The sequence below is a fragment of the Flavobacterium sp. 38-13 genome (assembly GCF_001899155.1).
GTDB lineage: Bacteria > Bacteroidota > Bacteroidia > Flavobacteriales > Flavobacteriaceae > Flavobacterium > Flavobacterium lindanitolerans.
This window is the reverse complement of sequence record NZ_MKVG01000014.1, coordinates 115,344-173,014: the sequence shown is the minus strand read 5'-3', so window position 1 is coordinate 173,014 and position 57,671 is coordinate 115,344. Positions and strand designations below refer to the sequence as shown.

The window sequence follows — 57,671 nt, the reverse complement described above, 5'->3', positions numbered from 1 at the left end:
ATGATTGTCTTATTTAAATCAGTGCCAGAGCATGAGTTCTTCCAGAATGTCCATGTTTTTGCAGCACCGTCGATTTTAAAAGAAATGCTTTTGTATGCCGAAAAATGGAATCAGTTGCCGAATGAAGATGAGGAACAAACACTTTTTCTGAAAGCGATGCTGAACAGCCTGCCCCATTTTTGTAATGAGAATGAGTTTTTGCAGATTCCGGTTCCTGCCGATAACCGCTTGTTGCCTGTTTGCAATTATATCAATACCCATTTTAAATATAATTTTGACATTGACACATTAGCATCCATTGCGAACATGTCCGTGCGTAGCCTGCAACGTATCTTTAAGCAGGAAACTGGCATCACCATGCAAAAATACATGCAGTTAATCCGCATTTTGAAAAGCATAGAATTGATTGATACCAAACAATATACGTTAAGCCAGATTGCTCTTATGGTGGGTTATAAAAGTTTACCCGCTTTTACTTCTTCGTATTACGCCATAATGAAAACAAAACCCAGACTAAAAAAGTAATATTTAAACTTAGCGTCTCGGAACCTATTTTATTCCAGCCACAGATTTAAAAGTTTATCAATGATTTCTAATATATAAATCCTGCGGCTCTGCGCCTTTGCGAGCAATTATTTCACGAAGGCGCAGAGCCGCAAAGCAAGAAAAGGAATTCGTTTTTGCTATAAAGTTTCAGACAGTCAATTACTCTTTTATAATGATAACTTCTCCATCTCTCAAAGCTTTGAACAGCCATTTATTTTCGATACATTTTTCAACTTCCTTTGAAATGGCTGCTGATTCAAAATGGTCCGATTTGTAGTGTGGCAAAATACCATAATTAAAATAACCCAGGCCTTCGTAAATAGGTTCCTTAATTTGCTTATAAGGAAATTGGGTCGGGTCATCTACTTCTTCAATATATTTCAATGAGTCGCATAAGACACATATTCCTGCACTGTAACCTCCATATAAAAAATCGGTACGCTGGCGTAGTTTACCGAAAATCGTGTCAAATCCGCTTAAACGCATGGCCTGTCGCAAAATAAAAGTATTGCCACCTGACACCCAAACTCCGTCAAGTCCGGCGAGCTTTTTATCTAAAGCCTCTTTCCTGTTAAAATAGTCTTTTAAATCTAAATGTTCGCTTTTAAATCCTAAGCTTTGCAGGAAAGCCATATCATTTTCCAAATCTGCCTTTTTCCTTGCTTCATCGGCACCATGCCAATCTGTAGCATTGGTAATATGTCCTATTTTTGCTCCTAATGGCAATAACTCACAAAGTTTATCCGATTCATTTCCAAACTGAAATGAGGACAAATATAAATTCATAATCGTTTTTTATAGTAATTCTATTTCATCTGTAAATTTATAAAAAAACAAGGCCGTATTTTCATGAATAGAAAATACGGCCTTATCACCATTAACAATTAAATTTATACCGGTTCTGCTTTGAAACCTGTTTTTTTGATAATGTCAAGCACCTCTTCTTTGGTAATTCCTTCTGTTTTTACAGTTAGGATTTTGTCTTTATTGTTAGTGTCGACATTCCATTCGTTAACCCCTTCGGCTTTGTCCAGGTGAGGTTTTACAGAAGCAACGCAGCCCCCGCAATTAATATTGGTTTTGAATTGAAATTCTTTATTTTCCATTTTTTTGATTATTATTAATTAGAATTAATTATTGCAACATCCTGTAGCGCAATCAGAATCATTATTGCTACTTTCTGACGAAACGCTGTAACCTGCTTTTTCAATAGCTTTTACTACTTCATTTTTTGTGTTATCAGATGCAATGGAAACGGCTATTTTACCTGCTTCCACGTTTTGAATCTGAACGCCATCAATTTCTTTTACCGCATTGTTTACCCTTGCCTGGCAGTGTGCGCTTTGCATATCGGGTATATTAATTATCATCTGTTTCATTTTAATTAATTTTTATAGTACAAAGTTGGCTATTCTTTTACAGGCAACTATTGCGTAATTTTCTTTTTGATTTGTGAGATTTACTGATTTACTTTTTCCATTTCAATCGCAAACTGTTTGTTACCACGCTCACGCTACTCAATGCCATGGCCGCACCTGCAATCATCGGATTCAACAAGAAGCCATTAATTGGATAAAGTATTCCGGCCGCAATCGGGATTCCGATAAGGTTGTAGATAAACGCCCAGAACAGGTTTTGTTTGATAGTAGCCACTGTCTGTTTTGAAAGTCTTATAGCCTGTGGTATTTTGGTAAGGTCTGATGAGATAATAGTCATTTTGGCCACATCCATGGCAATATCGCTTCCCTTGCCCATCGCTATACTCACATCTGCCGTTGCAAGAGCCGTACTGTCATTAATACCATCGCCTACCATTGCTACAACTTTACCCTGCTGTTGCAGCTCTTTTATGAAATCTGCCTTATGCTGCGGCATTACTTCGGCTTTATAATGCCCAATTCCTGTCTGCCCGGCAATGGCTTTTGCCGTAGCTTCGTTGTCGCCCGTAAGCATATACAGTTCGATTCCCATTTCCTGTATTTCTTTTATGGCTTCTACCGATGTTTCTTTGATTTTATCTGAAATTGCGATAACAGACAGCGCTTGCTTGCTATCTGAGAACCAGATAACGGTTTTAGACTGGCTGCCCCATTCATCTGCCTGCTTTTGCAATGGTGATGCAATAACGATATTGTTTTCTGCCAGAAGTTTTTTATTGCCTACAAAATAGGTTTCATTATTATAATTGGCTTTTGCGCCTTTACCTGTAATACTGTCGAATAAAGACAAGGCTACTGTTGAAACGTCTTCCAAATGTTTTACTACTGCTTCCGCCAACGGGTGTTCGGATTGTTTTTCTATGCTTAGTAAAATTGTTTGGGCCGTGTCATCATTATTTAGCCACTGGATTCCTGTGACCTGAGGTCTGCCCTCGGTAATAGTTCCTGTTTTATCCAATACGATAGCAGTCACTTTTTTTGCCAATTCCAGACTTTCGGCATCTTTAATCAGAATACCATTTTCTGCTCCTTTGCCTACTCCAACCATAATTGCTGTTGGAGTGGCGAGTCCGAGCGCACAAGGACAAGCAATAACCAAAACCGTGACTGCCGCCAATAATCCCTGAACCCAGCCATTATCCCCGCCAAGAATCAGCCATAAGACAAAAGTTAGTATGGCAATCCCAATAACGACAGGAACAAAGATTCCGGCAATTTTGTCTACCAGTTTCTGTACCGGAGCTTTACTTCCTTGCGCATCCTGTACCATTTTGATGATTTGGGCAAGCATTGTTTCTTTGCCAACTTTTACGGCTTCAAAGCGGAAACTTCCTTTTTGATTGATAGTACCGGCAAATACTTTTTCGTTTTCTTTTTTCAGTACCGGAACAGGTTCGCCGCTCAACATACTTTCATCTACATAGGAACTGCCTGAAACGACCATACCGTCTACGGCTATTTTTTCACCCGGTTTTACGAGGATAACATCTCCTGCATTTACCTCTTCAATGGCAATTTGTTTTTCAGTTCCGTCCGGCTGTATAATGATTACTGTCTTTGGCTGCAATCCCATCAGTTTTTTTATGGCTGTGGAAGTGTTGCCTTTGGCTTTTTCTTCCAAGAGTTTTCCCAACAGGATAAACGCAATAATAACGGCTGCGGCCTCGAAATAGACATGGGCATGCAATCCTCTCTGGTGCCAGAAATCTTCAAACAACATATTGAAAACACTAAAAAGATAGGCGATACCGGTACTTAATGCTACCAATGTGTCCATATTGGCAGAACGGTGTTTGGCCTGTTTCCACGCATTGATAAAAAAGTCTTTACCAAGCCATAGTACTACCGGAGTTGAGAAAAGCCACATAATCTGGTTGGCATAGGGAATGTCCATAAAAAACATTCCAATAAATACTACCGGAAGCGATAATATGATAGCCCAGGTGGTTTTATTTTTCAGCTTTTGGAATTTTTGGGCGTGCAGTGCTTCTAAAGTTTCCTGCTGTTTGGTTTCGTTTTCTATCAACAGGTCATAGCCAATTGATTGTACTGCTTTTTGCAATTTTGACGCATCTGTCATATTAGGCAGGTATTCTACCGTTAGATTGCCTGTTGCGAAGTTTACGGAAGCATTCACTACGCCTTCCTGAAATGTTACAATACTTTCTGCGCTGCTGGCACAGGAAGCACAAGTCATTCCCAATACGGGAAATGTATGTTTTACGGTTGTAACGCCATAGCCCAATTCCTTGATTGCCTTTACCGCCTCACCGACTACCTGGTTATTGCCAACCGTAATAGCCGCCCTGCGATTGTTTAGTTCTACCTTATGGGTTTCTATACCTTTTACCTGGGCTAATCCTTTTTCAACTATTAATGCACAATGTTCGCTTTCAACATCTTCTAAAGGAAGATAGATGATTTCTTTATTGCTATTTGTTGCCATATTTCGTTTGCTTTAATTTACATACAAAATTGGGTATAATTTCAATGGGGGTTATTGTGGAATTTTGGAATTGATTTGTAAGATTTAGGGAAGAAGTTTTTTATAGTTATTCTTGCTTTCTCTTTAAGATCTTTGAGGCTCTGCGCCTTTGCGTGAAAATATTGCCTGCAAAGACACAGGGTCGCAAAGCATATATTTTTAGACTTTATCCAAAGGTTTTCTTTTCTCTTCCCGGATTTGCTTGAAATGGCTTGGCGTAAGTCCGGTTACTTTTTTGAATTGGTTGCTTAGATAGGCAACACTTGAATAATTCATCCGAAACGCAATTTCGCTTAAAGACAATTCATCATATACCAAGAGTTCTTTTACTTTTTCTATCTTCTGGGCGATAAAATATTTTTCAATTGTGGTGCCTTCAACTTCAGAAAACAGATTGGACAGGTAATTGTAATCGTGGTTCAGCTTACTGCTTAGCACATCGGAAAGGTTTGTTTTAGCCTCGTTTTCCTGATGGTGGACAAGTTCAATGATTGTGTTTTTAATTTTTTCAATAATTCTGCTCTTTTTATCGTCAATCACTTCAAAACCCAACGGTGAAAAAGCCTCTTGCAGTTTCATTCTTTGTTCAGCCGAAAGTTCCTTCCCCAATACTACTTCACCCAGCTTAATACTTTTTACGTCTAAGCCCAATTTATCCAATTCATTTTGCACTACCATAATACAGCGGTTGCAAACCATATTTTTAATAAAAAGTGTGTCCATAGTATTTATTTACATTACAAATCTCAATAACAAATTTACAATTTAAGTTAGATTACACCATTTTATGTTATAATATTCCTGAATGTCTTTTTTAAAAACCGCTAGTATTTGTCATTTCTTATAGTAACTTTCATAATGTTCTGTCTATTTACGATTTGTAAAATTTAGGGTAACCAAAACGAAACTCACAAATTGAGATTAATCGCTCTTATTTTGTTCACAAAGCCAGTCCCCGCCTCGAATCGTTTGATTTTCTCTTAGTAAATGTAAGTAAAAAATAATTAAAATCTTACTTTTCCTTGTTACTATTTTGTAATATAAAACACTGCATTTCAAATAGTTAATAACCATTTTTTAATAAATCCTTATCTTAAAAATCCGTTCTTAAAAAATTATTAAAATTAAATTTGGATTGATAAAGCGATAAACCCTGCAGGTATATTTTATCCTTTAAAAACACTATTTCCTTCCAATCTTAAATTTTACAATTATGTTTAAAAAACGATTTTTTGCTGCTTTAGTATTTGCAAGTATATCGGGACTTTCCTTTGGAAAATCTTCTTCCCCGGTTAGCACATCTAAAACAAATGTATCTACAGCTTTTAACGCTGCATTATTAGCCAACCCTATTGAGGGAACCGGCCTTTTTGAAAACCCTTATCGTACTTTGGCGCTGAACCTTTTCGACTGTGCCGGAGGTTCGGAAACATTCTCAAACATTGGAACTGCTGCCAGCGCTTATGCTACAAGAACCTGGACTGGTGACAATGGTGTAGCCTGGTCTGCAACAGATGCGAGAACTGACCAGGAGCTTACGGGAAAAGCTATTGCTTTACGAACGAGCACCTTGAAAAACACCAGCACTATTGCTAATGGTGTTGGAACCCTTAGCTTTAAATATAAAAGAGTATTCTCCGGAAATTCTACTCTGAAACTATTCGTAAATGGTGTTCAGTATGGTGGTGACATTGCTGTTACTTCTGAAACGGCTGCTACTTTTTCTTATGCTGTAAATGTATCAGGAAATGCAGTTATCGAAATCAGAAACAGCGGTAACAGAACCATTGTTGATGATTTGACATGGAACTGCTATTCTGCCGTTGCTGCTCCTGAAATCCAATTAGCTGATGCTTCTGGCGCAAACCGCGAGTGTGGTAATTTTTCAATTGATTTTGGTTCGCGTGCTGTAAACCAATATCATGATGCTGTTTTTACGGTTAAGAACCCGGGAACTGCTGCTTTGAATGTTTCTGCTTTGACATTGAGCAATACAACAGATTTCACAATCATTTCTCCTTCTATTCCTTTTACGGTTGCTCCGTCAGGTTCAGGATTGGTTTTGGTTCGTTTCCAGGGCACAACAGCCGGAATCAAAAATTCTACATTGACTATTGCGAGTGATGATGCTGACGAGGCTTCTTGTATTGTTAACTTAACGGGAACTGCTCTTCAGGAATGTGCTGCTCCGGTTATTGCCGGTGCTGACGTTGCTGTGTCAAACATTGCTCATTCTTCTGCCGATGTTGTTGTAACAAGCGCTGCTGCCGATGCTTATCTTGCTGTTATCTCAACATCAGGTACTTTGTCTGCTGCTCCTGTAAACACAACAAACTACAATGTTGGAGACAGTTTAGGTGGCGGAACAGTGGCTTACAAAGGAACTAATACAAGTTTCACTGTTTCCGGACTTACAGAAAATACGCCATACCATATTTTTGTATTCCCTTATAATAATGCTAACTGTACTGGCGGCCCATTATACTACACAGAAACTTCAATTGATGAAGCATTTACAACTCCGGTTGCGCCATGTATTGGTGGAAATGAGACTTTCTCTAACTTAGGTACTGCTTCCAGTACGTATACAACAAGAACATGGACAGGTGACAACGGTGTAACGTGGTCTGCTACTGATTCAAGAAATGACCAGGATTTGACCGGTGATGCTATCGCATTGAGAACCGGAATCCTTAAAAACACGGCTCCGGTTGCCGGAGGTATCGGAACATTGACTTTCAATTACAAAAAAGTATTCAGCGGCGATTCAACACTAAAAGTATTCGTAAACGGAGTACAATATGGTGGCGATATTACTGTTTCATCAGACACTACTGCTGCATTTTCTCAGGCTATTGATGTTGCCGGACCAGTATCTATAGAAATCAGAAACAGCGGTAACAGGACTGTTATCGATGATTTGTCATGGAATTGCTATACTGCACCAAACGGGCCTGAATTACAACTTTCTGACAGTGACCTAATCTTAAAGGAGTGTGGTAATTTCACCATTGATTTTGGAGCTGTGCTTCCAAATACAAACAAAAACATCATTTTTACTGTTGAGAATTTAGGTAATCAGGATTTAGAAGTAAGTGCTCTTACATTAAGCGATGCTGTTAATTATACTATAGTTTCACCGGCAGCACCTTTCACAGTAGTTCCTTTAAGTGCTATTGAAGTTGAAGTACAATTCAACGGTGCAACTCTTGGAAACAAGCCTGCAACGCTTACTGTGGTAAACAATGATGCCAATGAAGGTTCTTGCCAGATTGAGCTTAAAGCCAGCGTTCAGGAAAACTGTGTTGCTCCTACAGGAACAGCGGTAATTACAAGTTCTAATATAACAGATACTTCTGCTTCAGTTGCTGTTTCTGGCGTTACAGCTTCAGGATATCTTGCTGTTATTACCACTGGTAGTGGTGTGGTAAATGCTCCGGTTAACGGAACTGTTTATCAGGCAAATGATATTTTAGGCGATGGTAAAGTAGTTTATGCCGGTACGAATACAACTTTTAACGTTACAGGTCTTACTGCCAACACGAACTATTCTATCGTAATTTATCCTTACAATGCCGAGTGTATTGGAAGTCCTTTCTATGCTTCACTTCCTGCTTATGATGAAATCCTAACTACTGGTGCTCCATGTGTTGGAGGTACAGAAACTTTCTCTAACTTAGGAAGCAGCTCAAGTACTTATGCCAACAGAACCTGGACAGGAAACAACAGCATTACATGGTCTGCTACTGACGCAAGAACGGATCAGGATTTGAATGGTGATGCTATAGCCCTAAGAACAGGTACTTTGACTAACACGGCTCCTATCACTACAGGTATTGGCACTTTGACTTTTAACTACCAAAGAGTTTTTACAGGTGATTCTGTTTTGAAAGTATTCGTAAACGGAGTACAATACGGAGGTGATATTGCTGTTACATCAACTGCTACTACTGTTTATTCTCAAGCTATAAACGTATCCGGAAACGCTACTATCGAAATCAGAAACAGCGTGAACAGAACAATAATTGACGATGTGGCCTGGACTTGCTATAGTGCTTCTCCAAGAGCGGCTGCAACTAACAACAAAAAAAGCACTACTGCTTTGGATAGCGAAATAAAATTATATCCAAATCCAAACAACGGTCAGTTCCAATTGGATTTTGCCGGTGAAAATGCTGACATTACTGTATTTGATTCATTAGGAAAAAACATCCTTTCTAAAAAAGTAGCTTCTCAGGAGGTAATTGATTTAGGAAACGCACAAAAAGGAATTTACATCATCCAAATCAAATCCGGGAACTCTACAGTTTCTAAAAAAGTTGCTATCAAATAAGATGTCTTATAAGGCTTGTTGAGCCAGCAACCGCATAAAAAAGAGAAACCATCAATTGTTATTGATGGTTTCTTTATTTATTAAATTTTCATTCTTTGTATCCTGACGGCATTGAGAATAGCCAGAAGCGCGACTCCTACATCAGCAAATACCGCTTCCCATAAAGTAGCCAAACCCCCGGCACCCAAAATAAGCACGAATACTTTGACACCAAATGCAAGACTGATATTCTGCATAACAATCCTTCGGGTTACTTTTCCTATTTTTATGGAGGCAGGAATTTTGCCCGGTTGGTCGTTTTGGATTACTACATCGGCTGTTTCTATTGTGGCATCACTTCCCAAACCTCCCATCGCCATTCCTGCATCGGCAAGGGCAACTACAGGAGCATCGTTCACGCCATCGCCAACAAACACGATGGTCTTGCCCTGATTTTTTAGTTCCTGAACTTTTTCTACCTTATTTTCCGGAAGTAAATTCCCAAAAGCAGTATCGATGCCCAATTCTTTTGCGACCTTGTCTACAATACTCTGCTTATCGCCACTAAGCATTACTGTTTGTACATTTAATGCGTGCAGGCTTGAAATCGCCTCTTTGGCATCTTCTTTCAGTTCGTCGGCAATTACAAAATAACCTGCATAAACCTCATCAATTGCTACCACTACAATAGTCTCAACTCTGGCCTCAATAGCCTTGTCATATGTAACATTGTATTTTTTAAGCAACTTAAGATTTCCAGCCAGTACTTTTTTGCCCTCTACAATACCTTCTAATCCATGTCCGGCAATTTCTTCTACTTCAGAAACGGCTGCATTTTTATAGCTTCCGCCAGAATACCTGACAATTGCGTTAGCAATGGGGTGTGTTGATTTGCTTTCTAATGCGGCTGTCAAAAGCAATAATTCTTTTTGGTCTATAACTGATACGACTTCCTGTACTTCAAAGATACCCTTGGTTAGTGTGCCGGTTTTATCCATCACCACAACGTCTGTTTTTGTCATCACGTCCAGATAATTGCTACCTTTAAAAAGAATACCATTACGCGAAGCCAGCCCTATTCCTCCAAAATAGCCTAATGGAATTGATATAACTAAAGCACAAGGACAGGAAATTACCAGAAAAACCAGCCCGCGATAGAGCCAATCACTAAATACATAATTTTCTACAAATAGATAGGGCAAGGAAACTATGGCAATGGCAAGAAACACTACAATTGGCGTATAAATTTTTGCAAATCGGGAGATAAAAAGTTGTGTTTTTGACTTTCGCGCCGTAGCTTCCTGCACCATCTCAAGAATTCTGGACAGTTTACTGTCTCTGAACAATGCGGTAACTTTAACGTCTATTAAGGTTTGGAGATTAATCATTCCCGCTAAGACTGCTTCTCCTTTTATTTTAGTATCGGGTTTGCTTTCACCCGTAAGTGCTGCTGTGTTGAATGAAGCCGTTTCCGAAATCAGTTCGCCGTCCAATGCCACTTTTTCGCCCGGTTTCATCTGGATAATTTCGCCTATGGTTACTTCCGAAGGATTCACGACAACGGGCTCTCCGTTTCGGATTACGGTTACGGTATCAGGACGTATGTCAAGCAATGCTTTGATACTGCGCTGTGCTCTTTGGACTGCTGCATCCTGAAACAACTCTCCTACGGCGTAAAACAACATGACAGCTACACCTTCTGAGTATTCTCCTATAAAAAATGCTCCGATGGTGGCAATAGACATCAGGAAAAATTCAGAAAAGACATTTCCATTCCTGATTTCTTTCAGGGCCTGGTAATTGACTTTTAATCCTACCAAAAGATAGGCGACAATATACCATATCAAATCTACGGGATATTTAAAAAATCCCATTTCTGATTGCTCGAACCCGATTCCGAGAATTAAAAGCAGAAAGCTGCCTATAACGGGCAAGTACGCTTTCCATTGGTTGTCGTGGCTGTGCGAATGTCCTATTTCGCTATGGTCGTGTGCCATACGTCTTTGTTTTTAATTAATGTTGGTGTCCGCCACCGCCTTCAGTTTTGAGCAGATGGCTTTGGATATAATAAGCTCCTTTTAAGACAATCTTTGCGTTGGCATCGATTTTTTGGAGCACAGAAACCTGAACATATCCCAATTGAGAAGTTCCTGTTTTTACTTCTATTCGTTGAAAATGATACATTTTGCCGGCTTCCTCATGTTTGTGTCCGTCTTCATGTGAATGGCCTTCTTCTGAATCATGTGCTTCTTCCTCATGTCCTTCTTCAAGGATAAAGATAAATTCCCTTCCTTCGGCCTTGACAATAGCATCAAGCGGCAATGCCTGAACATCTCTTGCGCCAACATCAATCAGGGCATTGACATACATTCCGGGAATCAGTGTCTGGCTTTTATTAATAATATCTGCATGAACTGCTACTGATTTGGTTTCATTCTCAAAAGCTTTTCCAACGTTAAAGACTTTTCCTTTTATTTCGGTATTGTCCTGATTAGTGAGTACAAACCGGATGTTTTGCCCCGGTTTTACTTTCTGCAAATCTTTTTCATATACCAAAAGGTCGACATGCAATTGTGAATTGTCGACAATGCTCAATAGCGGCTTGCCAACTTCGGCATTGCTGCCAATCTTGATATTTATTTCGGTAATATAACCCGATATAGGCGCCACAACCGGCATAATGGAACCCGAATTGGTACTTCCGCTCAGATTAAGCAGGTTTAACTGTTGTTTGAGGGAGCTTAACCTTGCCTTTTCTGTTTCAAAATCGGCCTTTGTTTTCTGGAAGACTTTTTTGGAATTGACATTTTCTTCGCTCAATGTTTTCTGTCTTTCATATTCCAGAGTCAGAAATTCCAGATTGCTTTTTGAAGTCTGATAGGCTTCCTGCAATTTAGCAAATTCCGGGCTTTCTATTGTTGCCAGTACCTGACCTTTTTTCACCGCCTGCCCTTCTATCACGTTTATGGACTTAACGATTCCTGTAAGATGTACCGAAACATCTGCCTGATTTTGCGGCGGCAGTTTGGTATAGCCATTGGCATTTACAACCTCGCTCAGATTCTTCATTGCAAAAGTTCCAAGCTCAACTCCTGCGGCTTTATATTGCGCTTCGTTCAACTCTACTTCTTTAGCTGTAGCTACTTCTTTTGGCTCTTTTTCCGTTTTCTCTCCATCATGATTATGACCGTCATTTTCGGTATGTCGAAGTGAAAAATAAAGAATCAAAGCAATAGCAATTGCCGCAAGGCTTCCGTATACTATGTTTTTTCTGTTCATGTTATTATTATTGATTCGCCAAAAACTGCAAGTTGATTACAGTCTGGTTAAAGTTATTTACTGCATTGATATAATTCGTTCTGATTTCCAAAGCGGTTTCCAATCCCTGTACGTATTCCACATAAGAGATATCGCCATTCAGGTAGGCCTTTTCTGCATTTTTGCTAATCAGGTCTGCATTTGGAAGTGCCGTGCCTTTATAGAAATCCATCAGCGACTGGAAGGTATTCAACTGTTGCAACTGCTGTTCATGCTGGTTGATGAGCTGCATTTCCATATAGGCCGCATTTTTTTGTTGTGCTTCAATATTTGTTTTTGAGGCCTGGATTTTTGAAACACTGCTTCCTGCAAAAATCGGAAGCGAGATTCCAACTGTAAATCCCTGAAATCGTGGCGTCCCGTCATAAGAAACTGTTTCTCCGTTTACTTCCTGATTTCCTTTGAAGGATTGGATAAAATAGCCCGCAGAAATATCAGGCATCATTGTGGCTTTTTCAACTTTTCTTCCCGCTTCTGCAACGGCCACTTGCTGTTTTGCCAGCTTGTAATTTGAATTTTGCCTGACAAGTGCACTATCCAAAACCGTTAATGATGGTAATGCTACAAATGATGTATCGCTTGCGGTGAATTCTTCCTTACTGTTGAGAAAAGTCCTGATTTTAGATTTTTCAACCTGAATCATCGCCTCATTCTGCTTGATTTTTTGTTCTAACTCCTGCTGTTTAGCCAGAGCCGTAGTTTTTTCAAGCGAATTGGTTTCTCCTGTATCAAAGCGAAGCGAGGCCGAGCGGACAAATTTTTGCATTAGCTTATTCTGTCTGGATAGCATTTTGTTGAGTTCGGAATAATATAGCATTGCATTCCAAGACTGCCGGATATTAAACACTACTTCCTGTTTTGTAACGCCTGCTTTTAGCTGACTTAAATTACTGTTTTCAAGCAATAGTTTTCTTCTGGCTCCATATTGAAAAGGGCTAAAACTTTGGGAAACACTGAAATTTTTATCCTGGGCATTGGTATTTAACTGGCCAAATGTTCCTGTAATTTCTGTTTTGGGAAGGTCAAATGCCGTGCCTCTCAATTGCGACTGCATCTTACTTTCCAGCTCTGAAGACTGTATCAGCGTATTGTTTTTCAAGCCCAATTCGATAGCCTGTTTCAAGCCTAAATTTTTAGGAACTTCCTGAGCATTGGCAGTACCTGAAAAAAGCGACAGTACAAGAATTGAAACTATTGCAGTATTTTTGCTTCTGGTAAACCCTTTTTCAAAATAATAATACAGGATTGGTAGCACGATTAGCGTCAGAATAGTCGCTGTCAATAATCCGCCAATTACAACGGTTGCCAAAGGTTTCTGAACTTCTGCTCCTGCACTACTGCTGATTGCCATAGGCAAAAAGCCCAATGATGCTACTGAAGCTGTAAGAACAACCGGTCTCAATCTCACTTTTGTCCCTTCTTTGATGCGTTCATAAATATCGTTCATTCCTTCTTTTTTTAATTGATTGAAATAGGCAATCAGTACAATTCCGTTTAATACGGCAACCCCAAATAATGCGATGAATCCGACTCCGGCGGAAATACTGAAAGGCATGCCCCGAATCCAAAGAGCAAATACTCCTCCAATGGCAGACAGCGGAATTGCTGTAAAGATTAACAGCGACTGTTTGACAGATTTAAAGGTAAAGTACAACAAGATGAAAATCAGTCCCAGTGCAATCGGAACGGCAACCATCAAACGCTTGTTGGCGTCAATCAGGTTTTCGAACTGACCGCCATAGGTTGTATAATATCCGTCCGGAAGTTTTAATTGCTTGTCTAATTTTGCCTGAATCTCTTCAACTACCCGTTTCACATCCTTGCCTCTTACGTTAAAGCCTACCACGATTCTTCGTCTTCCGTCTTCACGGCTAATCTGCATTGGCCCGTCTTCATATTGAATATCGGCCACCTGTTCTAACGGAATCTGATTTCCGGATGGCAACGTAATAAACAAAGATTTCAAATTGGAAATATCCTGTCTGCTATCTGCTTCCAGTCTAACGACAAGGTCAAATCTTTTTTCTTTTTCGTAAATTAATCCGGCAGCCTCGCCTGCAAAACCAATACGGATAACTCTGTTCAGGTCGCCTATGTTTAATCCGTAAAGCGCCAGCTTGTCTTTGTTGTAGCGTACGGTAATCTGAGGCAATCCTGCCACACGCTCCAGTTTGGCATCCGAAACGCCTTCTACGCCCTGAATGAGCTGTAAGACTTCGTCTCCTTTGCTGACCAACATATCAATATCGTCACCGAAAATCTTGATGGCTACATCGCTTCGAACACCGGTCATCAATTCGTTGAAACGCATTTGAATTGGCTGTGAAAATTCGGTAGTCGCGCCCGGAATTTCCTGTAATGCTTCTTCCATCTTTTCCATAAGTTCTTCTTTGGTTTTGGCCGAAGTCCATTCTTTCTTATCCTTTAGCAGGATAATCATATCGCCGGCTTCAATAGGCATTGGGTCAGTTGGTATTTCTGCACTTCCTATTTTTGTCACTATCATTTTGACTTCCGGAAATTTGTCCTTCAATATTTTTTCGGCCTTTGTAGTCGCTTCAATTTCTTGTGACAGCGAACTACCGGAAGCAATGATAAGGTGGGTTGCGATATCCCCTTCATCCAACGTAGGGATAAACTCTCCTCCTAAAGAGCTGAACAGGAACAATGCAAATGCAAACAAGCCGACAGCCGAAATAATAACGGCTCTTTTGGCCTGCAATGCTTTTTGAAGCATCGGGCTGTAAAACCTATAGATGGCATCGATAATCCTGTCGCTTATGTTTTTTGTATGTCCTGTCTGCTTTTTTAATACCAATGCGCTCATCATAGGCACATAGGTCAATGACAGGATAAAAGCCCCTAAAATGGCGAAAGAAACGGTCTGGGCCATAGGGCCGAACATTTTTCCTTCAATGCCCACCAAAGCCAGAATAGGAAGGTAGACAATAAGGATAATAATTTCTCCAAACGCGGCACTGCTTCTTATTTTTACAGAAGCCTGATAGACTTCTTCATCCATTTGTGCAGCGGTGAGGTTCTGCCGTTTCCGCACCTGTAATCTGTGGATTATGGCTTCTACTATAATGACGGCCCCGTCGACTATTATTCCAAAATCGATTGCCCCTAGGCTCATCAGGTTACCACTCACACCAAAAAGGCGCATCATGGTAATGGCAAAAAGCAATGCCAACGGAATTACGGAAGCAACAACCAATCCGGCACGCCAGTTTCCAAGCAATAATACCAGTATAAAAATTACGATAAGTGCTCCTTCAATCAGGTTGGTCTGTACGGTATTGATAGCTTTGTCGACTAATTTTGTACGGTCCATAAATGGTTCGATAGAAACTCCTTCCGGAAGTGATTTTTTAATCTGTTCCATCTTTTCCTTTACTCTTTTTACAACCTCGCCACTATTCTCGCCTTTAAGCATCATGACCATACCGCTAACTTCTTCGCCTTTACCGTCTTTGGTTACGGCCCCATAACGAATACTGCTACCAATCTGTACTTTGGCAATGTCACGAATGAGAATAGGAATTCCATTCTGATTTTTGACCACAATCTTACTGATGTCTTCAATATTGTTAACCATACCAATTCCTCTGATAAAATAGGCATATGGTTTTTTATCAATATAAGCTCCACCCGTATTTTCATTATTGGATTCCAAAGCCGTAAATATTTCCGGAATGGTCACTCCCATACTTTTCAGCTTGTCCGGCTGTACGGCAATTTCATATTGCTTGAGATAACCTCCCAGGGTATTGACTTCTGCAACTCCAGGCGTTCCCAGAAGTTGCTGCTTGATAATCCAATCCTGAATCGTACGCAGGTCGGTTGCATTGTATTTGTCTTCATAGCCCTTTTCAGGAAATACTACATATTGATATATTTCTCCCAATCCTGTACTGACCGGCGCCATTTCCGGCGTACCTACGTTTTTGGGAATCATGCTTTCCGCTTCTTTTATGCGCTCGGAAATTTGCGCACGTGCCCAGTAGATATCTGCATTTTCTTCAAAAACGACAGTAACCACACTGAGACCGAACCGGCTAATGGAACGTAATTCTACAATTTTGGGAATAGGCTTTACGGCCTGTTCAATCGGATAGGTTATAAACTGTTCCACATCCTGTGTGGACAGGGTTGGTGAACTGGTAATAATCTGAACCTGATTATTAGTAATATCTGGTAAGGCATCAATCGGAAGCTTGTAAAGCGAATAACTTCCTACGATTATGAGTGCCAGTGTAAACAGCCCGATAATAAATTTATTATGGATGCTGAAATGTATAATCTTATCTAACATAGATTATGAATTAGTATAAATGTTGATTTTGTCCGCAGCACGGATTTATTTGCGGATAGCCCGCGAGAAATCAGCCGACTCACATCGGCACAACATTATACTAATTGAGGTGGTTGCCATATCGACCCGAAGAAACTGGATACGGCAGGCTTATAAAAACTTGGTGTTTTTGTGTAGGAATATTCAAAATGTGGCACTATGTCAAAAACAATAGCCGAATGTATTATTATGGGAGTAGTACAACAGGCACAGATACAAAACGGAGTGCAAAAATCGTCATGGTGCTGCTCGTTCTGAAGCTGAGAAGTTTGTGTAGAAAAAACCGTTTGTGTTTGTGCATGTACATCATTACAAGGCATAATCATCAATACCAGCAGATAGACTGATAAAAAGGAAGTAAAAATGCGCCTTGCTAATTTCATGTTGTAAATGTAGAAAAAAAAATTATTGACAATCAAATCAATAGTTAAAATTACTTTCTTTAACCCAAAATGATGCCAACTTACTTAGATTATCTTAAGATTTGCTTAAGACTCCAATGCTTCTAAAAGACCGATACGGTTTCCTTCGCTATCTTCAAACTCCGCCACAAAACCCCATTCGCCATTTGATGTTTTAGGAAACAGAATTGTACCCCCGCTATTAATTACCCGTTTAAGGGTTTCATCTATTTTTTTACTCTTCAGATAAATAAGTGTTCCGTCTTTTGTGGGTTTATAGATTTCTCCTTTGGCCAATGCTCCCGATATGCCCGGAGCATTTTCATCCAGAGGGAAAAGTGCCATTTCATTATCATGTATGCTGGCTTTTTCAAATTTAAAACCAAAAACGGAAGTATAGAACTGTTCTGCTCTTTCCAGATTAGTTACAGGAATTTCAAAATAAACACCAGGATTAAAAAGTTTTGACATAGTAAATATTTCTGCTATTCTTTGCATACGAATTTACTAAAAAAAGCATCCGGCATTATATGGTAACTTCTTTATCCTTTGTTTCCCAACAGCCAACTAATCAGTCCTTCGCTATCTGCAATACTCCATGAATGCGGATGTCTTTTATTATCCGGTTTTCTGTATCCTTTGTTTTCCGTCAATATAAGTTCTGCCTGACGATTGCCTAGCCTTCTTAATTCATTGACCATAGCTGAGCCATCCAAAACATTCATTGCAGAAAAATCAGCATTTCTATTTTCTATCCACCAGTTTACATCCGGCTCCGAATACAACCGAATCGGGATATTAATCAGGCTTTTAATGGCTTTTTGCTCCGTGTCTGAATAGGAATAAGGCGAAATGGCATGATAGTTTTTCAATGCAGCAACAGGCGTACCTCCCATCACCTGCTCAATTCTTCCAACCATATAAACATTCTCCTGATTAGGCTGAGAACCTGCCGAAAGCCTAAGATCACGCTGAGCGGAATTGTAAAACCTTTCAAAATCAAGTGGCGGGTCAATTGCAAAAATTGCTGCCGGCTTGTTTTTAAAATTTCCAGACAACGCTATTTCTGCATATTTTACCGCGGCACTTCCTCCTATTGAAAAACCTCCGATGTAAAACTGACGGGCAGCAAGATCAAACTTTTTGGATGCATCTTCAATAATTGCTGTTAATGATTTCTGACTGCTATCATCAACTCCAAATGACATTACGCCATCTGTTAATGTGGGAATAATAGTGAGTATCCCTTTTTCAGCACAACGCAGAGGCAGGTCGGTTTGCTCCATTACTCTTTCTGCCGTTTCGCCAAAGCCGGGAATCAGAACCAGATAACCTACTACAGGACTTTTATCCGGTAAAATTGCCGTATAGCATTCATGCGAAGGGTCATTTTTATCCAGAAATACCTTTTCTGTTTTTTGACCGTATGATTTTAAAAAGCAGCAAAATGCTGCTATAAGAAGTTTATTTTTCATGTTCCAATATATGACTTTCAAGGATATTTTGACAGTATTTCGTTAGTGTTCTTTTAAGAAATCCAGTACCACCTGATTAAACACTTTAGGGTTATCTGCTACGACTTCATGAGTCTGACCTTTTAATATGGATACTTTAGCTCCCGGAATACTGGCTCCAATCAACCGGGTATGGCTTTCCAATATCAGGTCATGTTCTCCTGCAACAACGAGGGTCTTTGCCTTAATTGCACCTAAGCTTTCCGGCTGAATATTGGGTTCCTGAAGTAACATTTCCAATAGTCGGATTGTCACTATATCTGTGTCTTTTTGGTCTTTTAGTTGTTTTAAATCCTTTGCAATCGTTTTCAGCATTTTTTTATCGATTGCGCTGTCTGAAGGATTCAGATTCGCTCCCATTGTGACCAGTTTCTTTACATAGTCCGGATATTTACTCGCCAATAATAATCCTGTATTGCCTCCATCACTCCAACCTACCACATTCACCTGTTTTAAGCCAAGCGAATCCAGAAGCGTTTTCATGTCATCGGCAAAAAGGTCATATGAAAAATGCTCTGTTTGCATATCAATGCTTTTTCCCTGTCCGCGCGTATCGACAGCAATAACCTTATAATTCTTCGCAAATTCTTCAATCTGCCCTGCAAAACTGCTTATGGAACCGCCATTGCCATGAAGCAAAAGCAAGGGCTCTCCTTCTCCATAGGTTTCGTAATAAATTTTTACACCCTTACTGTTTATATATTTTCCTGTGGCTGAATTATTCCCGTAAAAAAACCTTTTGTCAATCGTTCCTCCTTCGGCATGTATTCGCAGCGACTGTCCCCGTCCTTCCTGATTCACCAAAGAAACGGACAATCCTTCCTTTTTTGCTGATTCTCCATTTTTAAATCCTTTGAGCGGATTCCCGGCCGATAATTTTTCAAAATCTCCTCCTTCAACGGGCACATCTACCCAATTTTCTCCTTCTTTTATTTCAAACTTCATATTATCATAATAGAAATCGCCATTACCATAGGTTGCCAAAGTAAACCACAACTTATACGCTTCCGAATCAATAGTTCCTGTAATGGTATAGGTTTTCCATGTTTGGGAATCCTTAGGGGCAAAAAATGTCTTACGGGTATTTTCCAAAAATTCCCAATCTTGTTTTTTGGTCTGCAAAACCATAACCGTACCACCGCTTATATCGTCTGACGGTTCATTTTTTATATCTATGCTCAATCGGTATTGTTTGCCTGTATATTTCTTTACAGGTAGAAGTTTCACCAAAGCCGTATTGGTTGTAGTATATTTCAACTGGGAATAGGCACATTGCTGGACTATTAAAAAGGCCAGATAAAAGATAGTCTTTATCATAGGTTAAACCAATTAATTCCAACAAAATTAAAACAGCAACCTGTTCAAAAATTGTAAAAATGGAAAAGCCTGATTTTGTTTCTTTTCATTGTTACTTATCCTTAGTTGTGTTTATAATTTACAAGAAATTTTATCAAAATACATGCACTTTATGCTTTGCGCCTCTGCGCCCTTGCGAGCAATTATTTTCACGCAAAGGCATAAAGACGCAAAGCTCTTTACAAATAAATTTTATCCTGGTTTTTCATTTGGCATCAACTTTCGATAGTTATTTATACTTTTGAAAAAGTCTAAAAAAGACAGCCAAAACCTTATGAAACAGAACAACGGCAGATGGATTCCCATCAACGGGAAAAAACTTTATATAGAATTTCAAACAACCTACGAAAACCGCCCGACACTTGTTTTCCTTCACGACTCTTTAGGCTGTACAAGCCTATGGCGCGATTTCCCACAAAAGCTGGCCGAAGCAATACAGTGCAACGTTTTGGTATATGACCGCTTAGGCTACGGAAAATCTGACCCTATGCCAACCCATGAAAGACCCATAAATTATCTGGAAGCGGAAGCTCATTCTTTGGACAGTCTGCTTAACGCCTTAGCAATTGACAATGCTATTTTGTTTGGCCATAGCGATGGTGGTTCGATTGCCCTGATTACCGCCAGCCGGTATGGAAAAAAAATCAAAGCTGTAATCTGTGAAGCAGCCCATATTTTTGTGGAGGAATTAACGCTCAAAGGCATCCGGAAAGCCATGGAAACCTACCAAAGTACTGACCTTCCGGAACGACTGCAAAAATATCATGGCGATAAGGTTGAAACACTTTTTAAAGCATGGACAGAAACCTGGACTCGTGCTGACTTCAGAAGTTGGAATATTGAGCATTTTTTACCTGCTATTAGCTGTCCGCTTTTATTCATTCAGGGTGAAGCAGATGAATACGGCACGATGGAACAAGCTGAAAAAACAGTCAGCCAGGTAAATGGCACTGCTTCTGTTTTTAGTATTCCCGGAATTGGACATACTCCACATAAGGAAGCTCCTGATGTAACGATTGAAGGTGTAAAAAGTTTTATTAATTGAAAATGAAAAAATTATATCTATTCGGATTTATCTTATTACTCTTTATTGTTTCTTGTTCTACAAATAAAAAAACAGGTAAGACAACAACCTTAAAATTCAGTAGCGGTTCATATACGATAAAACTACCAAGCCAAGCCTTTGAACAAAAAATTATACGAATTGGTTTATCAGAAATGGAGTATCAATATATTTTTAGAGACTCATCAAAAATTTTCTGTACTGATCAAGTCTCCAGCTCCCCATTAATTCATCCATTGCTGACTTTTAAGGATTATATTTCTTTTACAGATAATGACACATTATCATTGTCTTTTCTAGAAGATGATAAATATTACTGCGTTCGTAAAATTGGTGATATTTTTATTGGATATTCAGGAATTAAAAAAGAAAATAAACAAGCATACGACAACACAATAAATACTTTAAAAAAAAGATAAATATAAAAGTAGGCAATAAATCAAATTAGGGTAATTTAGATACAACAGTAATTATCGTTGTAAATTCTAAAAGACTAATTATATGATTAATGTAGTATAAGATATGCCTACCTTCCAATCACCATTACAAATTAATAGTGAACACCCCCGCTGCGCAAAGTCTCCTGACTCTGCTGCAGATCAAAGAGCTATTAAAAATGGATATAAATTTTAAGTTATGAAAATTAATTATAAAGCCCTAAACATCCTCAATTTTTCATTATTTATAATATGTTTAGCATTTTTTTTACTGCCAAACTTCATAAATAATGATATCAATAGAATATTACTCGGAAAATTGAGCTTATATGTATTTTATCCATGTTTATTAGGATGTTTAATACTGTCAGTGTTAATTTTAATAAATAAAAATAATTTAAAAAACACTTATTTGTTTTCAAATTATATAATCTTATTTTCTCTATTATTGTTTTTTTGCAGAATGATATATGCTATATTTTTCATGAAAATATAAGACAACTAATATGTCAATATTGTGGCATCTGCTGCGCAAAGTCTCCTGACTTTGAGTAATACTAAAGCTATGACAGAAATGTTGTAGCTTTTTTCGTTGAAAAGAGTAGTGTTTATTATATTTGATAAAACTATTTTACACGCCATGAAAGAAGGATACATTATAAGAGAACAAGAAAAAGCTCATTTTATTACAGCCACAGTAGTAGATTGGATTGATGTTTTTACTAGAAAAAACTATAGGGATTGTATTATTGATTGTTTGGATTTCTGCATTAAAAATAAGGGCATGACTGTATACGGTTATGTCATTATGAGCAATCATATCCATTTAATTATACACTCTAAAGATGGAAAATTGTCCGATTTAATAAGGGATTTTAAGAAGTTTACTGCTAAAACAATTTTAGAAAAAATCCAAGCAGAACCTGAAAGTCGAAGGGACTGGATGCTGGAACGATTCAAAACAGCCACAGAATCTCATAGCCGTAACAAAAATTATCAGTTCTGGCAATATGGAAATCATGCTGAAGAAATTTATTCAGAAAAATTTATGTGGTCAAAATTGGATTATATCCATTTGAACCCTGTTCGTGCTGGTCTTGTTGTAAAAACTTCAGATTATATTTATTCGAGTACTAGTAATTATGTAAGCGGTAAAGGTATTTTGACTATTGAAAAAGCTGATCCTGTTCTTGATGTGTTAAGAAACAGTTCTTTTGATAATTATAATAGTTATTAATTGCTCAAAGTCAGGAGACTTTGCACAGCGGGGTTATTATTTAAAACAAGTAAAACTTTATGGACAATAAAAATAATAGAAAGCATACTTGCCCATGTTGTGGTTATTTTACTCTAAATTATGAAGCAGATAATACTTTTCAACTCTGTCCCGTTTGTTATTGGGAAGATGACGGAATACAGTTTAGAGATCCTACATACGAAGGCGGGGCAAATCGGGTTAGTTTAATTCAAGCAAAAGAGAATTTTAAATCTATTGGAGCAATAGAGGAAAGGTATAAAGAATATGTTCGACCACCTTTAGAAGAAGAAAAGTAAACAAAAATATCGCATTTCAGTAGTTTAGCAAATTAGTACACAGACTAAGCTAAAAAAAAATAAACTATTGAAAACAGCATTTAGAATAACAATCAAATGCTGTTTATATGGGTTACTTGGTCATCAGAGTTTTGATAATAATTAAGAAAAAAACAACCTTATTCTAATTACATTAATAAAACGTTGAGAAAATCTAGATAGATAGAATATAGAGGATTTGACTATAAAACTATTTCAACAATATCAACTAAACCATTAACCATAAAACCCTAATATTATGAATAAAAAAATAATATTATTTTTTCTTTTACCTCTTATATTTTCTTGCAAAATAAAAAATAACATTTCAGAAATTGATAATATAAAAGTGTATAAAGATTTAGGGCAAGTACAACGTACTTTTGACATAACAATAGGGTCATTTTGGGCTTTTAAGTCAGTAGATTTAGACTCGATTTTTATTGACAAAAACCAATCTTTAAAGTTAGAAAAAAATCTTGAAACTCTGCAATCTATAAGAAAAGCCGAAATATTTATGAATCCAAAATATGCTTTTTTAGTAATTTATCGGAACAAAAAAGACACCTTATATATGGATAAAAATCTTCGAAAAGGTTATTATAAAAATGCTCATATAGAAATTGAAGATAAAAAAGATTTGCTTAAAATTGAGCTTGAAAAATTAAGTCCTGTTTTTTTCGATGGCAAATCAAATTAAAGAATCTATACAGTTACAAATCAAACAGGAAGAAATGGTAAAAATAATATTTGATGGATGGGAAGTTGGTATGAAAAAAATACCATTCGTAAAACTTTTAAACGAGAGAGCTAGTTTGTCGTTAACAGATGCTAAAAAACTAAAAGACAGATTAGTTGATGGCAATGAAATTGTCGAAATAAAAGTTATAAATGAAAATTTGGCTAAAGAGATTTTGAAAGAAGCTCAAAAATTAAAAGTAAAAGGTAAGATATTATTTGATTAATCAAAGAATATAAGAAAGACAGCAAAAAGAGTGTTTCGGTAAAATCTATACTAGCTATAAATCAGTTCCATCACCATTACAAATTAATACTGAACACCTTAGGATTTTACATTCTAATTTAACTACTTTTGCAGCCGATAAAAAAGGAAGTACTATTACTATGAAAAGAATTGTTGAGCACAGAAAGCTTTTGGGAGTTGACAAGACCGTAACGCTAAAAGAATTAAAAACCATTTACAGAAATACTATGAAGGATTCTCATCCGGATAAGTTTGTAGATGATGAAGCCGGAAGATTGGAAGCAGAGGAAAAGAGCAAATCGGTTATTGAAGCCTATCACTTTTTGGTAAGCATCAATCCGGAAACCCAGGAGCGTTACCGTGAGGAATATGAGGAAACCACTTCCAAATCCAATATCCATGATTTTTATTATGAGAAGCAGATTTTGGTAATCCAGCATTTGGATGGGAATTCATACGAATATATTGGCGTACCAAGAAACACTTATATCAAAATGGTTAATGCAGAATCGCCAAGCCGTTTTGCCAGAAGACATATTTACGGCAGCTTTATTTACAGAAAAGCAGGCGTTATGGCAGAAGATTAATCTGCATACTACAATAAAAAAGCTCTTGAAATCAAGGGCTTTTTTATTTCGATTTAATTATACCTATGGTGTTTCTTCACAGGCAAAATAGGTGGTATACCACTCTACCTGTGCCCTTAGTCCGTCTTCGAAAGAAGTTGCGGGATTATAGCCTAGCAATTTTCTTGCCTTACCAATTACGGCATGTGTACGAATCTGGTCACCGGGACGTGGTGCCACGGTTTCAATCCTTATTTTTTTTCCAGTAATTTTTTCTATAGCATCAATGCCTTGCTGCGTAGTATGTTCTTCCTCAGTACCAATATTGATAATCTGGCTGTCTACCTGAGACTCTTTTCCTATGACACTGACAATACCATCAATAATATCCTGAACATAGGTAAAACTTCTCAAATGCGAACCGCTGCCTTCATACAGCGGAAATACTTCTCCGGAAAAAGCAGCTGCTATAAGTTTGCTATACAATTTTTCAGGTCTTTCTCTTGGTCCATATACAGAATAAAGCCGCAAAGAACAGGCCTTAATTTTATGTTCCCTGCTTGCCGCCAAAACCAATTCTTCCGCTGCCAGTTTTGTAACACCATAAAAAGAAACGGGTTCCGGTACTTTTTCTTCATCAAAAGAAGCCTGTAATCCATAGATGGAAGATGTAGCTATATTCACAAAAAGTTTCAGGTTTTTACAACGCAGTGCAAAATCAATCACATTTTTAGTTGCGACAAAATTATTGGAAAGATAATCTTCAAAAGTACAATCGGTTGAAATGCCCGGCTGCGCTGCCAGATGGAAAATGTAGTCAAAGTCCGGTGTCCTATCAGCTAATGCGTTACTATCCCTAAGGTCTAAGGTATGCACGACTATACCTTTGTCTTGAAGTATTCCCGCATTCAGCTCTTTCAGTTCGGGAGCATAATAGCTTGAAAAATTATCAAAACCTATCGTTTCATGACCCAGACCTTGCAATCTTTCGGCCAAATGTGATCCGATGAAGCCTGCGGCTCCTGTAACGAGCATTCGCATGATTTGGATATTTTTTTTGTTTCTATAAATTTAAGAAACCCTTTGCGAAATGCTTTCCTTCTTAGATTAACTTTAAGGAAAATTTATGTTAAGCCGACTTCTATTTCATTGATTTTGAAGTAAATTTGAGAGAAAAACCACTAAAATGGACTTTGAGCTTACAATTATAATCCCTGTTTATAATGAAGAAGACAATCTTTTGAGAGTACAACAGGAGCTGTCCGGTTTCATGCTACACGCCCGAAAAAAAGCAAAAGTACTTTTCGTTAACGACGGCTCTAAAGACAATAGTCAAAAAATAATAGAAGAGATTTGTTCCGATACGGATGCTTTTGAATTCATTTCTTTTGATAAAAATTATGGCCTTAGTGCAGCCATAAAGGCCGGATTTGATACGGCCAATACTTCCTGGGTAGGTTATATTGATGCCGACCTGCAAACTGACCCTATGGATTTCAATATTCTTTTAGAATATGCAGATAGTTATGAGCTGGTAACCGGTGTGCGTGCTAACCGCAAAGATTCTTTTGTCAAAAATCTTTCGTCTAAAATCGCCAATGGAATACGTCGTGCATTTACACATGATGGCATGGACGACACGGGTTGTCCTCTAAAAATTATCCGTACGGATGTAGCCAAAAAAATCCCTATGTTCAATGGTCTGCATCGGTTCCTGCCGGCTATGGTATTATTACAAGGCGGCAGAATCAGGCAAGTGCCCGTCAAACATTTTCCCAGAATAGCAGGCGTATCCAAATTTCATCTTTGGAACAGATTAATAGGTCCCTTACAAGATTGTTTTGCCTATTTGTGGATGAAGAAAAAATACCTCAACTACACTATAAACCGTAAAGGATGAATTCGTGGCTGATATATGCTATTGGGTTTACGGCGCAGATTCTTTTTTCGAGCCGACTGGTTCTCCAATGGATTATTTCTGAAAAACACAAACGCATCCTCACGCCTATATTGTTTTGGCAAATTAGCCTGTTGGCCGCTTTCCTGCTTTTTGTTTACGGTTATTTGAGAGATGATTTTTCAATTATGCTCGGACAGGCTATTACCTATTATATCTATATCCGGAACCTTCAGCTTCAGGGAGAATGGAAAAAACTGCACAAAGCTTTCCGCATCTTTATCCTCCTTTTTCCTGTCCTGTTAATTAGTTATGGATATAACAATAATTCCTATGACCTTGACCGGCTATTAAAAAATGAAAACATTCCGATTTGGCTGTTATGGCTTGGAATCATTTCCCAAATACTTTTTACGTTCCGGTTTGTCTATCAATGGCTCTATTCCGAAAAACGAAGAGAATCGTCTTTGCCTTTGGGTTTCTGGACGATTAGTTTTTTTGGCTCATTACTGATTCTTACTTATGCCATTATCCGAAAAGACCCTGTTCTTTTTGCAGGGCATTTGTTAGGCATTGTTATTTATTCCAGAAGCATCCTAATTATCCTGAAAAATGAAAGAACTGCTGCATCATAAATATCCGCTCCTTTTATTGGCTGTTAGCCTGACATTATTACTTCCGCATCTTGACATTATTTATGTCAACATTATGGAGGCCCGAAATTTTATTACGGCCCGGGAAATGGTTACTAACAACAACTGGCTGCTTACCACAATTAACAATCTGCCACGTTATGAAAAACCGCCTTTACCTACCTGGCTGACAGCCCTGGCGGGAATCTTATTCGGATTTGACAGTCTTTTTGGTTTACGGCTGCCTGTAGTGTTTGCGACAGTATTTCTGGTATTAATGTCGTATAAATTCTCCAAAAATCTGGAACTGACTAAAAAACAGAGTTTTCAAAACGGACTGCTTCTTATTACTTCCTTTTATATTTTTTTTGGAGGCAGGGATAACCAATGGGATATGTATACGCATAGCTTTATGATGGCTTCACTTTATTTTTTATGGAAGCTATTGCAGGAAGACTCCGCAAAAGCCAAAAATGCAATACTATCCGGATTATTTTTTGGCTTGTCTTTTCTTAGCAAAGGACCTATTTCGTTATATGCACTATTTCTTCCTTTTCTTATTGCCTATGGATTTACGTATGGATTTAAAGTAAGAAGCCGATGGCATTATGGTATTTTGGTATTGGCATTAGGTACAGCCATAGGACTTTCATGGCCCTTGTATGTACGGTTTGCTGACCCTGAATCATTTTTAGAAACAACTACAAGAGAAGCATCACGTTGGGCGAGCTATAACACACGCCCGTTTTTCTATTACTGGAGCTTTTTTACACAAAGTGGCATCTGGACCATCCCAAGCCTTATTGCCCTGCTCTATCCTTACATGAAAACCCGTGTTACCAATCTGAAGGCTTACCGATTTACTCTGTTCTGGACATTGGCATCCGTAATATTATTATCGCTTATTCCTGAAAAAAAATCAAGATACCTGCTTCCGGTACTGATTCCTATGGCACTGAATACCGGATTTTATATAGAGTATCTTTTTGAAAAATTTAAAACGCTAACCAAAAATGAGAAACGGATGGCTTATTTTGCTTTCGGTCTGATTGGAATCATAGCTGTAGCATTGTCTTTTATTTTACCTTTTATATTAAAAACCCTGAACGGATTCTGGTTATGGTATGTTTTAGTAGCCATTGCTTCTCTGGTTTGCGGTATTATCATCATACGGTCACTGCTAAAAAACAATTTTGGCAAAGTCTTTTACAGCATTATCGCTTTCCAAATTTGCATTATGGTTTTTGGCCTGCCGTTGATTGGCGCATTTTTAGGAAATCCGGATTATTATTCGCCTCAAAAACTTCATGTTGTCAAAGCGAAAGAGCACATTGAGATTTATGACCTGCAAAATTATTGTCCTGAAATGATTTGGGAATATGGAGAGCCGATTCCTTTAATAATAAACAATGGTAAAATTAAAATTCCAAAGGAAAATCGGTTTGGATTGCTTGTCAACATAGACGATACCACCAGGCTTCGGGAAACTTTTAAGGACTATAAAATTGAAAAACTGCTCACCGTTGACATGAATCCGGTTCCAAAATCAAAAAAGAGCCATAAAAAACGTTTAGAGCGTGATTTTTATATTGTTTCACGATAATCTGCCGCATCAAACAGCACTGTGGCTGTTGTACCTTTACCCAAATCACTTTGGATATTTAATTCTGCATTGAGCAGAATGCACAATCTCTTTACAATAGACAAGCCAAGTCCCGTACCTTTAATGGCCTGACGCTGACTTTCGGCACGGAAAAATTCGTTATAAATTTTCTGGAGGTCTTCCGGAGCAATTCCAACACCGCTATCGGCAATCAGACAGGCTATTTTACCCCCTGATTCGTGAAGCGTAATGACAATCCTGCCTTTTTCTTTGGTATATTTTACAGCATTTGAAATCAGGTTTTCAATGATAACCGATACTAAATAAGCATCGGAGCGTATTTTATAATGGTCGCTGAATTCGAAACTCAAAGCAATGTTCTTAGCTGCAATTCTTGAGGAATAGCGTTCCAAAACCTGAAGTATGATTTCATCCAATTCAATATTTTCTATCTGCACCGCCGCTTTCTGGTTTTCGAATCGGGCCAGCAGTAATAATTGGTCTGCCAAATCATTCAGGCGATTTACCTCACTGATACAGTATTGTATTTTTTCTTCGTATTCTGAACTATTTCGCGGTTTTCTTATCAGTACTTCCAGAGTTCCCTGTATGACAGCCAAAGGCGTTCGCAATTCATGGGAAGCATCAGAAGTAAATTTGCGCTCCCGTGCCACCGCGTCCTCTATACGGTCGAGTAATTGGTTTATGGAAGTTGCCAATTCAAAAAGTTCGTCTTTGTTTTTAGGAAGCTCAATTCTTTGACCCAGATTGTTATTTGTAATCTTGCTGGCCGTATTGATAATATCTACCGCCGGCCTGATACTTTTACCTGCAATAAAGCGTGTAATAAAAAACAAGGCCATCAATACGGCAAAGAAGGCAATAAGAAGCACATTGCTTAAATTGTCCAGAAGCCTGAGTTCCTGTTCCATCGACATGGCTATAATAACATAGCCCACTGTATGCCCATGGCTTATCAATGGAGCCTGCACTTGTCTTATGGGAATATCTGCCAAAAAAGTATCTACCGTATAGGGTTCTTCTTCACCTAACTTTAACTCCAGGGTTTCATCTTTGAGGTTTCGGGATTTTTCATAAAAACGGCCCTTGCTGTCAAAAATCTGCACAAATACAGGATTGACATTAATTTCATTGTGCTCGCTTTCCTCCCATTCGCTGGGCTCAACGAGCATGAGGTGATTAATTGGCTGGCTTTCTACAAATTCCTGATGGTAATGGATTTCTGTTTCGAGATCGTGATTGATGTCATAATTGACTGAAAGCCGAACTACAGAATAGACTATTCCAAAAACAACGGCAATAAGTGCTGCCGCACTGATAAGGTTGTATACAGCTATTCTGTTTCTGAAAGACAAGGACATAATTGGCTAGATTTCATTTGCAATATAGCCAATTCCACGCACAGTTTTGATATAGTCTTCTTCTTTTCGCAACCCAAGTTTTTTCCGTATGGAATTGATAAATACATCTATAACTCCCGATTCATAATCAAAATGTATATTCCACACTTCTTTGATAATCTGGCTTCTGCTACATACGGTGCCTTTATTTTTGATGAGGTATTCTAAAAGTGAAAATTCTTTCTGTGTGAGGTAGACTTCTTCATTATGGATAAAAACCTGATGTTTTTCTTTATCCAAATGGATAGGCCCTAACACATAGCTATTTTCTGCAACAGCAGAACGAAACTGCACTTTTATACGTTCCAGAAGCTCTTCAAAACTGAATGGTTTTTTGATATAATCATTGGCGCCTGCCTTAAGTCCTTCGATAGTTTCCTGTACGGTATCTTTGGCTGTCAGAAATAATATGGGTGCTGTCCTGCCGGTTTTGCGGAATGATTTGCAAACTTCTATTCCTGATAATTTGGGAAGCATCCAATCCAGTAACAGCAAATCAAAAGGTTGTGAAAGGGCAAGTCGCAGTGCTTTTTCGCCATCGGACGCCACAGTCACCGTATAATTTTCTTCTTCAAGCCCTTGCTTGAGGAAGTTTGAAATACCAATTTCATCTTCAGCTACCAGGATATTCATATGCTACAGTTTGATAAAAGTCAATCATTATGCTACCAATACGTTGAGGGATTTCGGCAAAATATCTACCTGTATCTTATTAGTTTCCAATCTGTGATATTCGCCATCGATTTGTACATCAGTAAAAATTCTGTCCGGCAATTCGGCGCTTAAACTTTGAATCATGGCGTGTTCTGCTTTTTTGAATTTTTCACATTGTTTGGCTACGACCAATCCTCCAAAAAACATTTTTTCTAAAAAACCGATGCGCGGCACATACAGCATGTCCAAATAACCGTCAGAAAGACTGGCTTTTGGCGTAAGGCTCATATTATAACCCATTTCATTGGAATTCGAAATAAAAAGCAAAAACGGGTCAACAAAATGTTCTTTACCATTATACCGCAATATTGCTTTTTGCGGCTTGTACTGTGAACTTGCTTTAAGAGAAGCATTCACATATGCCGAAAGTGTTCGTTTTTCAGTGCTCTCGTATTTCTTGATAATCATGGCATCAATGCCAAGTCCCATATTACTGAAAAAGCAATGCTGGTTTACCCTGCCGGAATCAATCGCAACTGATTTTTGTTTCTTTATAATTTCGATAGCCTGCGTTATATTTTTCGGAATGTCAAGATTTGAAGCCAGTCCATTTCCGGAACCTACAGGAATAATTCCAAGTTTTATATTGGTATTGACCAACTGAGAAGCTATTTCGCTGATTGTGCCATCACCGCCACAGGCTACAATAATATCAGGTTTCTGACTTATTGCCTTTTTTGTTAAGTCTATTGCATGTTTTTTATAGTTGGAATAGTCTATTTCAAGCCTAAAATCGGTTTCCGGAAAATAATGCTCCAGAAATTCTTTAGTGATGCTGTGTTTTCCTTTCCCGGAAATGGGATTAACTATAAAATGAATGTATGTCATTCTTTAAGCAATTTGTTTGTAAATAAATAATCGGCGGCCTGATAACCCGCAATGGTTTCTTCCAAAAACTTTTTGTCCATTGGAATAGGCTCAAGTTCATTGGTTTCTTTGTTCCAGTCATAAAAAGCCTGTTTTTTCTGGTCGGATAAAATCATGGCCTTTTCCTTCTTCATATATACCAGCTTTCTGTAAGTTCCCACATAAGCCCGTTCTGCATATTCCCTATCATAAACATTTTTCCCAAAAAAATTAGAACGGTAATTCCAATGTAATTTTGAAAATAAGGTCGGAAACAAGTCAATCTGCGAACATTGCTGCTGAATTTTTTCCGGTGATTGGCCCGGCAAATTATAAATAAAAGCCGGAATATGATAATTTGCGACATCAATTTCATCTTTTCCTGCACTACTGGCGCAATGGTCGGCTATAATTACAAAAACGGTATTCTTAAACCATGGCTTACTTTTTGCCTTTTCCAGCATCTGTCCTAATGCAAAATCTGCATACTTCACAGCACCATCCCTATTCGTCCCGGAAGGAATATCGATTTTGTTTTCCGGATAGGTATATGGCCTATGGTTGGAAGTGGTCATGACAAAATTGAAGAACGGTTTTTGGGCAGCATAATGTTCATCTGCCACTTTCAGCATTTTGTCATAAATATTTTCATCACAGATTCCCCAGGCATTTTCAAAAGTCACTTCGTTATCATCAATATTATATCGCCGGGTTTTGATTTTATCACTCAATACACTTCCTCTGCCGCGGTCATATATGGTAAAACCATTTCCTCCAAAATAACTGTTCATATTGTCAAAATAGCCATCGCCACCATAAAAGAAGCTGTTTTGATAGCCTTTAGCTTTAAAAACATTAGAAACCGTATAAAGTCCCTGATTATCTGGACGCTTTACAATACTCTGTCCGGGAGTAGGCGGTATGCAAAGCGTTACAGCTTCCATTCCGCGTACTGTTCGGGTTCCGGTAGCATAAAGATTGCTAAAGAAAATGCTTTCCTGTGCCAGTTTATCCATACAGGGTGTAATGCCTTTTTCATTGCCGAATTCTTTCATAAAACTGCCACTCATACTTTCCATCAGTATAAAAACGACATTCGGTTTCGCATCAGAAGGCTGCACGTCTGTTATATCTCTTCGGATAGAGGTACCCTCCTTTAAAAAACGGCTATCTGATTGTTTGACCTGCTCTCTGGCAATTTCAAAAGCTTTTTTCGCATCAATAGAAGTATAGAACCGCGTATATTCCATCTGGTTATTGCGAAACTCTGCAAAAAATGAATAGATTCCGGCTTTGGAAATCTCATTATTATAACGGTTGGAGGACCATTCTGCCTGAGTATTTTTTATAAATCCAATATAAAATGTCAACAGCACAGCAGTAACAGCAAATACTGAAAGTTTTTCTTTTATACTAGCCTTTGCTGCAAATGTCCATGCGAAAATGCCTTTCTTTTGAAACAAAAAGACAATCAAAAAGGTAATCAGCGCCACTCCCGAAATGAGATAGGGCAACGGATAAGATTCCCGTATGTTGCTGACAACTTCGTGCGTATAAATAAGGTAATCGACAGCAATAAAATTAAAACGGGTACGGAATTCTTCCCAGAAGGTAATTTCTGCAAAAAAAACAAATACCAACAACAGCACTGTCAATGAAAAGAAAAAATAAATAAGAAATCTGTCCAATCGGGAACCAACATAACGATTTGGAAACAGTAACAGATAAAGGATTCCCGGCAAGGCTACAAAGCCAACTACCCCTATGTCAAAAAACATTCCGGTTGCCAATGTCCTTATTACCGCTATTGGGCTCCAGGATACTTCATTCATCTGCCAAAGCATAAATACAATGCGGAGCAGTAATGACAACAGCAGAAATCCTTTAAAAAAATTCCACAATAGCGAAAATCGTGATGAGGAAAATGCCAATCTAAACTTTGACTTGGGGGCCTCCATATTCATAGTGTTTGTTTTGCAAAGTTAACGGGGAAGAGAATATTAAATTGGAGTGTTAAGTCAGTATTAAGCAAATCTTAAGAATAGGCAATTTATGTTTCTTATCCTCGTTTTCTTATATTTACGTATTAAAATCTGCTTATGAAATCACTTACCTTTCTTCCTGTTTTTTCAATCTTATTTTCCTGTTCGGGAACATCGCAGGAAATCCCTACCAATACGAAGAAGCTGCCTTTAAAAGAAGCTTCTGCCGTAGCCGTTTCAAAAGTTTCCAATCTGATTTGGGTAGCCGAAGACAGTGGTAATAAAAACAACATCTACGGACTTACTCCAGAAGGAAAGATTGCGCATGCCGTAACGCTTGAAAATGCAAAAAATGTAGATTGGGAAGATTTGACTGCTGATGAGGAAGGCAATTTGTATGTAGGTGATTTTGGCAATAATGACAATATCCGTAAAGACCTTTGCATTTACAAAATCAATGCAGGGGACCTGAAAAATGAGACGGCAGTTTCGCCTTCTAAAGTGGAATTTTACTATCCTGAACAAAGTCAGTTTCCTCCTAAGAAATCGGAACTTTTTTATGATGCCGAATCTTTTTTTATCTACAAAGGGAACTTTTACATTTTCACCAAAAACAGAAGCAAAGGATTTGACGGCACGGTCATGCTCTATAAAGTACCCAACCAAACCGGCCGTCACAAAGCCCAATTGTTAGGCAAATTTAAAGCCTGCAACAACTATCATAAATGTGCCATTACCAGTGCAGACATTAGTCCTGATGGCAAGAAAATCGCATTGCTTAGCTCCAGTAAAGTATGGATACTTTCTGATTTTAAGGGTGATAATTTCCTCAACGGAAAGACCGAAATGTTTGAACTCAATGACGTGACACAAAAAGAAGGCATTTGCTTTAAAGACAATGAAACCTTATTTATTGTAGACGAAAAAAGTAAAAAAACAGGCGGTAATCTTTATGAAATCAAGCTGTCTGACTTAAAATCCAAATCCTAATCCTGCTGAAACCCTAAGGCCATCTGCTGAATTAAAAAGTGACAGTTTACCTGTAACCAGATTTACGCCATTAATCCAAATACCGCCGCCATATGCCTGATGCCATTTGTCTGACTCTTCATTAGGCACCCATACACGGCCATAGTCAAAACCTCCAAATACACCATAACGCAGCGGTGCAACGCCATTATCTATTTTCCCGAGATTCCAGCGAAGGTCAGTACTTTGGTAGAACGACTGCTTGCCCGAAAAACGTTGGTTCCTGAAACCACGCAGGTCAGTATCGCCACCCACAGTAGCCGCCTGATAGAATTCAAAATCATCATCAAACAAGGCTTTTCCTTTTAAAAGTGTAGCCAGTATCCAGTTGCCACTAGTCGATATTTTATAGGTAAATCCTAACGAGCCTTCTGCATAGGGAAATTTCCTGTCAGTTTCATTGATATTTATGGTATATCCTCCCATCAGTGAGAAAACCATCCCTAAGGTAGCATTTGATGGATTGTCATAGTTTTCAAAAGTATATTTGGCGCTGAGGTCGACAAAGTTTTTGTAATCGAAAACATCCGGATTTAGAACTCCAGGCTGACTTACAAATCTTCCGGCAGTTCTGTCTACACTTATTCTTTCAAAACTTGCCTGTACAATTGCCGAACCTCCCATTTCGCCTGTCCATTGCAAAGATGGCGTAGCTTTCAGCCTTCTTATCTTGACACGGTTATAGTCCATATTGATATCGTCATCCGGATTTTCTGTCTCATTTCCAATACCAAAATAATTAACACTAAAATTAGGGCTTGTGTAAAGCGCATCAATTACAAAATTCCATTTCCCTATCTGATGCGGAAAAACGCCTTTATAGAACAATTCATAACCGCTGGTGGCGAAATAATAGTTCCCACCAACAACATGTCTTTGAGAATATGGGAATCTGTTGAATCCATTTACTGTATAATTGACCCTGGCTCCTATTTTGACACCATCATCCGGGTTGAATCCGAGTAGCGGATAACCGGCCATTACATTATATTTTGGCTTTTCGTAGTCGTAGGTATTAATCAGATATGAATCCGAAAGCATTTTTTCTCCTTTTCCGGTGTTGACAACCGTATTATCTTTGGTTGAAGAATCATAGATTCTTATTTTACGGCTACTCTCCACATCATAAGTGTCATGGTCTTGTCCTCCAAGCAGTCGTATCTTGAGTTTTCTCCTGCCTTCGCCTTTTACTTCAAAAATATCATCATCATCCAGACCATATACCCATAATTCTCTGGTTTCCGGAGAATGATAGGTTTTCTGACGGATTAATTCTTCCCTGTCTTTCTTGATACGATATACCTCAACCTTGGTTACATCTCCATCTCTTGTAATTACAAACCGGTCTTTTTTATCGGTACCGACAATAAGCACTGTCTTTTGCAATACTTTATAATATTGGTGTGCATATTTTTCCAGATGTTTCTTTCTGGCTTTCAGGTCGGATTTTATTTTTTCTATAGAAGCATCCTTAACCTCTTTTGGCAATTTTTCAAAAGCCTTGTCAATTTCAGAATTGGAAAGATTGTCTGTAATGTATTTCGCCTGTTGGCTCCACACTTTTTCATCAGATTTTGTAATAAAGGCCAAATCCAGAGCATAGGCTTCGCGGTTGAACCATTTTACATTATCGAGCTTGTCATCAAATGACCTCATATGACGCAAAGCCGGAAAGTTCATCAAAATAGACAATAATGTACCATCATATCTGGAAAATGCCTGGTCTCTGTCGCGCGGTATCGGTCGATAAATTACTTTGCCGTTTTCTTTATATTCGCCCCATCTCCATTGGTCTGCATGCCTGTCCCAATCGCCAATCAGCATATCGAATATTCTTGCCCTGATATAGCTTGGCTCATCAACTTCATATTTTTCATCAGCTCTGATATTTGCCAGGACATCATCTGTGCTGATAATTTTGTCAGGTTTTCCGAAACTCTTGAGGTCTTTGAATGCACTCATAGGACGTTCCTCAATCATATACAACTCATCACCGTATTCTTCATTAAATAATGCCAGTCTGTTTTGCTTTGGCACATAAAACAGTTTGGGATTGGAATGGCTTATACCTACTCTGTCTGCCAGTTCAGAAACAATAAATGGCGTATATGGATGGGCAGTAGTATAAAAATCCATGATAAAATCTTCTGCATATGTATCGCGGAAATCTTTTTCTACCGACTGGTCTTTAAAAGCAACCGACTGCAGGAATCGGGTAGCACTTTTCTTTAAGGCTCTCATGACATATTCCTTACCGTCTTTATCTACCAATCGGAGTGATTTTGACTGGTGACCTCCGCCGGAAATCGTAGGAGTCAAACCACCATACAAGGTGTCAAGGCTTACGCTTTGGGCTTTTATTGGTGTGCTGTAAATCTTTCTGTAATGTTTTCCCCAAAGAAAACGATAGGCACCTCCTTTAGTGGTCATTTTTGTAGTATAAACCGAGGTGTCTTTAGAGGTCGGGAAATTGTTTGGGTATTCTCTCAAATTTGGTTTTGGCCTTGGGAAAGTCGGTTGCTGTTTATACAAAAGTCCTTCCTTACCTTTAGAATCAGCTCCGTAATAGGACACTTTTGAAGCGCCATTTCCTAATACTTCCAATACCGCATAACCATTATGTCCGAAGGAAAAATCGTTCTCATTGATTGCTCTTGCCGCTTCTTCTTTTGAGCCTGCTCCACTGATAATCTGTTTGATATTATCCTTGTCGATATATTGTAAATTATGGTCATGTCCTGAAACCACCACCACATTATTCCGATTCTGTATGAGTGTCTTGACTCTTTTGACAAAAGCATTGTACTTTTTATTTTGCAGGTCTTGCGGACTGATACCGGAAGTTTTACGCAATAAGTTGATAATTGTACCAATTACCGGCATTGGTATTTTTTTCTCTATCGGGAAAAGGTGTTTTTTCAAAGAAAATTCTCCACCATGTGTTCCATTACTCATCAAGGGGTGATGGATAGCCAGGATTGTTGTTTTTTTCTGATTATCGTTCAGCCTGCTTTCCAGTTCGTCAAAAAACTGTTCCCGCGACTTAATATCACAATCGTTGTTGATGGTAGGGTGTTTGTCCCAATCTTCCAGATACCATTGGCTGTCGATCACAATCAATGCCACATTATCATTGATATTCAAGTGGTCTATTCCGCAATTCTTTCTGGGAAGGAATGATTTTTTTTCTTTAAGATATTCATTAACCAGCCTTTCCTGTTCTTTTAAACCCTCTACCCCATTATACCAGTCGTGATTTCCCGGAATGAATATCGTTTTCCCTTTAAAATTCTTAGACAAGGCAAGTTGTATGTTTAATTTTTCTTCGGCCGTTTTTCTGTCCGGACTGTCTTTTGGCGGCATGCCCAACGGATAAATATTATCCCCTAAAAAAAGTAAAGTACTGTTTGTATCTGCTTTCTTCAGCCTTTCTTCAAATAGCTTAAGAATTTGCTTTGCTTTGAGTTCATCAGCATTGCCCGCATCTCCTACCAGATAGAAAGTATGTGAAACTGTTTTCGGATTATCAAAATTATCTTTTATCGTAACAGGCTCCTTGCTTCCAAACTGGGAATGATTTGTAGCACAGGATTGTAAAAAAATTATCAAGCAGATATACTTGAAAGGGGTTATATTTCGTTTACGTGTTACATTAAGCCAAAATAATTTCATAATTTGGTAGTGGATTTAATTCAATTTATTTGATATGAATATTCTTCAAAAAGCTGAAAATTTTATATTTCAATTATTCAAAGATAACTTATCTTCCGATTATATTTACCATAATTTTAATCATACTTTAAGGGTTGTCGACAGCGTACGCCAATTGATAAAAGGAGAAAAAGTTTCAGAAGAAGATGCTGAAATTCTTGAAATTGCGGCCTGGTTTCACGATGCAGGATATATCAATGGAGGTGAAAGACATGAAGAAAAAGGGGCACAGATTGCCGAAGATTTTCTAAAGGAAAACGGATTTCCTGACGACAAAATTTCCAAAGTTAAGGCACTCATAATAGCAACTGAAATCAAACGCACTCCTGAAAATCATTTGGAAATGATTATCCGCGATGCTGACTGCTCCCATTTCGGACATAAAGAATACTCCAATTTTGCGGAACTGTTGCGCCAGGAATGGAAAATTGTTGCCCATAAGGAATTTTCCAATTTAGAATGGGCTAAAGAAAACAGGACTGTTTTCCTCAAGTACCATCGTTTTTATACCGATTTCGCGAAGGCAAACTGGCAACCTCAAAAAGACCTTAATCTTTCTGAATTGCAGGATAAGATTACGGATTGGGAAAAAGGAAAAAAGGAAAAGCCAAAAAACACCCTGAATAAAAAAAAGCTGGAACGGTTAGAAACTCCTGAAAGGGGAATCGACACCATGTTTCGCGTGACACTGAACAACCACACCAAACTTAGCCAGATTGCAGACAGTAAAGCCAATATTCTTCTTTCTGTCAACGCCATCATCATTTCGATTGCCTTGTCCACCTTAATTCCTAAACTGGACAGCCCGACAAATGCGCATTTGATTGTTCCAACTTTCGTCATGCTGATGTTTAGTGTAATTTCTATCATTTTCGCCATACTTTCCACACGTCCAAAAGTAACAAGCGGACTTTTTACACGAAAAGATATTGAAGAAAAAAAGGTCAATCTGTTGTTCTTTGGAAACTTCCACAAAATGCCTCTTGATGAATATCAGTGGGCAATGAATGTGCTCATGAAAGACCGCGAATATCTTTACAACTCCATGATTAAGGACCTTTATTATCTGGGATTGGTATTGAACCGAAAATACAAACTGCTTCGCATTACATATACGGTATTTATGTTTGGAATCATCACCTCCGTAATTGCCTTTGTATGGGCATTCAAGACGGTCTAATTCTTAACCGATAGCTCTTTTACCAAATCCTGATAGGTATAGCCGTTTTCTGAGTCTTCAGGCTGGCTATACAGAATTTCTACACGCAACGCTTTTAGTCCGGTAACACCCTGCAGGTCTTCTACCTCAAAAGTTTCAATAGCGCCCAGCTTGTTTTTATGCTGTAGGAGGCTGATGTATCTTCTGTACTCCACTTCTTCCTGATGTTGTGAATAGACAATCGTAATCTTGCCTTTTTGAGTAATCCTTTCATCTGTTCCCTTTATGTTCGATTTGTCGATTCTTTTTTTCACGACTTCATAACGGGCATTATAGGTGCCGTCAACATCAAAACGTTTTTCGTCCATTCTGAACCGTATTGAGATTGGCGTACTGAAAACAAGTATCAGTGAGGTCACATCCAAATCATATGGAAGCGAAGGACGCATATGGTAATATTCGTTTTCCATCTCACACAATACCTGAAGCTGCCATAAGCGCAAGTTGCTTAAATAAACATGGCTAAATGAAAGCTGCGGTGCAATAGAAGCACCAATATAAAGGTTATGTTCCACTCCATCCGTCTTAAACCGTTCGTAATAGTGCGGGAAAAAAGACTGGGCTTCTTCTTGTTTTTTATCAAGTAAAAAAGCCATTTTTTTATTGATAAGTGAAAGCGTCTCGTCAAAATCTTTACGCGCATCATAGACCATCATTATTTTAGGGTCCAACGATTTAAAATAGGTATCTACTTTTGCACGAACAACTTCATTGGAGTCCTTAAAATGATGTAACATAGGATGCACTTCGTTGAGCACATAACTCTGAATAAGGGACTCTGTGTCGGCTTTCAAAGTTTCTTTCAGTTGTTTTTCCAAATCTTCCAGCTCAAAAATATTCTGGTAAATTACAGGAAGCTTCAGATTGTCACTTACAAAACGAAGTAATCTGAGAAGCCGTTCAATCTGGACTGTAAGGTCTTTTTCTATAGCTTCGTTTCGCGCTACAGAAGAGCCTTTGATATCAATTTGTCCGTATAGCGGATATACTTCTTTAAAAACAATCTCTTTAAAAGGCAAATCCCTGGCATTTTTATCAGTCGTATGCAAGGAAGCTTCCTCTCTGAATTTCCAGTAAACACTCGGGTGGATAGCCGTATATTCTTTTTGGATTATGGCATCAATTTGATTTTGCATGTCTGAAAAATACCGGTCTATAGTATCTACCAGAAAAGGCATAACCAAATCCAACTTGTTGGCATTGACACTATTCAGCTGTTTTGGCTCTGACGACACCAATTCAACGATTCCAAGAAATTTTTCATCTTTGATAACCGGTGCAAAAATACAGCTTTGCACATTCTGAGAAAGCAGGTGCTCTGCAAATCCTTTTTCTTCCGGGTTGGCAATCAGAAATTCTTTTACATCTGAAATGATAAAATACTTTTTCTGTCCTACCAGGGTTTCCAGCGAACATTCGCCTAAAGCATTACGGCACTCTTCCTCCATACCTGTCAATAAAAAGCTATGCATTTCTTCTTCAAAATCAGCTTTTTTTAATCGGGTACCATCACTGCTAAAGGCAGCAAAACCGGTTCTTAAATCGGGTATTTTATAGATAGACCTGAAGATAGTTTCGATTGTCTCCCTTTTTAAATCGTTTCCTTTATCATTACTTAAAAGGTTACTTTTCAGATTAGAAATGGCGCTTTCAACCGAATTATCGTAAAGCGTCATAATCCCGAAACCTTTAAGTATCCAGCTACCCGGCGGAAATTTTTCTTTCCAAAGCGCCAGGTCATCATAATTGTCAATCAACAAATTGATGTCTTCCTGAGTAAGCGCAATTGATTTTTCAGTAGGAAACACTTCCAGGAAATCTGCATTATAGAGAATCCGATAATGTTTTATAATTCCTTCAGCATTTGGAATGTCATAAAAAATGGGAGTACTGAAATCAATTTTACTACCATAATAGTAGTTCAGGATAATCAGACAGTTCATGACATAAAACTGGTGCTCGTCAAAATCCCTGATTATGATTTCAAAATCTTCACCAGCTTCACTTATAATCTTGTTAAGCCTTTCTGTAGTATTAAAAATATAATTGTCAAACGGAATCGTTACCGCCTTAATTTCGTTATGCGTCAAAGCCGTTGGAAACAGGTCTGACAAAAGATATTTGATACGCAGGTAGTGCTTTTCAATCTGCTGATACGATTCAATACCATCTCTTAGCTCCGGATAAGGTTCAATTTCCTTTAAAAGTCCCTTTGCATAAGCGGCACGATAATCTACATCTGAACCTGCTATTTCTTCCAAAACCTCAATCACTTTCGCAAAAGAAATCTTGACTTTAAAAGGACTGAGATTATCGTGAATATGGTTCATATTTTGAAGATTCAAATTGTAGGCAAATTTACGAAAATAAAAGATTCGCAAATCCAAAAGAAAACAAAAAAGCCGTCAGATAAACTGACGGCTTTTTCAAATAAAAATCTAAAAACTAAATACTATTTATTTTGAAAAACAGTGAAACTGCTTTTTTGATTTCCTTTTTAAATTTATTACTAAAGCTAATATAGAAAAATAATTCGCGGAAAAAAAAGAAAATCGATAAAACGCATATTTATTTAACGTTCGACATTAAACCTTTCTGCTCTTCCCGGGTCTTACTTTAAGTTTATTTGAAAAATGTTAAAGTATAGTAAAGAAAGTCATTCGTTTAAATAATAAAATTTAGTTTTGTTCGATGCCTAAATCTGGCTTTTCTTAACTTAAAATTATAATTACCCTGTTCACATGAAAATAAAACATCTAGTTTACGCAATTCTACTTCTTGGTATTGGCGGTATGATTGCCTATCGGATTATTAATAATAAGAAATCAGAATCAGAAAACGGAAAAGGACAGGGAAATAAAAAACCATCAACAGTTAGCGGCGTAGTAGTAAAACCTCAAAATTTTGCCGATGTACTTTCACTTTCCGGCTCGATTGAAGCTAACGAACAGATTGATGTACGCAGTGAAGTTTCCGGAATTGTTGAAAGCATCAACTTCAATGAAGGTACAATGGTATCAAAAGGGCAGGTGCTTTTTAAAGTAAACGATATCGAATTAAGAGCCCAACTGGCACAAGCCAAAACAGCACAGGGATTGGCTTCCGAAAACGAAAGAAGGGCAAAACTGCTTTTGCAAAAAGAAGCGATTAGCCAGGAAGAATATGATATTGCCAGTGCCGATTTCAAATCTGCCAAAGCACAATCACAACTCATTAGTGCCCAAATTGCAAAAACTACGGTACGTGCTCCTTTTTCCGGAAAAATAGGACTTCGCTCGATTTCCGAAGGAACTTACGTGACGCCAACTACCATGATTGCAAAACTGGTAAACACCAGCCGATTGAAAATTACTTTTTCTATCCCGGAAAAATATGCTTCCCAAATGAAAGTTAACGGTGAGTTTACATTTACAACTGCAGGTTCGCCGGAAAAATTCAAAGCCAAGATTTATGCCATCGAACCGGAAATTGAAGTAGCAACACGAACACTCAGATTAAGAGCCATTGCCGAAAATCCTGACGGCAAGCTCTATCCGGGAACCTTTGCAAACGTCATACTTCCATTAGACAATATTCCGGATGCCTTACTGGTTCCTACGCAGGCACTGATCCCTATCCAGAACGGAAAGAAACTGTTTATATCCCAAAACGGGAAAGCGAAAGAAATAATCGTTAAAACAGGAGCGCGAACAGATAAAGACATTCTGATTACTTCAGGTATCAAAGCAGGAGACACCGTATTGACTACAGGAGTGATGACACTAAAAGACGGAATGCCTGTCAAAGTCCAAATAAAAAACTAAACCCAAATGAGTTTATCTACCACGAGTATAAAAAGACCGGTTCTGACGATTGTCTTGAATCTCATGCTGATTCTTTTTGGAATTATTGGCTATACTTATCTGGGCGTACGTGAATTTCCCTCTATCGATCCGGCACAAATTTCCGTAAGAACGAGCTATACCGGAGCAAATGCCGACATTATCGAATCTCAGATTACCGAGCCTTTGGAAAAGGCCATCAATTCGATTGACGGTATCCGAAATATTACCTCCTCAAGTAATCAGGGAAGCAGCAACATTACGATCGAGTTCAACCTGGATAAAAATTTAGAAGAAGCCGCCAATGATGTGCGCGACAAAGTATCACAGGCCGTAAGAAGTCTTCCGCAGGACATTGATGCTCCTCCGGTAGTTTCAAAAGCCGATGCCGATTCCGAACCTATTATCACCATGACCGTACAGAGTGACAATAAGAATGTTCTGGAACTTTCGGATTATGCGGATAATGTCATCGCGCAGCGTCTGCAAACCATTCCGGGTGTCAGCAGCGTACAAATCTGGGGACAGCGAAAATACGCGATGCGCTTATGGATGGATCCGATCAAAATGGCTTCTTATGGCGTAACTGTTTCCGACGTAAGGTCTGCCCTGGCGAGCCAGAATGTAGAATTGCCATCCGGAAAATTGACCGGAGCCAATACAGAACTGACTGTCAAAACCGTAGGAAACCTTTCCACGGAAGAAGAATTCAATAACATTATCATCCTGGCACAAGGCGAAAAAATAGTCCGCTTTAGCGACATTGGTAATGCCGCTCTTGAAGCCGAAAACCTGGAAACCAAATTAAGCGATTCCGGACAGGAAATGGTCGGGATGGCAATTATTCCGCAACCCGGAACCAACTATCTGGACATTGCAAAAGCCTTTTACATTCAATACGACCAGCTAAAAAGAGATCTTCCTAAAGATTTCAAGTTAAATATAGCCATTGACAATACCGTATTTGTAAAAAAAGCGGTTGTAGAAGTAGCAGAAACTTTATTAGTAGCCATTGTACTGGTAGTACTGATTATTTACCTGTTTTTCAGAAACTGGGCCATCGCATTCCGTCCGCTGATTGATATTCCGGTTTCCCTGATTGCTACTTTTTTTATTATGTGGCTTTTCGGATTTTCCGTAAATGTACTTACGCTTCTGGCAATCGTACTCGCTACGGGTCTGGTCGTGGATGACGGTATCGTAGTTACTGAAAATATTTTCAAGAAAGTCGAAGAAGGAATGACACCCATTGAAGCGGCTATCAAAGGATCCAATGAGATTTTCTTTGCCGTTATCTCCATTTCGATTACCCTTGCCGCTGTATTCCTACCCGTAATATTCCTTGAAGGTTTCGTAGGAAGGCTCTTCCGGGAATTTGGTGTGGTGATTGGTGCGGCCGTTTTAATTTCTGCTTTTGTATCCCTGACCCTGACTCCAATGCTGAATGCCTATCTTATGAAAGGCGGTGAACAGAAAAGGTCTAAATTCTATGAATGGAGTGAGCCTTACTTTTTAAAAATGAACTCGGGTTATGCCGATGCGCTGGGTCGATTCATGAAGCGTAAATGGTTGAGCTTCCCTATCCTTATTATTTGTATCGGATTGATTGCTTTATTTTTCAGCACGCTGCAAAAAGAAACAGCTCCTTATGATGACAGAAGTTTTATTGGTGTAAACGTAACGGCACCAGAAGGAGCATCGTATGATTATATGGACCGTTTTATGACCGAACTGTCAGACTTAATCAACGATTCAATCCCTGAGAAAAAAGTGAGTTTGATTATTACTTCCCCGGGATTTGGTTCTGCATCAGTAAACAGCGGACGTGCCAGGATTGCTTTGGTAGAACCTGGCGAAAGAGAACGTTCGCAAAAAGAAATTGCAGAAGATCTTACCAAATGGACAAAAAAATATGCCGAGGCTAAGGTTTCCGTATCAGAACAGCCTACTATTTCCGTAAACCGACGTGGTGGACTTCCGATACAATATATTATTCAGGCGCAGAACTTTGAAAAACTAAGGGAAAAGATTCCTCAATTTATGGATGAGGCCGCACAGGACCCTACTTTTTCGATTACCGATGTCAACCTGAAATTCAACAAGCCTGAAATTTATGTGACTATCGACAGGGAAAAGGCACAGAGTCTTGGCGTTTCCGTAATTGATATTGCCCAAACATTACAGCTTTCTTTGAGCGGACAACGTTTTGGCTATTACATGATGAATGGTAAACAATATCAGGTTATGGGACAATTCGACAAAAAAGACCGCGAAGCGCCTATCGACCTTACTTCTATTTTCGTAAAAAATGCAGCAGGAGAGCTAATTCAATTGGACAACCTTGTTACTATTGAAGAAGAAAGCAGCCCGCCGCAATTGTACCATAACAACCGTTATATGTCTGCTACGGTTTCTGCCGGACTTGCTCCCGGAAAAAGTATCAGCGACGGTATCGATGCGATGGAACGCATCAAAGAAAAAGTCCTTGATGAAACTTTTACAACCGACCTTGGAGGTGAATCCCGTGATTTCGTAGAAAGTAATTCGAATACTGCTTTTGCCTTTGGATTGGCATTATTGCTTATATACCTGATTTTGGCAGCACAGTTTGAAAGCTTTATTGACCCGTTTATCATCATCCTGACAGTTCCGATGGCAGTTGCAGGAGCCTTATTCTCGCTTTGGCTGTTTGGCCAGACCTGGAACATTTTCAGCCAGATTGGAACCATTATGCTTATTGGACTGGTGACGAAGAATGGAATCCTGATTGTAGAATTTGCCAACCAACTCCGGGAACAGGGCAAAAACAAAATGGAAGCCATTATGGAAGCTGCAGAATCGCGTCTGCGTCCTATTCTGATGACCAGTTTGGCCATTGCTTTAGGAGCGCTTCCAATCGCATTGTCTTTGGGAGCAGCCTCAACCAGCCGTATTGGTATGGGAGTTGTTATTGTGGGCGGAACCTTATTCTCGTTGATACTGACATTATTTGTAATTCCTGCTATCTATTTTATGTGGTCCAGAGAAAAGAAACACAGGCCAGAATTTGACAACATAAAAGAATATGAAAAAGAATAATCGCATGACTTCTAAACTATTTTTTCAGATTGTTTTCTTTTTTGCCATTTCACTGGCAGCAAGAGCCCAAGAAATCTTAACGGTCGAAGATGCGGTAAAGATTGCGTTGGAAAACAATTACGAAATAAAAATTGCCAGCAATGAGCTAAAAATCGACCAGCAGAATGTTAGCCTTGCCAATGCAGGCGTATTACCACAGCTGAATGCCAATGTAACAGACAACAACAGCATCCAGAATACCACACAAACACAATCCGACGGTTCAGAGCGCAAACTTAACAACGCCAGAAATATGAACCTTAATTATGGGGTTGCCTTAAACTGGACTATTTTTGACGGTATGGCGATGTTTGCGCGTTATGACCGGTTGAAAGAATTAGAAAAATTAGGCGATGCTGAGCTCAAGCTTGCCATCTTTACAAAGGTTTCTGATGTTATCACGACTTACTATGACCTTGTACAGCAGCAGCAGCAACTGAAAGCGCTTGATACGGCAATTGTAATATCCAACCTGAGAGTCACTACAGCCGACAATCGTTATAAAATCGGAAAAGCCTCGAAATTAGAAGTATTGAACGCACAGGTTGACCTCAATACGGATACTACTGCCCTGCTCCGACAAAAAGAACTGTATGCCAATACTAAAATTTTCCTGAACGAAATTTTAGGCAGGGATGTAAAAACAGAATTTGTTGTTGCCGACGAAATCGCCATTGATGGAACACTTTTGCTTCCGGAACTGATGGCATTGGCAGAAAAACAAAATCCGCAATTGCAGGCACAGATTATCAATAAACGGATTAGCGAATTACAGCTCAAACAAGTCAAGGCGAGCCGTTATCCTACTGTAAACATTACATCGGGTTATAATTTTTCACGCACAGAAGCTTCACTTGGCTTTATTACCCAGTCTTCAGGACAAGGATTTACGTATGGCTTTAATGCTTCCATGAATATTTTTAATGGAGGACTTCAAAACAGAAACGAAAAGGCGGCCAAACTTCAGGTAGAAAATTCCAAGATTGTTATCGAGCAGCAATTACAAACTTTACGTTCGCAGTTGTCGTCTGCTTACCAGACCTACCTGACCAATCTGGAACTGACCAAGCTTGAAGCCAAAAACGAAGAAATTGCGAAAGAAAATCTTGATATTACTTTGGCAAAGTTTAAAATCGGAACGATTGCACCTTTGGAATTCCGTGAAGCACAACTTAATTATGTTAATGCAAAAGTCCGAAACAGCAATGCACAATATGCCGCTAAAGTATCCGAAATCAACCTAAAAGAATTGGCAGGAAATTTATCACTTTCTCAAAATTAAGCCTTTCAACTAAACTATTCTCAGTTTAATGTTAATTCATTTACTTATCTTTGAATAACAAACACTTAAACAAAATCAATCATGGAAGTAAATTTTTTAGCTTTGCTCGTTGCGGCATTATCGACGCTGGTTGTCGGTTTTATATGGTATAACCCAAAAGTTTTCGGAACCGCCTGGATGAACTCGGCCGGACTTACGGAAGAAAAATTAAAAGGTGCCAACATGGCTAAAATTTTTGGCCTTTGCATTGTATTTGCCTTTTTAATGGCTTTTATTTTGCAATTTCTCGTCATACATCAATGGGGAGCTTTAGCGGCAACTGGCGGAGATCCTGACCAGGCTGGCCCTGCTTACCAGGCATTCATGGCAGAACATGGAATGAAATTCCGAACATTTAAACACGGTGCTTTGCACGGTTTTATGACCGGACTATTTTTTACATTTCCACTAATTGCCATCAACGCGATGTTTGAAAGAAAAAGCTGGAAATTTATCTTTATCAATTCCGGCTATTGGATTGTGAACCTGACTATCATGGGCGGAATTATTTGCGCCTGGATGTAAACATATAGTATTCTAAAGTCTCGTCCTGATTACTATCAGGACGGGATTTATTATTTTTTAGCAATTGGAAACTACTTTAAGCTTCAAGCTTTTTACTACAACTTCTGAGCTTCCCCAAAATTGGGACAGCCTTACAACTGCTAACATCTTTCTTTCAAAATCCTATTTAAAAATACTCGAAACGGCTGCTCCGGATAATATGTCCTGCCATTTTATTGGTCTCTTTCGGAAAGAAAAGCTGGTCGGGATTGCGCTATCCCAATTTTTAGATCTGAGTAGGGTAAATTCTTACGGTGAAAGAGACAATTGCGCAAAAACTTCTATACGAAAATTTATATTCAAGAATTTTAGCTCTAAAGTTCTGATTATAGGTAACAACATGCTTACAGGCCAGAATGCTTATGAATTTGATTCCGGCCTGCCTTATTCTGATGGTTTGGTATTGTTGAAAAAGGCAGCAATCGAAATTGAAAGAAAATTACGGAAGAAAGGAACCAATACCCATATCACAGTATTCAAAGATTTTAAAAAAGAAGACCTCCATTACTTCAGGCTACGTGAATTTGATGAGTTTTATCAGTTCAGTACCCAACCAAACATGGTCTTCACTATTCGGGATAACTGGAAAAATGAGGCTGATTATATAAGCGCCCTAAATAAAAAGTACCGTGACCAGTACAAAAGGGCAAGAAAAAAATCAGAAGGCCTGACCAAAAAGAAACTTTCTTTGGAAGAGATTCAAAAACAGGAAAAAACGATTTATGATTTGTATTATTGTGTGGCTAAAAATGCTCCGTTTAATACTTTTTACCTTCCTGAAAATCATTTCTCCAGCTTCAAGATGCATCTTAAGGATAACTTTCTTTTTTATGGCTATTTTGAAGGCGAAAAAATGATTGGTTTTAACACCCTTATTAAAAATGGCGGCGCTGTAGACACTTATTTTTTAGGCTATGATGACAACTGCCAAAAGGAAAAGATGCTCTATCTCAACATGCTTTATGACATGATTTGTTATTCTATAAATAAGGGATTCCGGCAGATTATTTTTGCGCGGACAGCATTGGAAATTAAAAGTTCTGTGGGTGCTGTTCCTGAAAAAATGTATGGGTTTATCAAACACCACAATTCTTTTATCAATCTTTTTATCTCCCGTATTTTTGGCTATTTAGAACCTGAACTGGCCTGGAAAGAACGAAATCCTTTTAAATAGTTATGGGAAAGTTGATAACCCAATAAAAATACAATCTTGCACCTCAGAACCTTAGTGCCTTAGTACCTCTTATTTTTTTGAAACGCGGATTTTCACGGATTTAAATAATTACGCGGATTAAGAAGCCTTAAACTTAGCACCTCAAAACCTTAGTGCCTTTTATTTTTTGGAATGCGGATTTTCACGGATTAAATAATTACGCGGATCTAAGAAGCCTTAAACTTAGCACCTTAGCATCTTAGAACCTTAATATCTTAGCCACTCTCAAGGAACCGCCACCCGCATCTGATTAGGAAGAATTTCTACCTCTAAACGGGTCACTTCATCACAATATTCGCCATCTATTTGAAAACTTACCGGTGAATTCGTTGTGACAACTGCCTTATCTGTCGATATGATTTCAACGTCATCATTTTCAACAGGCATATTTCCAGACAGTATTTTACTGAAAACGATCAGGTCAAGGTTTTTGAGAATTACTATTTCAAATTTGCCATCGTTCATCACGCCATTCGGATTAATCGCAACACCGGTACCATATTTTTGGGAATTGGCCACAACTACCATTCTGGCTTCTGTTTCGATACGTCCGAGATGTGTTTCTATAACCGCATGAAAAGGAGGCTTGAGTCCGGCAAGCGTATTAAAAGCCTGTAAAGCATATCCCAATTTGCCACGGATACTGCTGTTTTCATAATTCTTTATCAATTCAGCGTTAATACCTATGTCGCTCAGATGGAGACTTTTTTTCCCGTTGATGGAAATCATATCCATTTCCATATAATTGTTATTGAACGCAATTTCCAGATTCTCTTCCAGACTATCCGGAAGGTTGAGGTCTACAGAAAGTCCGTTAGCAGAACCCGCAGGCAGTATTCCCAAAATTACATCATGATTTTCTACAGCTTCTGCCACCATCTTAATAGTGCCATCACCGCCAGCGATTATTATTCTTTCCGCCTTATTTTTCTCCTGAAGTTTTTGGATTTCAGACTCATCATTTTTTCCCGTTGTTTCATAAACAACCAAATGTATGTCCTGTTTAGCTGCATATTCTTTTGCTTCACCAATAATTTCTGCCTTATCAATATCACCGGATATCGGGTTAACTACCAGAATATAATTCTTTTGCGTGCTCATGGCTTGTGTATGCTATATTTTTTTGTAATTTGTTATATCGTAATATAAATATAAAACATTTATGAAGCCAATCCTAAAGTTATATCGAGGTTATGCAAATGATCAGGAATTAATTGTGATGGGGCATATTTTCAGACCAACGACTAAAGAAGATTACGATTTTCAAAAGAAAAATTTCAAGAATGCCAAATCGGTTATCCGCATGTTCCGAATCAAAACGCAAAAAAATGCTTCGATTTATCTGGAACACCAGGGCATGAAAATCCACACGAAAAGCTTGGATGATGGCTATTTCAAATTTTGCATCCCGTTGTCAAGGGATCTGGCTTATGGCTGGAACGAATATAAAGTCAGTACTTACCATAATAGTAAAGAAATTTCAAGCAAAGGCAGCTATATACGCCCCCATGAGGGCAACTGGGGATTCATATCGGATATTGATGATACCTTTTTGGTTTCCCATACCCGAAATCCTTTCAAAAAACTGTACATACTTCTTTTCAGGAACGTCAATGACCGAAAAATATTTGAAGATGTCGTACCCCATTATCAGGCTTTGAGTTCTGCCGGCAGAAACAGTGATGCGGAGAAAAATGCTTTTTTTTATGTTTCCAGCAGCGAATGGAACCTCTACAGATTCATTACCCAATTCACGGAACTACACGGTCTCCCTAAAGCTGTATTGCTTTTAAAAGACATCAAAACCAGCCTTACTGATTTTTTTCTTACCGGCAGGGGCAATCACGACCACAAATTCGAAAAAATCAAGCATATTCTGGAATTTTATCCCCATCTGAAATATGTATTGTTGGGAGACGATTCGCAACATGACCCGTTTTTATATGAAGATATCTGCAAGATTTTTCCGGTTACTGTCAAAGCGGTCTACATCAGGCAAACTGGCAAAAACAAAAAGAGCAAAGCCATTGAAGCTATGGCAAATATGGAAAGCATGGGAGTTGACACCTGTTATTTCAGGAACAGCAAGGAGGCGATTGAACATTCAGAACGAATTGGTATTACATCTCAGGATTTTCATGAAAAGCTATAAAAAAGCCGGAAACAAGTTCCGGCTGTATCTCTAGGCATTTTCAATTTCCATCTGAATCGCTTCCCATTCTTCCAAAAGATTATCCAGGTCTTTTTTCTTTTTATTATAGGCAATAAAAAAAGAAGCATCTTCTATATGTTTGTCATACTCGGACTCTAATAGCTTGTCGTCTTTCTGAATGTCAATTTCCAACTGTTTAATCTGGCTTTCCACCTTACTCAGTTTATTTTGAAGTGCTTTATTTTTTTTCTGTTCGTCATAAGACAACGGCTTTTCTTTGGGGGTTTCTTTCTTAACAACATCTTTCTTTTCCACTTCACGCATATTTTCAAGATTGCGCTGCTCTAAGAAGAAATTAATGTCACCCAAATATTCCTTTATCTTCTGATTTTTGAACTCATACACAATATTTGACATTCCCTGAAGGAAATCCCTGTCGTGAGAAACCAACAGCAAAGTCCCTTCATATTGTTGCAATGCTGCTTTCAATACATTTTTCGATTTGATGTCCAAGTGGTTTGTAGGTTCGTCCATCACAAGCACATTTATAGGCTGCAATAACAATTTACAAAGCGCCAGACGGTTTCTTTCGCCTCCTGAGAGCACTTTTACCTTTTTTTCGACATCATCTCCCCTGAATAAAAAAGAACCCAGCATATCGCGTACTTTTGAACGATTGGTATCATTAGCGGCATCCTGCATGGTCTGAAGCAACGTTATCTCACCATCAAGATATTCTGCCTGGTTTTGGGCGAAATAACCCAACTGCACGTTGTGTCCTAATTTTATGGTACCCGTATAGTCAATCTCGTTAACTATAGCTTTGATAAAAGTTGACTTTCCTTGTCCGTTCTGACCCACAAAAGCAATCTTACTGCCTCTTTCAACCAACAACGAAATATCTTTCAGAATCGTCTTGTCGCCATATTTTTTAGTTACATTTTCCGCTTCAACAACTACCTTCCCGGGAGTTACCGAAACCGGAAATGAAATATTCATAACGGAATTATCGTCTTCATCGACTTCAATCCTTTCAACCTTATCCAGTTTTTTTATAAGCGACTGCGCCATTGAGGCTTTTGAGGCTTTTGCCCTAAACTTCTCAATTAATTTTTCGGTTTCCTCAATTTTCTTGGCCTGATTTTTCTGAGTAGCTAATTGCTTCTCACGGATTTCCTGTCGCAATTGCAAATATTGCGTGTACGGTTTATTAAAATCATACGCTTTGCCTAGTGAAATTTCAATGGTTCTGTTTGTTACGTTATCCAAAAACATCTTATCGTGCGAAACAATGACTACAACTCCGGGGAAATTGCGTAAAAAACTCTCCAACCAAATAATCGATTCAATATCCAGGTGGTTCGTAGGCTCATCCAGCAACAATATGTCATTAGACTGCAAAAGCAATTTCGCCAGTTCGATACGCATTCTCCAACCTCCGGAAAAGGTTTCAGTCTGGTTATTGAAATCTTCTCTTTTAAAACCCAGTCCTAATAAAATCTTTTCTGTATCGCCTACATAATTGTATCCGCCCAACAAATCAAAACGATGCGTATAGTCAGACAAATCTTCAATAATCTGGCTGTACTCTTCGCTTTCGTAATCGGTTCGCTCGACCAGCTGCTTATTGATTTCTTCCAGCTTTTTTTCAACGATTTTTATTTCTGTAAATGCTTCATAAGCTTCTTCCAAAACCGTCCTTCCTTGTTCGAAGTCAATATCCTGACGAAGAAATCCTATTTTGACTTCCTTTTCAGTAGCTATGCTTCCTGTATCCGGAGCAATATCACGCGCCAAGATTTTCAGCATAGTAGATTTTCCAGCACCGTTTTTACCAACAAGACCTACCCTGTCACCGGCACCCAATCTGAATGTAATTTCTTCAAAAAGATAAGTACCACCGAAAGAAACTGACAAATTATGTATATTAAGCATTTATTATATTTTTTTTGTAATTGTATGTGTAAATTTGTAATGCCAAATACGGCAATCAAAATTTTTTGCAAATGTTAAAAAAAGGATCCAAATTATATAGTATTTTAACAGGAACTTGTCCTAAATGCCAGAAAGAGAACATGTATGTGGACAGAAACCCCTATAATCTGCCTGCCGTTTTCAAAATGCATGAAAAATGCAGCCACTGTGGTCAAAAATACAAGATAGAGCCTTCCTTTTTTTATGGGGCAATGTATGTGAGCTATGCCGTAGGAATTGCTTTTGGAGTAGCTGCTTTTGTTATCTCTTACTTATTTTTGGGCACTAACCTTAAAGTTGCATTTGTTGCCATTATAGCCACACTCATTATTTTTATGCCAATTATTATGAGGGTATCCCGAAATATCTGGATCAATATGTTTGTGGATTACGATAAAGACTGGGATAAAAAATAAGTTACCATTTTACTTTTTTGAATCGCAGGATATCTGCAGAATTGTCTATCGGTTTTCCAAATTCAATATTTTCAAATAATTGTTTTGCCATATCAGGCCCAATCATAACGCCCCTAGTGCCAAGCCCGTTCAGTAAGTGAAGGTTCAGATATTTTGGATGTGTTCCTACCAACGGCCTTCTGTCTGCCACTGTAGGTCTTATTCCGGCCAAATGTTCCACAATTTCAAAATCGCATTGCAGAATTTCCTTGCTGTTCTCTAAAAGCTGTTTTTTGGCTTCATTGGTCGGCTCATTGGTTTTGTCTGCCCAATTGTATGTTGCTCCTACTTTATACAAATCATTACCCAAAGGCAGCACAAATACCGATGCTTTGATTATGGCATCCAAGTCTAAATTTTTAGCTTTAATAATCAGCAATTCACCTTTTGTTCCCTTTAAAGGCAAGTGTCCAAAATAAGGATTGGCTGTCATTCCATAACCTTCGGCAAAAACAATATTTTTGGCCACAATATCCTTATATTGAATATGGCCTTCTTTAAATTCTATAACCGAATAATCAAAAGTATCTTCCCTTAGCAGATTACTTTCTTTCAGATAATTGCGATAGCTTGACAATAGTATCTCTGTATCGACATAGCCAGACTGCAAAACTTCACCAAAATTAAATGGCGAATCAATTGCCTTATATTTTTTGGAAACCAATTTTGAAGAAAGAAAAGGCGCCAATCCAACCTTATCTGTTGCCAGAAACCAATCATTCTGTTCTTCTACAGAAAAGAATTTTCTGTAGACCGGAGTAGTGAAATTAAATCGGGTATTCAGCTTTTTTTCCAGATTTCCATAAAAAACCTGAAGCAGGTCCAGTTGTTCCTGAGCTCTCCATACTCCGCTAAATCTTTTCAGAATAACCGGATTATACAATCCGCCTGCAACTTTAGAAGAACGTTGCGAATTATTCTCAAAAAACAAAATGGATTTATTGTGCAGTGAGGCTGTTTCGCCAAACGCAATTCCGGCCAATCCGCAACCGACTATCAAATAATCAACCATAGTGAAAAAATAAAAAAACTCTTGTCTAAGTTAGACAAGAGTTTTATTTGTATTGGAGAAATTTTTATTAATAATTCCACATATCCTGTTCGAAGTTGCGGATCTTATCTTTTATTCTTTCTGACTCTAATAATTGCATCTGAGCATTGTCTTTCATATACTCCTCAATCTTTCTGTCACCCATTACGTTCTCTTCCTGATAAATCACTCCATTAAAGCGGCGCGAATTCAATAAGTGGTCAAATGTAATTGGAAGCGCAGAGTTCTTGTCGTTGAAAGCTTTTGCTTCGTGAAGAACGTCACGTACTGCCGGGAAGTATACCCAAAACAATTCGATTGGATCTTCTTCCTCAGTTCCCATTGTATAAACGTCTGGAACTACCGGACAGATACCTTGCAAACGGTATTTTAATTCACCTTGACGTTTGTCAAAATACCAGTATCCTTTAATCTTGTAACCCATAACATTTGCCGGAGTAATATCTGTTTTCACGATATATTCCTCAGATATTTTCTCACCTGCGTTGTATTGCTCTCTACCTGCATCAGCCGTATCAATTTTTGATAGTGATGTTTCAATATCCTTAAGTGATTTTTTAGTAGTAAAATAACTGTCGTCATATACTTCAGTAATTTTTCCTGACTTCATGTTATCAACAAGGACTGCATAAAGCGATTTTCTGTCTGGCCCAAGGTTACCTTCAACCGGAAAATACATTGGAAAATTGATTCTCTCATCAAGATCAATAAATTCCCAAACCATTTTAGCCATTAGTACGTCACGATCGTGAACATATCCATAAGGTAATGGTTTATCATTATCGGACTTAAGCTGAGCTTCGGTTTTCTTTCCGATTTCTTGAGGAGTTTTCGCATTCAAAAGATTAGACTGTGCAAAAGACACACCAGAAACTAAGCTTAATGCTACTACTAATGAAAAATTTCTCCAATTCATTTTCTTATAATTTATAGTTTGCTAAGTTTAAAAACTCAAACTTTCAATAATTATTGTGTTATTTCGTAAGCAACTGGTGCTGTTTTAGGAAGCATAATATCAGCTCCTACAACTTTAGCCTTTATTTCAGAAATAATGACTACATCACCTCTACCTGCTTTTTGGATTGCCGCTTTCGCTCTAGCATCCATTTTGTTACCAGAAACCACAACTGTTGGTTGTCCTGGAACTTTGATGTTGAAACCAACAACATTTATACCTACTTCAAAATCGAAGTCTTCAAGAATAGCATTAACTGTCTGAACTTCAAGGTTAGATTTAGGACCTTTAACAGTACCTGTCTCTCTTCCTCTCAAGGCACCTGCTGGTCCAGGAATATTCTTAATTCTAAATACTTTCTTAGAATTTACAACTTTACCGTCATTTAATTTACCATTAACGTTGATAACAACTTCACGTCCTGCCTGAGGTCTCATAACATATGATCCTGACTTACCTGATTTTGCTAAACCAGGAGCAGAAGCTGTAACATTATTATCAGATACACCTGCAAACGAAATTGTCATTGGGTTATCAACACCACGGTAAACAACGTTCATTTTATCAGCAGAAATAGTAGCTTCGTTAGGTCTTGGAACTACAACGTATTTTCCTTCAAATTTCAAAGGAATGGTTTTTCCATCTTCCAAGAAAGTAAACTGACCATTGATAGATTGCTCACCAACACCACCAGCAGTTAAGGAAATAACAGCTTGTCCGTTTTCTAATTTACCAGGGCCTTGGAATGAAGTAGGTTTAGTATTTTCGTCATAACGACCTAATACGACTTTACCTTTTACGTTCTCACCTTGGAAATAAGCATTTTTCTCCAAAACAACAATCGCCTGATAGTTGCTATATGAAGCTGCCTGAACGGCTGCTTTTCCTAAAGCCGCACTGATTACATCAGATTCTGCTTTTTTAACATCACTTTGCCAAGCAGACAATTTAGCCAAAGAAGCGATTGCAGGGAAACCTTTAAAGTGGTAGTTCAAGAATTTATCTTTCAAACCATCTTTTGTAGTAACATCAGAAACATCAAATGATTTGTTTACCTGATTTAAGATAGCTGAGTATTTTTTCTCATTACCTAGTGCATTTTTCATCTCTGCCTTATAGGTTTCGATAGCACTCATAACTTCATTACCTCTTTTAGTATATCCATCACCAATGAACCAACTGTTATCAAGGTTATCACCTTTATCCATAGATTCGTATGGTAATTTACCGTTTTCTGGCTGAACACCTTTAAGTGTTTCAGCTTTCAAAGTACCGATAAAATCGTAAAATTTCTTAGTAGCAGCCTGAACTTTATGAGCTGTTTCAGCAGCTACAGCAAATTCTCCTTTAGCTTCAGCAGCTTTAGTATCCAAAGCTTGCATCATCTGCTCGTTAGTTAATTTTGCCGCTTCGTTCGCTGTTTCAAATTTTTCATTCATTAGTCCAAAAGCAGATAAAACTTCTTTGGACATATTTAGTGCCAACATCGCGATGAAAACCAGATACATCAGGTTAATCATCTTCTGTCTAGGGGTTAATTTTCCTCCTGCCATTTTTTCTAATTAGTTTATTTTTATTTTGTTAATGAAAAAATATAGTCTTAAACTAATTATCCTTTGTTACTCATTGCAGAAAGCATACCACCG

The 57,671-nt window shown here is 38.3% G+C and carries 46 protein-coding genes (2 of these 46 cut by a window edge); 21 read left to right on the top strand and 25 right to left on the bottom strand.

Annotated elements, in window-relative coordinates; translation table 11 throughout:
- A protein-coding gene (locus BGO88_RS09150) for an AraC family transcriptional regulator (RefSeq protein ID WP_286706673.1) crosses the window boundary here: on the top strand, positions 1 to 525 show its 3' portion. It extends 276 nt beyond the left edge of the window; 525 of the gene's 801 nt are visible here — the last part of the coding sequence; the start codon falls outside the window, past its left edge; it ends in the stop codon at positions 523 to 525.
- Positions 526 to 705: 180 nt separating this feature from the next.
- Here BGO88_RS09150 and BGO88_RS09145 read toward each other — a convergent pair whose 3' ends face one another.
- From BGO88_RS09145 to BGO88_RS09125, 5 genes are all read right to left on the bottom strand, one after another.
- A complete protein-coding gene (locus BGO88_RS09145; protein ID WP_286706672.1) occupies positions 706 to 1,332 on the bottom strand; it encodes a Type 1 glutamine amidotransferase-like domain-containing protein in 627 nt (208 codons plus the stop codon).
- A 104-nt stretch (positions 1,333 to 1,436) separates the two neighbouring features.
- Positions 1,437 to 1,652 (bottom strand): heavy-metal-associated domain-containing protein, encoded by a 216-nt coding sequence (locus BGO88_RS09140; RefSeq protein WP_286706671.1) that lies wholly within the window; start codon positions 1,650 to 1,652, stop codon positions 1,437 to 1,439.
- A gap of 24 nt (positions 1,653 to 1,676) precedes the next feature.
- Positions 1,677 to 1,925 (bottom strand): heavy-metal-associated domain-containing protein, encoded by a 249-nt coding sequence (locus BGO88_RS09135; protein ID WP_286706670.1) that lies wholly within the window; start codon positions 1,923 to 1,925, stop codon positions 1,677 to 1,679.
- An 88-nt stretch (positions 1,926 to 2,013) separates the two neighbouring features.
- On the bottom strand, positions 2,014 to 4,431 hold the full coding sequence (locus tag BGO88_RS09130) for a heavy metal translocating P-type ATPase (protein ID WP_286706669.1): 2,418 nt from the start codon (positions 4,429 to 4,431) through the stop codon (positions 2,014 to 2,016).
- A 198-nt stretch (positions 4,432 to 4,629) separates the two neighbouring features.
- Positions 4,630 to 5,193: a helix-turn-helix domain-containing protein gene (locus BGO88_RS09125; RefSeq protein WP_056069129.1), complete on the bottom strand. Its 564-nt coding sequence runs from the start codon at positions 5,191 to 5,193 to the stop codon at positions 4,630 to 4,632.
- Positions 5,194 to 5,683: 490 nt separating this feature from the next.
- Between BGO88_RS09125 and BGO88_RS09120 the strand changes: the two genes are divergently transcribed.
- Entirely contained in the window at positions 5,684 to 8,803 is a 3,120-nt protein-coding gene (locus BGO88_RS09120) for a T9SS type A sorting domain-containing protein (protein WP_286706668.1), read from the top strand.
- An 80-nt stretch (positions 8,804 to 8,883) separates the two neighbouring features.
- Here BGO88_RS09120 and BGO88_RS09115 read toward each other — a convergent pair whose 3' ends face one another.
- The 7 genes from BGO88_RS09115 to BGO88_RS09085 form a co-directional block, all read right to left on the bottom strand.
- Positions 8,884 to 10,779 carry a heavy metal translocating P-type ATPase gene (locus BGO88_RS09115; RefSeq protein WP_286706667.1) on the bottom strand — a complete coding sequence of 632 codons (1,896 nt, stop codon included), beginning with the start codon at positions 10,777 to 10,779 and terminating at the stop codon, positions 8,884 to 8,886.
- 16 nt (positions 10,780 to 10,795) lie between these two features.
- Positions 10,796 to 12,061 (bottom strand): efflux RND transporter periplasmic adaptor subunit, encoded by a 1,266-nt coding sequence (locus tag BGO88_RS09110; protein WP_273238946.1) that lies wholly within the window; start codon positions 12,059 to 12,061, stop codon positions 10,796 to 10,798.
- A 7-nt stretch (positions 12,062 to 12,068) separates the two neighbouring features.
- Positions 12,069 to 16,415, bottom strand: a complete 4,347-nt coding sequence (locus BGO88_RS09105; protein WP_286706666.1) for a CusA/CzcA family heavy metal efflux RND transporter — start codon at positions 16,413 to 16,415, stop codon at positions 12,069 to 12,071.
- A gap of 95 nt (positions 16,416 to 16,510) precedes the next feature.
- Positions 16,511 to 16,837 carry a DUF6660 family protein gene (locus BGO88_RS09100; RefSeq protein ID WP_286706665.1) on the bottom strand — a complete coding sequence of 109 codons (327 nt, stop codon included), beginning with the start codon at positions 16,835 to 16,837 and terminating at the stop codon, positions 16,511 to 16,513.
- Between the two features lie 105 nt (positions 16,838 to 16,942).
- Entirely contained in the window at positions 16,943 to 17,326 is a 384-nt protein-coding gene (locus tag BGO88_RS09095) for a VOC family protein (RefSeq protein WP_286706664.1), read from the bottom strand.
- A 71-nt stretch (positions 17,327 to 17,397) separates the two neighbouring features.
- Positions 17,398 to 18,330 (bottom strand): alpha/beta hydrolase, encoded by a 933-nt coding sequence (locus tag BGO88_RS09090; RefSeq protein ID WP_286706663.1) that lies wholly within the window; start codon positions 18,328 to 18,330, stop codon positions 17,398 to 17,400.
- A gap of 42 nt (positions 18,331 to 18,372) precedes the next feature.
- On the bottom strand, positions 18,373 to 19,686 hold the full coding sequence (locus BGO88_RS09085) for an alpha/beta fold hydrolase (RefSeq protein WP_286706662.1): 1,314 nt from the start codon (positions 19,684 to 19,686) through the stop codon (positions 18,373 to 18,375).
- A gap of 313 nt (positions 19,687 to 19,999) precedes the next feature.
- Between BGO88_RS09085 and BGO88_RS09080 the strand changes: the two genes are divergently transcribed.
- The 7 genes from BGO88_RS09080 (at position 20,000) to BGO88_RS09050 (ending at position 24,369) form a co-directional block, all read left to right on the top strand.
- A complete protein-coding gene (locus BGO88_RS09080; RefSeq protein WP_286706661.1) occupies positions 20,000 to 20,770 on the top strand; it encodes an alpha/beta fold hydrolase in 771 nt (256 codons plus the stop codon).
- Between the two features lie 2 nt (positions 20,771 to 20,772).
- Positions 20,773 to 21,207: a hypothetical protein gene (locus tag BGO88_RS09075; RefSeq protein ID WP_286706660.1), complete on the top strand. Its 435-nt coding sequence runs from the start codon at positions 20,773 to 20,775 to the stop codon at positions 21,205 to 21,207.
- A 658-nt stretch (positions 21,208 to 21,865) separates the two neighbouring features.
- Positions 21,866 to 22,462 carry an REP-associated tyrosine transposase gene (locus BGO88_RS09070; RefSeq protein WP_286706659.1) on the top strand — a complete coding sequence of 199 codons (597 nt, stop codon included), beginning with the start codon at positions 21,866 to 21,868 and terminating at the stop codon, positions 22,460 to 22,462.
- A gap of 59 nt (positions 22,463 to 22,521) precedes the next feature.
- On the top strand, positions 22,522 to 22,779 hold the full coding sequence (locus BGO88_RS09065) for a CPCC family cysteine-rich protein (protein ID WP_286706658.1): 258 nt from the start codon (positions 22,522 to 22,524) through the stop codon (positions 22,777 to 22,779).
- Positions 22,780 to 23,056: 277 nt separating this feature from the next.
- A complete protein-coding gene (locus BGO88_RS09060; protein WP_286706657.1) occupies positions 23,057 to 23,497 on the top strand; it encodes a hypothetical protein in 441 nt (146 codons plus the stop codon).
- Positions 23,481 to 23,762, top strand: a complete 282-nt coding sequence (locus BGO88_RS09055; RefSeq protein ID WP_286706656.1) for a hypothetical protein — start codon at positions 23,481 to 23,483, stop codon at positions 23,760 to 23,762. The genes BGO88_RS09060 and BGO88_RS09055 overlap by 17 nt, the downstream gene beginning before the upstream one ends.
- Before the next feature lie 160 nt (positions 23,763 to 23,922).
- Positions 23,923 to 24,369 (top strand): KTSC domain-containing protein, encoded by a 447-nt coding sequence (locus BGO88_RS09050; protein ID WP_056068432.1) that lies wholly within the window; start codon positions 23,923 to 23,925, stop codon positions 24,367 to 24,369.
- A 63-nt stretch (positions 24,370 to 24,432) separates the two neighbouring features.
- Here BGO88_RS09050 and BGO88_RS09045 read toward each other — a convergent pair whose 3' ends face one another.
- On the bottom strand, positions 24,433 to 25,389 hold the full coding sequence (locus BGO88_RS09045; protein WP_056068431.1) for an NAD-dependent epimerase/dehydratase family protein: 957 nt from the start codon (positions 25,387 to 25,389) through the stop codon (positions 24,433 to 24,435).
- A gap of 145 nt (positions 25,390 to 25,534) precedes the next feature.
- Here BGO88_RS09045 and BGO88_RS09040 point away from each other — a divergent pair, with 145 nt between their 5' ends.
- The 3 genes from BGO88_RS09040 to BGO88_RS09030 are packed head-to-tail and all read left to right on the top strand — an operon-like array spanning position 25,535 to position 28,480.
- Complete coding sequence (locus BGO88_RS09040) at positions 25,535 to 26,248, top strand: glycosyltransferase family 2 protein (RefSeq protein WP_286706655.1); 714 nt, start codon at positions 25,535 to 25,537, stop codon at positions 26,246 to 26,248.
- On the top strand, positions 26,245 to 26,880 hold the full coding sequence (locus BGO88_RS09035) for a lipid-A-disaccharide synthase N-terminal domain-containing protein (protein ID WP_286706654.1): 636 nt from the start codon (positions 26,245 to 26,247) through the stop codon (positions 26,878 to 26,880). The genes BGO88_RS09040 and BGO88_RS09035 overlap by 4 nt, the downstream gene beginning before the upstream one ends.
- Positions 26,858 to 28,480, top strand: coding sequence for an ArnT family glycosyltransferase (locus BGO88_RS09030; RefSeq protein WP_286706653.1), 1,623 nt, complete (start codon positions 26,858 to 26,860; stop codon positions 28,478 to 28,480). The genes BGO88_RS09035 and BGO88_RS09030 overlap by 23 nt, the downstream gene beginning before the upstream one ends.
- On the opposite strand, the gene BGO88_RS09025 is transcribed toward BGO88_RS09030, so the two are convergent.
- Genes BGO88_RS09025 through BGO88_RS09010 form a run of 4 tightly spaced genes read right to left on the bottom strand, consistent with a single transcriptional unit; the run spans position 28,462 to position 33,425 of the window.
- Positions 28,462 to 29,862, bottom strand: coding sequence for a sensor histidine kinase (locus BGO88_RS09025; protein ID WP_286706652.1), 1,401 nt, complete (start codon positions 29,860 to 29,862; stop codon positions 28,462 to 28,464). The two genes, BGO88_RS09030 and BGO88_RS09025, sit on opposite strands and share 19 nt — an antisense overlap.
- A gap of 6 nt (positions 29,863 to 29,868) precedes the next feature.
- Positions 29,869 to 30,534 carry a response regulator transcription factor gene (locus BGO88_RS09020; protein WP_101471379.1) on the bottom strand — a complete coding sequence of 222 codons (666 nt, stop codon included), beginning with the start codon at positions 30,532 to 30,534 and terminating at the stop codon, positions 29,869 to 29,871.
- A gap of 27 nt (positions 30,535 to 30,561) precedes the next feature.
- Positions 30,562 to 31,443 (bottom strand): diacylglycerol/lipid kinase family protein, encoded by an 882-nt coding sequence (locus tag BGO88_RS09015; RefSeq protein WP_286706651.1) that lies wholly within the window; start codon positions 31,441 to 31,443, stop codon positions 30,562 to 30,564.
- Positions 31,440 to 33,425 (bottom strand): LTA synthase family protein, encoded by a 1,986-nt coding sequence (locus BGO88_RS09010; RefSeq protein ID WP_286706650.1) that lies wholly within the window; start codon positions 33,423 to 33,425, stop codon positions 31,440 to 31,442. Before BGO88_RS09010 ends, BGO88_RS09015 begins: the two co-directional genes overlap by 4 nt.
- A 135-nt stretch (positions 33,426 to 33,560) precedes the next feature.
- On the opposite strand from BGO88_RS09010, the gene BGO88_RS09005 reads away from it, so the two are divergent.
- Positions 33,561 to 34,433 carry a hypothetical protein gene (locus BGO88_RS09005; RefSeq protein ID WP_286706649.1) on the top strand — a complete coding sequence of 291 codons (873 nt, stop codon included), beginning with the start codon at positions 33,561 to 33,563 and terminating at the stop codon, positions 34,431 to 34,433.
- On the opposite strand, the gene BGO88_RS09000 is transcribed toward BGO88_RS09005, so the two are convergent.
- Positions 34,416 to 38,081: a metallophosphoesterase gene (locus BGO88_RS09000; RefSeq protein ID WP_286706648.1), complete on the bottom strand. Its 3,666-nt coding sequence runs from the start codon at positions 38,079 to 38,081 to the stop codon at positions 34,416 to 34,418. The genes BGO88_RS09005 and BGO88_RS09000 overlap by 18 nt on opposite strands.
- Positions 38,082 to 38,178: 97 nt before the next feature.
- On the opposite strand from BGO88_RS09000, the gene BGO88_RS08995 reads away from it, so the two are divergent.
- Positions 38,179 to 39,363 carry a Pycsar system effector family protein gene (locus BGO88_RS08995; protein WP_286706647.1) on the top strand — a complete coding sequence of 395 codons (1,185 nt, stop codon included), beginning with the start codon at positions 38,179 to 38,181 and terminating at the stop codon, positions 39,361 to 39,363.
- Here the strand turns inward: BGO88_RS08995 and BGO88_RS08990 are convergent.
- Entirely contained in the window at positions 39,360 to 41,732 is a 2,373-nt protein-coding gene (locus BGO88_RS08990) for a GAF domain-containing protein (protein WP_286706646.1), read from the bottom strand. The genes BGO88_RS08995 and BGO88_RS08990 overlap by 4 nt on opposite strands.
- A gap of 411 nt (positions 41,733 to 42,143) precedes the next feature.
- Here BGO88_RS08990 and BGO88_RS08985 point away from each other — a divergent pair, with 411 nt between their 5' ends.
- The 5 genes from BGO88_RS08985 to BGO88_RS08965 all read left to right on the top strand — a co-directional run bounded on the left by BGO88_RS08985 (position 42,144) and on the right by BGO88_RS08965 (position 49,399).
- The gene (locus BGO88_RS08985; protein ID WP_286706645.1) at positions 42,144 to 43,205 is read left to right on the top strand and encodes an efflux RND transporter periplasmic adaptor subunit; all 1,062 of its coding nucleotides are present in this window, start codon (positions 42,144 to 42,146) and stop codon (positions 43,203 to 43,205) included.
- A 6-nt stretch (positions 43,206 to 43,211) separates the two neighbouring features.
- Positions 43,212 to 46,301 carry an efflux RND transporter permease subunit gene (locus tag BGO88_RS08980; RefSeq protein WP_286706644.1) on the top strand — a complete coding sequence of 1,030 codons (3,090 nt, stop codon included), beginning with the start codon at positions 43,212 to 43,214 and terminating at the stop codon, positions 46,299 to 46,301.
- Complete coding sequence (locus tag BGO88_RS08975; RefSeq protein WP_502686506.1) at positions 46,288 to 47,622, top strand: TolC family protein; 1,335 nt, start codon at positions 46,288 to 46,290, stop codon at positions 47,620 to 47,622. The genes BGO88_RS08980 and BGO88_RS08975 overlap by 14 nt, the downstream gene beginning before the upstream one ends.
- 81 nt (positions 47,623 to 47,703) lie before the next feature.
- The gene (locus BGO88_RS08970; RefSeq protein WP_286706643.1) at positions 47,704 to 48,186 is read left to right on the top strand and encodes a DUF1761 domain-containing protein; all 483 of its coding nucleotides are present in this window, start codon (positions 47,704 to 47,706) and stop codon (positions 48,184 to 48,186) included.
- A 64-nt stretch (positions 48,187 to 48,250) separates the two neighbouring features.
- The gene (locus BGO88_RS08965) at positions 48,251 to 49,399 is read left to right on the top strand and encodes an 8-amino-7-oxononanoate synthase (protein WP_286706642.1); all 1,149 of its coding nucleotides are present in this window, start codon (positions 48,251 to 48,253) and stop codon (positions 49,397 to 49,399) included.
- A gap of 264 nt (positions 49,400 to 49,663) precedes the next feature.
- Here BGO88_RS08965 and BGO88_RS08960 read toward each other — a convergent pair whose 3' ends face one another.
- The gene (locus tag BGO88_RS08960) at positions 49,664 to 50,539 is read right to left on the bottom strand and encodes a diacylglycerol/lipid kinase family protein (protein WP_101471370.1); all 876 of its coding nucleotides are present in this window, start codon (positions 50,537 to 50,539) and stop codon (positions 49,664 to 49,666) included.
- 61 nt (positions 50,540 to 50,600) lie between these two features.
- On the opposite strand from BGO88_RS08960, the gene BGO88_RS08955 reads away from it, so the two are divergent.
- Positions 50,601 to 51,590, top strand: coding sequence for an App1 family protein phosphatidate phosphatase (locus BGO88_RS08955; protein ID WP_101471369.1), 990 nt, complete (start codon positions 50,601 to 50,603; stop codon positions 51,588 to 51,590).
- A 30-nt stretch (positions 51,591 to 51,620) separates the two neighbouring features.
- Here BGO88_RS08955 and BGO88_RS08950 read toward each other — a convergent pair whose 3' ends face one another.
- Entirely contained in the window at positions 51,621 to 53,525 is a 1,905-nt protein-coding gene (locus tag BGO88_RS08950) for an ABC-F family ATP-binding cassette domain-containing protein (RefSeq protein ID WP_286706641.1), read from the bottom strand.
- A gap of 71 nt (positions 53,526 to 53,596) precedes the next feature.
- Here BGO88_RS08950 and BGO88_RS08945 point away from each other — a divergent pair, with 71 nt between their 5' ends.
- Positions 53,597 to 53,980 (top strand): DUF983 domain-containing protein, encoded by a 384-nt coding sequence (locus BGO88_RS08945; RefSeq protein ID WP_101471367.1) that lies wholly within the window; start codon positions 53,597 to 53,599, stop codon positions 53,978 to 53,980.
- A 1-nt stretch (position 53,981) separates the two neighbouring features.
- Here BGO88_RS08945 and BGO88_RS08940 read toward each other — a convergent pair whose 3' ends face one another.
- The 4 genes from BGO88_RS08940 to porL form a co-directional block, all read right to left on the bottom strand.
- Positions 53,982 to 55,031 (bottom strand): NAD(P)/FAD-dependent oxidoreductase, encoded by a 1,050-nt coding sequence (locus BGO88_RS08940; RefSeq protein WP_286706640.1) that lies wholly within the window; start codon positions 55,029 to 55,031, stop codon positions 53,982 to 53,984.
- 67 nt (positions 55,032 to 55,098) lie between these two features.
- Positions 55,099 to 55,986 (bottom strand): type IX secretion system ring subunit PorN/GldN, encoded by an 888-nt coding sequence (gene porN, locus BGO88_RS08935; RefSeq protein WP_286706639.1) that lies wholly within the window; start codon positions 55,984 to 55,986, stop codon positions 55,099 to 55,101.
- 50 nt (positions 55,987 to 56,036) lie between these two features.
- On the bottom strand, positions 56,037 to 57,578 hold the full coding sequence (porM, locus tag BGO88_RS08930) for a type IX secretion system motor protein PorM/GldM (protein WP_273236827.1): 1,542 nt from the start codon (positions 57,576 to 57,578) through the stop codon (positions 56,037 to 56,039).
- 56 nt (positions 57,579 to 57,634) lie between these two features.
- Positions 57,635 to 57,671, bottom strand: partial view of a type IX secretion system motor protein PorL/GldL gene (gene porL, locus BGO88_RS08925; RefSeq protein WP_056068390.1) — the end only. Its footprint extends 611 nt past the window's final position; the window shows 37 of its 648 coding nt (coding positions 612-648); its start codon lies beyond the right edge, outside the window; the stop codon is at positions 57,635 to 57,637.

What these genes read in the sequence shown, in the direction of transcription:
- BGO88_RS08985 (WP_286706645.1), top strand. Translation starts at nt 42,144, where the DNA reads ATGAAAATAAAACATCTAGTTTACGCAATTCTACTTCTTGGTATTGGC.
- BGO88_RS08990 (WP_286706646.1), bottom strand. Translation starts at nt 41,732, where the DNA reads ATGAACCATATTCACGATAATCTCAGTCCTTTTAAAGTCAAGATTTCT.
- BGO88_RS09100 (WP_286706665.1), bottom strand. Translation starts at nt 16,837, where the DNA reads ATGAAATTAGCAAGGCGCATTTTTACTTCCTTTTTATCAGTCTATCTG.
- BGO88_RS09050 (WP_056068432.1), top strand. Translation starts at nt 23,923, where the DNA reads ATGAAAAGAATTGTTGAGCACAGAAAGCTTTTGGGAGTTGACAAGACC.
- BGO88_RS09110 (WP_273238946.1), bottom strand. Translation starts at nt 12,061, where the DNA reads ATGAACAGAAAAAACATAGTATACGGAAGCCTTGCGGCAATTGCTATT.
- BGO88_RS08940 (WP_286706640.1), bottom strand. Translation starts at nt 55,031, where the DNA reads ATGGTTGATTATTTGATAGTCGGTTGCGGATTGGCCGGAATTGCGTTT.
- BGO88_RS09035 (WP_286706654.1), top strand. Translation starts at nt 26,245, where the DNA reads ATGAATTCGTGGCTGATATATGCTATTGGGTTTACGGCGCAGATTCTT.
- BGO88_RS09140 (WP_286706671.1), bottom strand. Translation starts at nt 1,652, where the DNA reads ATGGAAAATAAAGAATTTCAATTCAAAACCAATATTAATTGCGGGGGC.
- porN (WP_286706639.1), bottom strand. Translation starts at nt 55,986, where the DNA reads ATGAATTGGAGAAATTTTTCATTAGTAGTAGCATTAAGCTTAGTTTCT.
- BGO88_RS08980 (WP_286706644.1), top strand. Translation starts at nt 43,212, where the DNA reads ATGAGTTTATCTACCACGAGTATAAAAAGACCGGTTCTGACGATTGTC.
- BGO88_RS09095 (WP_286706664.1), bottom strand. Translation starts at nt 17,326, where the DNA reads ATGTCAAAACTTTTTAATCCTGGTGTTTATTTTGAAATTCCTGTAACT.
- BGO88_RS09025 (WP_286706652.1), bottom strand. Translation starts at nt 29,862, where the DNA reads ATGTCCTTGTCTTTCAGAAACAGAATAGCTGTATACAACCTTATCAGT.
- BGO88_RS09115 (WP_286706667.1), bottom strand. Translation starts at nt 10,779, where the DNA reads ATGGCACACGACCATAGCGAAATAGGACATTCGCACAGCCACGACAAC.
- BGO88_RS09120 (WP_286706668.1), top strand. Translation starts at nt 5,684, where the DNA reads ATGTTTAAAAAACGATTTTTTGCTGCTTTAGTATTTGCAAGTATATCG.
- BGO88_RS09105 (WP_286706666.1), bottom strand. Translation starts at nt 16,415, where the DNA reads ATGTTAGATAAGATTATACATTTCAGCATCCATAATAAATTTATTATC.
- BGO88_RS09060 (WP_286706657.1), top strand. Translation starts at nt 23,057, where the DNA reads ATGAATAAAAAAATAATATTATTTTTTCTTTTACCTCTTATATTTTCT.
- BGO88_RS08950 (WP_286706641.1), bottom strand. Translation starts at nt 53,525, where the DNA reads ATGCTTAATATACATAATTTGTCAGTTTCTTTCGGTGGTACTTATCTT.
- porM (WP_273236827.1), bottom strand. Translation starts at nt 57,578, where the DNA reads ATGGCAGGAGGAAAATTAACCCCTAGACAGAAGATGATTAACCTGATG.
- BGO88_RS08975 (WP_502686506.1), top strand. Translation starts at nt 46,288, where the DNA reads ATGAAAAAGAATAATCGCATGACTTCTAAACTATTTTTTCAGATTGTT.
- BGO88_RS09030 (WP_286706653.1), top strand. Translation starts at nt 26,858, where the DNA reads ATGAAAGAACTGCTGCATCATAAATATCCGCTCCTTTTATTGGCTGTT.
- BGO88_RS09015 (WP_286706651.1), bottom strand. Translation starts at nt 31,443, where the DNA reads ATGACATACATTCATTTTATAGTTAATCCCATTTCCGGGAAAGGAAAA.
- BGO88_RS09020 (WP_101471379.1), bottom strand. Translation starts at nt 30,534, where the DNA reads ATGAATATCCTGGTAGCTGAAGATGAAATTGGTATTTCAAACTTCCTC.
- BGO88_RS09135 (WP_286706670.1), bottom strand. Translation starts at nt 1,925, where the DNA reads ATGAAACAGATGATAATTAATATACCCGATATGCAAAGCGCACACTGC.
- BGO88_RS09080 (WP_286706661.1), top strand. Translation starts at nt 20,000, where the DNA reads ATGAAACAGAACAACGGCAGATGGATTCCCATCAACGGGAAAAAACTT.
- BGO88_RS09005 (WP_286706649.1), top strand. Translation starts at nt 33,561, where the DNA reads ATGAAATCACTTACCTTTCTTCCTGTTTTTTCAATCTTATTTTCCTGT.
- BGO88_RS09065 (WP_286706658.1), top strand. Translation starts at nt 22,522, where the DNA reads ATGGACAATAAAAATAATAGAAAGCATACTTGCCCATGTTGTGGTTAT.
- BGO88_RS09075 (WP_286706660.1), top strand. Translation starts at nt 20,773, where the DNA reads ATGAAAAAATTATATCTATTCGGATTTATCTTATTACTCTTTATTGTT.
- BGO88_RS08955 (WP_101471369.1), top strand. Translation starts at nt 50,601, where the DNA reads ATGAAGCCAATCCTAAAGTTATATCGAGGTTATGCAAATGATCAGGAA.
- BGO88_RS09085 (WP_286706662.1), bottom strand. Translation starts at nt 19,686, where the DNA reads ATGATAAAGACTATCTTTTATCTGGCCTTTTTAATAGTCCAGCAATGT.
- BGO88_RS09130 (WP_286706669.1), bottom strand. Translation starts at nt 4,431, where the DNA reads ATGGCAACAAATAGCAATAAAGAAATCATCTATCTTCCTTTAGAAGAT.
- BGO88_RS09040 (WP_286706655.1), top strand. Translation starts at nt 25,535, where the DNA reads ATGGACTTTGAGCTTACAATTATAATCCCTGTTTATAATGAAGAAGAC.
- BGO88_RS08970 (WP_286706643.1), top strand. Translation starts at nt 47,704, where the DNA reads ATGGAAGTAAATTTTTTAGCTTTGCTCGTTGCGGCATTATCGACGCTG.
- BGO88_RS08945 (WP_101471367.1), top strand. Translation starts at nt 53,597, where the DNA reads ATGTTAAAAAAAGGATCCAAATTATATAGTATTTTAACAGGAACTTGT.
- BGO88_RS09070 (WP_286706659.1), top strand. Translation starts at nt 21,866, where the DNA reads ATGAAAGAAGGATACATTATAAGAGAACAAGAAAAAGCTCATTTTATT.
- BGO88_RS08995 (WP_286706647.1), top strand. Translation starts at nt 38,179, where the DNA reads ATGAATATTCTTCAAAAAGCTGAAAATTTTATATTTCAATTATTCAAA.
- BGO88_RS09010 (WP_286706650.1), bottom strand. Translation starts at nt 33,425, where the DNA reads ATGAATATGGAGGCCCCCAAGTCAAAGTTTAGATTGGCATTTTCCTCA.
- BGO88_RS09045 (WP_056068431.1), bottom strand. Translation starts at nt 25,389, where the DNA reads ATGCGAATGCTCGTTACAGGAGCCGCAGGCTTCATCGGATCACATTTG.
- BGO88_RS09125 (WP_056069129.1), bottom strand. Translation starts at nt 5,193, where the DNA reads ATGGACACACTTTTTATTAAAAATATGGTTTGCAACCGCTGTATTATG.
- BGO88_RS09055 (WP_286706656.1), top strand. Translation starts at nt 23,481, where the DNA reads ATGGCAAATCAAATTAAAGAATCTATACAGTTACAAATCAAACAGGAA.
- BGO88_RS08960 (WP_101471370.1), bottom strand. Translation starts at nt 50,539, where the DNA reads ATGAGCACGCAAAAGAATTATATTCTGGTAGTTAACCCGATATCCGGT.
- BGO88_RS09090 (WP_286706663.1), bottom strand. Translation starts at nt 18,330, where the DNA reads ATGAAAAATAAACTTCTTATAGCAGCATTTTGCTGCTTTTTAAAATCA.
- BGO88_RS09145 (WP_286706672.1), bottom strand. Translation starts at nt 1,332, where the DNA reads ATGAATTTATATTTGTCCTCATTTCAGTTTGGAAATGAATCGGATAAA.